Genomic DNA, 57,671 nt, shown 5'->3' on the forward strand with positions numbered 1-57,671 from the left:
CGTTCCACCAGTATTTCAATCTTGCCACCCGACGCTTTTCGACCATACACACGCGCAGGGATAACGCGGGTGTTGTTAAACACCATCAGGTCACCCGGCTCAACGAGGTCTAATACATCGGTGAATTGTTTGTGGCTCAACTCGCCCGTGTTGCCATTGAGTTGCAACAAACGGCTCGCCGTACGATCCGGTTGCGGATAACGTGCGATCAGCGAATCTGGTAAGTCAAAATGAAAATCGGATACTTGCATTGAAAAAGCCCCATTCTGCAGCAGCCCGCTAGTATAGGGACACACGCTGCAATATCAAGCAAGATGGGGCTCGCTCACCAAAATTATGTCGAGCAAATTTGTCAGAAATTATGAAAAAGAGAAACGTCGACGCGCAGCAATAGCACTCACGACAATGAGAGAAAACCACGCGATGCTTCCACCTCCGCTAGTCGAAGATATATTAGAAGAGGGAGGGACAATCGGTGCATCTGGGTTTGAGTCATTCGGCGGTGCAGGCGTGGTTCTGTTAGCACGGGAAAAAATATCGCTTTCAAAGGTTTCATGAGGGCGCTGATACCCCCCTTTTATTAATGCATTTATCCAACCAAAATAATGACTGACTTGCGTAAATCCATCTTCCGTATTTGGGTCGCCGCAGCCATTGTATTTATGTCGAAAACTCACAACGCCAAGAAGGCGATAGCCTCTGTCGCTATCTCCGGCGTAACTTTGATCTTGCCAAACGAGTGGCCCGCCTGAGTCTCCATTGCATATGCCCGCACCTTCACTCTGATTGGCACACACGTAGGCATGGGCCTTAGCGGAGTGATAAATCCCGCCAGTCATTACCCATCGACACTGCCTGTCTTCGACACCATCTAAATAGGTGAATTGCAAATATCGGCTTTGATAGCCATTGGTTGAAACTCGTCCCCAACCGGAAACCAATAAGTTATGTTGAACACCCGCAGAAAATTCAAGTTCAGCGCTCGCATTCATACCAGCATCCGCTAAGGCAATGGGTTTTGCATGCTCAGGCAATGTGTCATTGAGGCGCAGCAATGCAATATCCCCGGTGAAGTTTGATGCATTGTAGTCAGGATGGATCCATAAACCAGAGGCAACTATCGCTCCACTTCGGTTGACTGAATCGTCAACTCCCAATGTCACATAGACATCCGAAGCCTTTAAGCCATCCTCCACGCAATGCGCTGCAGTCAGAACATAGCTTGTCTCATCCTCTGACGAAACAGACACCAAGGTGCCTCCGCAAAGTGTCCCTTTACTCGTTGTAACAAGCACCTGCCAAGGCACATCTTCAATTGAAATCGTTGACCCTTTTACGATGGTTGGCATTTTGTCACTTGCAAAAGCTAATTGATTGCCCGTCACCATCCCAACTAGAGACATGAATACACTCAAAAATATTCGCTTCATCATTTTCACCCAATAAGTAGACAAGCAACTAACTATTGAGAAAACGTAACAATCAAGACAGCAGTGATCACTTACTAATTGGTCAAAAACCAACCAAGTGACTCCATATTGAGTCATGCGTGTTAATAATTAAGACAAAGAAGCGCAAAACGCACCAATATGGTGCAACAAATGAGTAGATAGGCAAAATGAAATGATGAGACGATGTGTTGAATGGTTTGTTGAGCGCAGGTCCGTTTACGAAGCAGGGTTGCTCGCCAACACGTTTGGCGAGCAAGTTTGTCAGGCGTTATGAATAGGAGACACGTCTACGCGCGGCAACCATGCCCACAAAGACGAATGATAACCAGCCAATAGAACCTCCACCGCCGCTACTCGGTGTTGGCAATATTGAATCAGCGTCAGAAGGATACACCGGCTTTATGGGGTTATCGGCATCAGGATTATAGTTGTATGCCGGATCAAAAATATCTACCGAAAACGTCGGCGATGGCTCGCTATATCCGCCGTCCATATTCAGATTAATCCAGTCATGGTAAGAGCTGATCTGCGTAAAAGCATCTTCAGAGTTGACACTTCCACAACCAAATTTGCTGCTTGAAAAGCTCACTATACCCACAGCGCGATAACCCAAATCTGCATCACCCGCATGGTTTTTATCTTGCCAAACTAAAGGTCCGCCTGAATCACCAGAGCATACCCCTGCGGTATAGGATTTATCTGCACAAATATAAGCATTAGAAAGTTCAGAATTGACCGGGCCAACCCCATTATTGTCATTCGTCCAATAGCATTGGTTATCGCTCACGCCATTCATTGTCGTTTTTAATAGCGCTGCGTTGATTTTGCCACCCGTAAATGTGGCTCCCCAGCCAGACACATATAAATTGTCTAAGGCCGCATTCTCAAACTCTTGATCCAGCTCAGATTGCCTTGCCGGTAACAGTAATTTTATAGGCTGAGTATTGGTAGGAAGCTTCCCGCTCAACTTCACCAGTGCAATATCTCCGGTAAATCGCTCGTTGTCGTAGTCGGGATAGGCAATAACTTTGGATACAGAAATGCCACTTCCTGCATAAGACAGCTGTTCAAAGCCCGCAAACACTCTCACATCGGCAGCGGAGAAACCTTCAATACAGTGCGCTGCCGTTAGCACATATTGATCAGAAATGATGATACCGCCACAAGCAAAATACCCCGTCTGGCTATTACCTATGTCGAGAAATACTTGCCATGGTGTCGATTCGATTGAAGCAAAACTACCCGAAACAATACGCGGTTCTTTAACGCCCTCTGCGGACACGGTACCAACCGATGCAAATATCGAAAGTGCCAGCGTTGCATTCCTTTGCCAACTTCTCATTCCTTGTCCCTCGCCAACTTATTTTTATAGTCAGCGGAGACCGTATCTCAACATTGTTTGAAGAAAAAGCGGGCAAACAAGAACATGCGGCATTTTCTCGACTTTACACAGATAAACCAGAAATGAGTCAACCTATACTTCGAGTCATTCGACGTATTGTTTCATTCGTAGCGTTCCGGGCACCTTGAAAATATTTCGGGCGAGAATGTGACGACTCGCAGCCATTATCGACAGCCATATCAGAATACCTAAACCCAGCGTACCGCCACCACCGCCACCCGATGACGAGGCGGTGACAACTTGAGAGCTATTACTCGCACAGCTACCCGCTTGGCAGCTGCTAATCCAACTACGGTAATTCGACACTTGTGTGTAAACATCAGGAAAGGAGGGAGACGCACATTGAAAATTAACGCCAAAACTGACTAAGCCCACCAGCGTAGCACCGGCATCTGAGTCTGCCGCGCGAGAAGGATCAAACCAAACCAACGGGCCACCTGAGTCGCCGTTACATGCACCTCGGCCTGATTCTTGGGCGCAAAAATACTTACTTTCATAACCGGCTACATCCGTTAATGTTGCCCCCCAACTAGACGCACAAGCGCTGTCAGAGACCGTAGAAAGCGTGGCTTTTTGTAGATCATTGGTCGACGTGTTGCGATTCACATCTATAAACCCCCACCCGGTCAACAGTAAGTCTTGCTGCGACAAATCGGCAGTGGCTTCCACCGCCGTTTGAACAGCGGTATCCGCCAACACAACACTTGATGCATTGCTATGAATAGACGAAGACAGTTTGATTAATGCGATGTCATTAGCCAACGTGGTTTTGTCGTAGCCGTTATGGGCGTGAATAGTATCAACGCTAGATTGGAAAGAGGCGAAACCCGCACCATTAATGGTTGCCGTACCCGTATAGACCGAGACCGAATTTGCTGACGCCAATGAAAAATCGTCGTCATCGCCTCCAGTGTCTAGGCAGTGGGCAGCAGTTAGCACCCACTCATTGGCGATCACGACGCCACCACACATGAAACTCCCGATCCGCACAAATGCCTGCCAAGGGGCGTCTGAAATCACCGCATCACTTCCCCCTACCACATGAGGCTCGCGCTCTGCTCCCTGAGCAAAACTCGACAACAGCGTGAGTAGCAATAACGCAACGTATTTTCGCATTCCAAAAGTCCTTATCAGTATTAAACGTTCATCACGCACAGACATCCGTGTTGCTGCTGTTGATAGTGAGACAGTGAGCCTCCAAAAACATGGTCACGCAAATCTTTGATTCCGGTCACCTTTCATGTGCCTCAATTTGGCTACATTCGACATATACCCTTTGTATTTGTAAGCCTTTAGGAGGTTATATGCTAACCGTCAAAGAAATGATGACCCCAGAACCCATTACCTTGTCTTCTAAGCATACGATATATGACGCGAAATGCCTGATGGATTCCAAACGAATTCGCCATATTCCTATTGTATCTTCAAGCTATGAATTAGAAGGCATAATCACTCAAAGAGACATTCTCGCAGCCCAAAGCTCTAGCCTTGAAAACCTCGTCGGTAGCGACGACCCAATGCTGGCGACGTTAGTCCGTTTTACAAAGCCATCCTTGTTTACTGTCTCTCCGTCAGCATCATTAAAATCAGCCGCATTGTTTATGCAGCAACATAAAATTGGTTGCTTACCTGTTATTCAACATGATCATTTGGTCGGTATTATCACCGACTCTGATTTTGTTGCTATTGCCATTAACCTGCTCGAAATACAAGAAGACGCTGAGCCCATGGAGATAGAGGAAGCCGAGGAAGAAATGGCCTAGCCGCACGATTGAGTCGCGACAATACGAGGATTCTTCGTCATACTCGTTCGCTGATGAATCACGGTGCCATATGGACGGGCACTGACCAAGCGAGGCCGATTGAATTATCTTGCACACCTTCATGTTGCATCGCGTTGCGACAGTCAGTTGATGGGAAATTTGCTGGCAGATTTTGTGAAAGGGAAGCCTGATGGCATTTATTTGCCTGACACCGTCGATGGAATTTATCTGCATCGATTCGTTGATGGTTACATTGATGCCTTGCCGCAAATTAAAACCTGTCGAGCGCTATTTCCAAAAGCGCTCTATCGTTATAGTGCCATCGCGCTTGATATCTTTTGGGATCACGCTCTGGTCAAACACTGGTCAGCCTTTCATGACGTTCCACTGCATCGCTTTGTACATGATGCCCAAGCCTCTTGTCAGTTATCCGCAAAGAAAGAACCCAACGCGCTGCCCGAACGCTTCCTATTCATGTCTGAGAAAATGTGGCGTGAGCAATGGATCCAATCCTATGCGGATATCAACACCCTGCCATTTGTTCTAGAGCGCATGTCGACACGTAGCCCTCGCATGGCACCACTTGCTGATACCGCCTCAGTGCTTATCGCACATCAAGACCAACTGCTCGACGCCTTTCCCACCATCTACCAACACGTTCTAAAAGCTGCTTCAACGTTTTCGCGCTCAACGCCTAGGCACATACCAAATTAAAAAGTGGCCGGGAAAAGCATAAAAAAAGCGACCCGAAGGTCGCTCAAAGCGTGGATTCTAGGGCTCGATTAATATGGCCCCTTTAGACTCGTTTTAGTCACGTGTATTGGCTGTCTACACGTCAATTAAAACTGATCTTCTTCAGTCGAACCTGTCAGTGCAGTCACTGACGAGTTACCACCTTGAATGGTGTTCGTCATGGTATCAAAGTAACCCGTGCCCACTTCTTGCTGGTGCGCAACGAAGGTGTAACCACGCTCAGCAGCAGCAAACTCAGGACGTTGTACTTTCTCAACATAGTGGCGCATGCCTTCACCCTGTGCGTAAGCGTGAGCCAATTCGAACATGTTGTACCACATGTTATGAATACCCGCGAGAGTGATGAACTGGTACTTGTAACCCATGTCTGACAGCTCTTGCTGGAAGCGCGCAATCGTCTCTGAATCTAGGTTTTTCTCCCAGTTGAACGAAGGCGAGCAGTTGTATGCCAGCAGTTGGTCAGGGTATTTAGCATGAATCGCTTCCGCGAATTGACGTGCTTCTTCCAAATCAGGTTTTGCTGTTTCACACCAAATCAGGTCAGCATACGGTGCATAGGCTAGGCCGCGAGAAATCGCTTGTTCAATACCTGCACGTACTTTGTAGAAACCTTCAGCTGTACGCTCACCCACGATGAAGTCTTTATCGTACTCATCGCAATCAGAGGTAAGCAGGTCAGCCGCATTCGCATCGGTACGAGCGATCACAAGGGTGGTAGTGCCTGCAACATCAGCAGCAAGACGCGCTGCTACCAGTTTTTGAACGGCTTCTTGGGTAGGAACCAGCACCTTACCACCCATGTGACCACATTTTTTCACTGATGCTAACTGGTCTTCAAAGTGAACACCTGCCGCACCCGCTTCAATCATCGAACGCATCAGCTCGTAGGCATTCAAAACGCCACCAAAGCCCGCTTCAGCATCCGCAACGATAGGTAGGAAGTAATCTGTCCCTTCTTCTGGCGTACCACCTTTCGACCATTGGATTTGGTCAGCACGACGGAAAGAGTTATTGATACGTTTAACCACAGCGGGAACCGAATCTACAGGGTAGAGAGATTGGTCAGGGTACATGCTTGATGCCGTGTTGTTATCTGCAGCCACCTGCCAACCTGACAGATAAATCGCTTCAATACCGGCTTTCGCTTGTTGTACCGCTTGACCGCCAGTCAGTGCGCCCAAACAGTTCACATACCCTTTTTTCGCAGAACCGTTTACCAGCTCCCACAACTTGTCCGCACCACGTTGAGCAATTGTCTGCTCAGGGACGAAGGAACCACGCAGCGCAACAACTTCCTCTGCTGTATACGTTCGTTTTACATTTTTCCAGCGTGGGTTTTCTGCCCAGTCTGCGTTCAGTGCGTCGATTTGCTGCTGTCTTGTCTTCGTCATTGTGATTCCCTCTCTCAATGTGTTCCTAAACTTGGGTTAACTCGTCTTGGGTTTAAACTAAATCTCGGTTAAAAGCCTACGGCTTCTTAGTCCAGTAATTCATATCCGGATAAGGTTAAGAAATCAGCCAAATCATCACTGGTGGTCAGTTGTTCCATCATGCTGGCCGCCTGTTGATATTTCCCTTGGTTGAATACCTCTTCACCTAACTCATTTCTAAGCACTGACATTTCTTCCGTCAGACAGTTTCTAAAGAAATCCGCTGTCACAATCTTGCCGTTACTCAGTGTCTTTTGATGCTTTATCCACTGCCAGATTGAGGCGCGTGAAATCTCCGCTGTTGCGGCATCTTCCATCAAGCCGTATATCGGCACACAGCCATTGCCTGAAATCCATGCCTCGATATATTGCACCGCCACACGAATGTTATGGCGCATACCGTCTTCAGTGCGCTCACCTTCACAAGGGGCAACCAGCTCTGCGGCTGTAATTAGCGCATCTTGCTCACGCGTCACATCCAGTTGGTTTTTGCGATCACCGAGCGCAGCATCAAACACGGCTTTTGCGGTGTCAGCCAACCCTGGATGTGCCACCCAGGTACCGTCATGACCATTGTTGGCTTCTAGTGACTTGTCGGTTTGAATTTTGTCTAGCACCCATGCATTTTTCTCAGGGTCTTTCGACGGAATAAATGCAGCCATTCCTCCCATCGCCATTGCACCGCGACGGTGACACGTTCTCACTAACAGTCGTGAATACGCGTTCAAGAACGGTTTTTCCATGGTCACTGCCTGACGATCAGGCAACACGCGGTCAGGGTGGTTTTTGAAGGTTTTGATATAACTAAAGATGTAATCCCAGCGCCCACAGTTCAACGCCACAATGTGGTCTTTTAAGTTGAACAAGATTTCATCCATCTCGAACACGGCAGGCAAGGTTTCTATCAGCACTGTCGCTTTAATGGTGCCTCGCGGCTGATTGAAATGATCTTCCGTGAAACAAAACACATCGTTCCACCACGCAGCTTCTTGGTGTGCTTGCAGCTTAGGCAGGTAGAAATAAGGGCCAGAACCGCTCTCGAGCAGGGCTTTATGATTTCGGTAGAAATACAAACCAAAGTCAAACAGCGCACCAGGGATGGGTTTTCCGTTCAGCAAAACGTGCTTTTCTTTCAGATGTAACCCACGAACGCGACAAATAAGCACCGCGGGATCGTCGTTTAGCGCATATTGCTTGCCGTTAGCGGGGTTTTTATAAGAGATAGTGCGATTAATGGCATCCGTTAAATTACGCTGTCCATCTAGCACAGGCCCCCAAGCCGGTGAAAATGAATCTTCAAAGTCTGCCATGAAGACTTTCACATTGGCGTTGAGTGCGTTAATCACCATTTTGCGTTCAGGTGGCCCTGTGATCTCTAAACGGCGATCTTGTAAATCACTTGGAATGCCGCGGATCTTCCATGAATCTTCACGGATATTGGCGGTATCACTCAGGAAGTCGGGTAACTCCCCTGCATCAAATTTTTCTTGGCGCGCCACTCGTGCTGACAGTAATGCAGGCACGCGGTCTGCAAAGCGTATGGCCAACATATGGATAAATGACAGCGCGTCATCTGTTAGGACATCTGATTCTTTGTCCGTGATCGGCGGAACGAATGAAAGTTCCTGAGAAGCCTGTTGTGCGTGTGAATCCATAAATCGCCCTCCAATTCCATTTGTAACTAAATCACAACAACGTCAATTAACGCCTTACTGCTTCAATTGCTGTCATGTCGCCGAAACACGTCTTTAAGCTGACGTATTTCACGCGACACGTCAACACCACCAGTTGCATTAGACTTAAGTATAAAATGATTTTAATTCATAAATAACAATGAGTTAATAACAATTAGAGTTTTAACTCAAAACACTGAATTAAAACAATTCTCAGATTCTTCTTCCGTTTGTGATCATTTCATCCTTTAGTGCCATTTTTGTAACCACTTACGAAATTAAATTACCAAATGGCAACTATAGCGACTCAACAAAAATCTCTGTTTTAAACGTAGCAGCAGATCTGAGACTTTGCATAAATTCTTTTTATAACAAAAAGTTAACAATACATTGCAAGGTTATACGCTAACAATGGTTGGCACTAACCGCTTAATAATCTTAAAAAAATATGTCTCGATATCGACAGAATTTAATTTCAGAAATGCCACGGACTTACCGCCCCTAAAACAGATTAATCATCCAATTAATGAAGGCAAAGCCGAGCAATCAACCAAAGTTGAGAAGAAAAGCAATGAGAGGTAAAGATTCTAGAAAAAGGAGAGGTAATTTTATCGTTTTAGGCCAGATAACGTATGGCTAACATAACGATGATCTTTGTAGCCAACCAACAAATCATCGTCAATTGGCAAACAAAGAAGGGGGGTATGACGCGTCAAAGTAAGGTTTTAACCAAATCAGCCAATGCTTCGAAGGTGGGTTTTCGGCTCGATGTAGGGCGCCAAACCAAACCAATGTCTCGATACGCTTTGCGACCAGGCGGTTCAACGACCACAAGACCAAGGTTATCTAACAAACCGTGTTTAATGGCCATTTGCGGAATAAATGTCGACCCCAAGCCATTGGCGACCATTTGTACCAGAGTATGCAAACTGGTTGCAGAGAAGGGGTTAATCTTGGCTGTCGATGTTAACTGACAGGCTGACACAGCGTGATCCGTCAAGCAGTGCTCGCGCTCAAGCAAGAAAACAGATTCATCGGGCAAATCAGCATAACGTATGGGAACATTCACCTTGTCTGCCTGCGATTTGCTTAAAACCATTTTGAATGCATCCGCCCCCACAACACGGCTTTCCATGCCGCCAATGTCTACGGGCAGTGCCAATATCAACACGTCCATTTCTCCGCTTTTCAGGGCAGCCATCAAGTTCACAGTGGTGTCTTCACGCAACAGCAAATCAAGCTCAGGAAAATGCTGGTTCACCGCGCACACCAAATCACACAATAAAAACGGTGCAATGGTAGGAATACATCCCACGCGAAGCTTCCCCTGCATAGGGCGTTCTTTGACTTGCGTGAGCTCCATCAGATCTTGGCTACGCGCCAAAATCTCTCGGCTTCGCACAACCACGTCTTCACCGATACTCGAAAAAACCAGCGTTTTGTTATCGCGCTCAATAAGCTGAGTACCAATCAGATCTTCTAAGTTCTGAATACCGGAACTTAGTGTAGACTGGCTAACGAAACATTGTTTGGCCGCCTCACCAAAGTGACGCGTCTCATGCAGTGTCACGAGATAATGGAGCTGTTTGAGAGAAGGGAATTTTGTCATCGATTTTTCCGATTGCAATAATCTATTAAATTCGCTTTTTCCAATCTAACAGTTCCACTATAGTTTGTCCCGTTCATAGATGAATTAAGGCGTTAACGCCTGACAACACACAATTTAGGAGCTGAGAAATGGTACTAGTTGGCCGTCAAGCCCCAGATTTTACTGCAGCAGCAGTACTGGGCAATGGTGAAATCGTAGATAACTTCAATCTGAAAGAGTTCACCAAAGGTAAGAAAACGGTTCTTTTCTTCTACCCATTGGATTTCACTTTCGTATGTCCTTCTGAGCTGATCGCTTTTGACAAGCGCCACGCTGATTTCCAAGCGAAAGGCGTTGAAGTTATCGGTGTTTCAATCGATTCTCAATTCTCTCACAACGCATGGCGTAACACTGCTGTTGAAGACGGCGGTATCGGTCAAGTTAAATACCCACTGGTTGCTGATGTTAAGCACGAAATCTGCAAAGCTTACGATGTTGAGCACCCAGAAGCTGGCGTTGCATTCCGTGGTTCATTCCTGATCGACGAAGACGGCCTAGTACGTCACCAAGTCGTTAACGACCTTCCACTAGGCCGTAACATCGACGAGATGCTACGCATGGTTGACGCATTGAACTTCCACCAGAAAAACGGTGAAGTTTGCCCAGCACAATGGGAAGAAGGCAAAGCAGGTATGGACGCATCACCTAAAGGTGTAGCAGCGTTCCTATCTGAGCACTCTGACGACCTGTAATATTTTTGGCTAACTGTTTCACGCAGTTTCCCCCTAACGCGTAAGCGTAAAGCCAAAGTCAGCATATAAAAACGAGGCCCGGACCACCGGGCCCTTTTTTTACCTAAATTTTACACCCTACCCGCTTCTCTTTTTTCGCTAACTCCCTGATGATGTTCGCAGTCTTTTATTGAGGAATGCGTAATGTCTGTATTGATCGAAGTCTGTATCGATAGCCTTGAATCTCTTCCTATTGCACAAACTGCTGGCGCAGGACGTATTGAGCTTTGCAGCTCATTAGCCACTGGTGGATTAACCGCCAGCGCTGGCTATATGAAGCAAGCGGCGCGTGTTGCCACCATTCCGGTTTATGCCATTATTCGTCCACGCGAAGGCGATTTTCTATATTCAAGCCATGATGTCGACATCATGCTCGAAGACATACACACCGCGAAGCGCGCCGGATTGAACGGTGTCGTTATTGGCGCACTGGCCGCTAACGGAAAAATCGATGAGGCGGCGGTAAAAGCGATGATCCATGCTGCTTCAGGTATGGGCATTACCTTCCATCGTGCCATCGACCATTGCGCAGCCCCTTTTGATGCGCTTGAGTTTCTCATGTCTCATGGCGTAGAGCGTGTGCTGACCTCAGGCCTAGCCAAACGCGCAGACGAAGGTATTTCAACATTGAAAGAGATGGTTCAACTGACCCAAGGCCGACTCAGCATCATGCCTGGTGCGGGGGTTTCTCCTGATAATGCAAAACGCATTATCACAGAAACGGGGGCAACTGAGATTCACCTTTCAGGCAAAACCACACGATCTTCATTCATGACTTACCGCAATGAGAAAGCTACCATGGGTAATGGTGAAAGCGACTTCGACATCACCGTGACTAACCCTGACATCATCCAACAAACGGTGTTAGCGCTGAAATAGCCCCACAATCTCGCTGAACACGATATTGACGTTGTTTGGTATATCGACGTAGCTGGGTATAAGACAAACTCGCACTTTTCCAGACGGGGGATTGCAATGATCCCCCATCCTTCTTAGGGTGAGAAACGCCTGTTCGTTGTGCACCTATTGCGAACAGGTATTCCCGACACAAGGAGCAGTGGCTAATGGCGAAAACACCCCCTCAAGAGCACCCTCAGAAAAAACGTAAACTCAGTAAAGACGCATACGAGCGAAAACTGGTGAACCTTCAAACTGAACTCGTAAAACTCCAAGAGTGGGTAAAGCATCAAGGGTTGAAAGTGGTGGTGGTGTTTGAAGGGCGCGATGCTGCAGGTAAAGGCGGCGTGATCAAGCGCATTACTGAAAAGCTGAACCCGCGTGTCTGCCGTATTGTCGCCTTGGATAAACCCAGTGAGCGAGAACGCAGCCAATGGTACTTCCAACGCTATATTTCCCACCTACCTGGTGCTGGCGAGATCGTGCTTTTCGACCGCAGCTGGTATAACCGCGCTGGCGTTGAAAAAGTGATGGGCTTTTGCAGTGATGATGAATATGAAGAATTCTTCCGCACCTGCCCTGAGTTTGAGCGCATGCTTCAACGCTCTGGCATCATTTTGCTGAAGTACTGGTTTTCGGTTTCTGATGAAGAGCAAGAAAAGCGCTTCCAAGAACGTATCGACACGCCTATCAAACGCTGGAAATTCAGCCCAATGGATTTAGAGTCTCGCAGCCGTTGGGTCGCCTACAGCGAAGCCAAAGATCGTATGTTTGCCCACACCGATACCAAAGAGTCGCCTTGGTGGGTAGTGAATGCGGACAACAAAAAGCGAGCCCGTCTCAACTGTATTTCTCACCTGCTCGCTAGCATTCCCTACGAGAGCATTCAGTATGATGACATTGAACTGCCGGAGATAAGCAAAGAAGGTTATGTACGCGTACCACTAGAGAGCCAAAGCTTCGTGCCCGACATCGCCAATGATATCGCTTCAAGCGACAAATAATTCGAACAGACAACCACTTGGGCTGCGCAAAGCCGCCCTTTTTCATGAAAGTCATTTTCTTGCACGCCCTTCCATCTTCGGTCAATTCTGTTCATTATTTTGTGCGCTTGCTTCAAACCCAAAAACGTGACGCACCTCTACTTATTGATTGCAATGTATATTCCGAAAAAATTTCAAATCAATAAGTAACATCATGAATAAAAAGCATATTGCTTGCCTGATCTCAGTCATTACTGCTGGGTTAAGCAGCCCTGTTGCGCTTGCCACTACGATGACACCCGCTACAGCCTCAGACACCGTCTATTTCAACCAAAAAACACTGCCTTCAGACACACAAGGAACGCTCGCGGGCAATGTTAGCCTAGCGCAAAGTGTCATCATGCCGACCGTCAATAAAATTGACGGTGATCGCCAGCCTCACTTGGTGTCATTACGCAAAGCACTGGTGATCTTTGAACCCAGCAGCACGAATGGCATCAGCGGCAATGATATTTCTGTTGTGGTTAAAGACAGCCAAGGTAACCGTGTTCATCATGCCATTTTACAAGCGCCTGCAGCGCAGCCAAAGCCAGCAGGGCAAATTGAAACTGACGTGACTATCGTCGTGCCTGACTCGTACGCGCACACATTGCGCTCCAACAACACCATCGGCAGTATCGCTGGCGAACAAGGACAAACCACCTTCAAATCTCTGCTCACCGAGCATGATACGATTCAAGTCGCCACCAGCGACGGTAACTTTGCTTACGAATTCATTCTGCCAGAAGTCCAAGAATTCACAGGTAAAATCGTCACCTTCTCCTCGCAGGCAGGCTACAACTCCACCATTCGATATACTCATGGCGCTGACACACTGAGCCATGGCAACAGCATCACTTATAACAATGTTGACGGGCTTTGGTACGCACAATCCGATGTGGATTATGGCAACCTCGCCTATAGCGACAAAGCCTATACAACGGTGCTGCCTGCCGAAGTGATTGAACCCGGTTTTAGCCTAACGTTTACCGCTGGTAGCAGCGAAGGCATCGTTGAAGGCATTCAAGTCGGGGCGAACACCACCCTGATTCTTAACACTGTCGACGTAGGCCTATTAACGCCACCTCGTGGTGAATTCCGATTCATGGAAGATAAGAAGCTTCACCGCGACTACTTCCAATCACTGCAAATCAGTAAGTTGATTGTTAACCCCTACGCACCGATCCACCTCGAAGAAATCATGTTGCCGGATGGTCGCTTGCTGATAGATGTCGACCCAAGTAAAGCCGATGCCTACGGCAGTGACTCTCACTACCGCATTGCGCGTGAACTGATTTCCGCAGGTATCAACAGCGCTAACTATGGGGTAAACAGTGCATACGTGCGCGACCACGCCGCATGGAACATCAGTGCGCCTTATCACGCCGCGCAAATCACAGTAAACAACTCCATCGGCAAATACAGCGATGGGCTGATTGCTCATGGCCTACTGGGATCGTACTCGGGCGTTGCGTCCGTTGTCAGCTCAACAGGTAATGAATTCAGCCACGAAGTCGGCCATGAATTGGGCGCAGGTATAGGCACTGTTCACCCTGAGGCGCACTACTTGGGCGGTTTTGCCGGCTCCGTACACAACAGCTCAACCAAGATCAACTCAACGTGGGGATGGGATCTGTTCGAAAACATTTTCCTACCAAACCTCAGTAAAGCACGCACCAACGGTGCAACCTGTTACGACGGCGAATGTGCACAACCGTTCGAAGGCCACAGCTTTGGCAAAGGCACCATGGCTGGCGGTTGGCCTCTGCACCCAGATGCCAACGCCTATACGCTGCACACACCGTATGAATTGAATGTGTTTCAGACCCTATTGGAAAGCAAAGCCAATTTCGACGCCGCGTCACCAACCGGTTTCAGCCAATGGGATAAACAAAGCCAAACCATGGTGCCGTGGGCAAATACCCTCATCGACGATTTGGCCTTTAACATCGTTGTCGTCAGCGGTAACAACGAACTCAATAACTTCGATGAAAACAGCCGTCAATTCCATGAACTGTTTGCCACCGCAGACGCCGTGCGACTCAATACTGGCAATGGTTATTGGGCGAGAGATTTCTACTTACCAGAAGATGTCAGCTTTGAAGGTAAAGTGGCTGTATTCCGCTCTAGCGCAGGCTACAACTCACACATCCACTTTGGTGGCAGCTCTGTGCTACTCATCAATGGTCAGCAACATGCATTCCGCTTTGAAGCAGGCCAGTGGAATCAAGTCGATAGCAACATCATTGACCGCACCGTTGATCGCGTTCCACACCAGCAAGGCGTTGCTGTGACCACCTTGGTTGGCTATTACGACCCACAGAACATCTTGCCAAGTTACTTCTACCCTGCACTTAACGGCGCATACGGCTCAGTGTATAAAGACAACTTCACGCCATCATCCTGCCAGATTGATGTGCTGACTCAACACGATGGCACACTCACCTTTAACTTGCACAACCGTCGCCTAAACGATGGCTTGATGAACCGATTCCACATTAACGTGGCAACCGACAGCCAGCCATATCGTGCCGAGCTTTACTGCAACAACAACTTGCTAGACAGCATGGACATTGTCGCGCCAACCGCAACGTTAAAAGCTGGTATTGTCACCACAGAGCTCGGTGAAGTACCCATGCTTTCAGGAACAGAACATCTTACTGTTCAGCAAGGTGATGCCTTTGACCCAATAGCGGGTGTTACCGCATTTGATGCAGAAGATGGCGACATAACTGCAAGCGTTAAGGTAACAGGCCATGTCGACACACTCACTCCAGGCAGCTATTCACTCATCTACTCAGTGACCGACAGCGAAGGCCAGACCGTGAGCGAAGAACGTACGATCACCGTAGAAGCGAGTGAAGTGTGCCTAAGCGCTTGGCAGCGCGGTGCCGTTTACATCGGTGACGACAAAGTCACGCACAACGGTCATGTTTGGAAAGCAGGTTGGTGGACACAAGGCGAAGAGCCGGGCACGACTGGAGAATGGGGCGTTTGGAAGCAAACCGACGACAATAGCTGCGGTTCGCCAGATCCCGACCCAGAAGTCACGCCACCAGAGCCAGGCGAATACCCAACCTATCAGGCTGGTTTCGCTTACCAAGCAGGTGACATTGTTACCGGCGCGGATAACACATTATACCAATGCAAACCGTGGCCAAACTCAGGTTGGTGCGCCAGCGCAAGTTACGCCCCTGCTACCTCAGCCTTCTGGCAAGACGCATGGACAAAACTATAAATAGTTAAAACGCACAGCAAATAAAACCAAAAAAGCGGTGAGTGATCACCGCTTTTTCATCTTTCACTGTCGCCCTATTTGCGGCGTTTATTAATCCGTTTTACGTTGCGGATTCACTTTACCACCCGTGACAGGGTCAGACTTTCCTTCCGCTTTCATGCGCTCTGCGCGGCGGCGGCGAATCTCTTTGGGATCAGCCACCAAAGGGCGATAAATCTCAATGCGATCGCCATCGTGTACTAACGCATCAAGCTTCACCAAGCGGCTAAACACGCCGACCTTGTTCTTCTTTAGGTCGATTTCAGGGTAAACATCTAATACCCCCGAATGACGGATAATGTCTTCCACATGCATATCAGGCGTTACGATGGCTTTAAACACACGCTGCTCATTGGGCAACGCATACATCACTTCAATATGAAGCAACTTATCACTCATAAACGACTCTCGCACGATCAGTAAACGCTTTCACCATGTTCAACGTTAACTCGTTAAACACCTTACCGAAGGCCATTTCCACCAAACCATTGGTGAACTCAAAATCCAGATTCAGCTCAATCTTGCAGGCATCAACATCTAGCGACGTAAAATGCCAACCGCCCACCAACTTACGGAACGGGCCGTCGACCAGCTCCATCTTAATGGCTTGCCCATTCACAAGCTCATTACGGGTAGTAAACGTTTTACGGATGCCCGCTTTCGCCACATCCACCGACGCTGTCATGGCAATGTCACTGGCTTCTAACACACGTGAACCGGAGCACCCAGGCAAAAACGCCGGGTAAGCTTCAACATCATTCACTAACTTAAACATCTGCTCTGCACTAAACGGCACGAGTGCTGAACGGGTAATACGCGGCATACCAACTCCTCTACGTCGATGCCAACATCATATCATTGGACCTTAATTTTACCCAAACGTCTTCAAAATGCAGGAGATAGCCCCTGAGAGACACCCAGAAACCGCTTAGAACGTGAGCACAACGGGCTTGATTCTAAAAATCCCATAAAAACTATATCGTCCTTCTCTACCACTACGTATAATGCGTCCATTATGGTAAAGAAAAATTCAAAGAATAAAGCGGGCAGCAATACAATTGCTCAGAACCGCCAAGCTCGCCACGAATACTTCATCGAAGACGATGTAGAAGTCGGGCTAGAGCTACAAGGATGGGAAGTGAAAGCCCTCCGTGCAGGCAAGGTCAATATCACTGAGAGCTACGTGTTTTTCCGCGATGGTGAAGCTTTCATGTCCGGTGCGACAATCACGCCACTTAACGTTGCTTCTACTCACGTAGTTGCCGACCCAACACGCGTGCGAAAACTGCTGCTTAAGCGTCGTGAACTCGACACATTAATTGGCAAAGTGAACCGAGAAGGTTACACGGTTATCGCGCTGTCTATGTACTGGAAACAGTCATGGGCTAAACTTAAGATTGGTCTGGCAAAAGGTAAAAAGCTTCATGACAAACGCGATGCATCGAAAGATCGCGATTGGCAGCGCGATAAAGCGCGAATCATGAAGGCTTCAGCCAGATAATCATTGACGCAGCAGAGCTTTATGCTAGTATCTGCGTCATAAAAATTCCGGGGCTGATTCAGGATTCGACAGGATCAAGAAGGCTCGTGGAGCATGCCGAGGGGCGGTTTGCCTCGTAAAAAGCCGCAAAAAAATAGTCGCAAACGACGAAAACTACGCACTAGCAGCTTAATAACCTGCTAGCGCACTTCTACCCTAGCTTCCGCTTGTAAGACGGGGAATCATAGAAGTTCAAACCCAAACGAGATAGCGAGGGATGCTTTGACTAGAGAGCTGAACCGCGAAATAGAATTCTGGTATGTCTTTTTGTAGCGTGTCTATTCGCAGCACACTGACGAGAACAAAGATAGACTAAGCATGTAGCGCCATTAGTTAGACTGATTTTGGACGCGGGTTCAACTCCCGCCAGCTCCACCAATCGATTGGTTCATGAATCTTCATGAAGCTTAAAAAGCCCGTAAGTTCTAGTAACTTACGGGCTTTTTTGTGCCTATACTTATCCATTAGCGTTCATAAAATAACACCTAACTTACACCAAAAATAACACCAAGATTTCTTGGTGCCATTTTCTTGGTGTTATTCCTAAAGTAGGTGTCATGATTTGAAAGGATACGTATGGCACGCATGGTAGTCCCGCTGACTGACACTGAGATCAGGCATGCCAAACCCAAAGATAAACCTTACATCCTCTATGATGGTGGGAATCTGGAGCTCTCGGTTCGCCCAAGCGGGAAAAAGGTATGGATATTCGTCTACAGCCGCCCATACACCAAAAAACGCACAAAACTCACTTTAGGGCCTTACCCAACACTTACCCTTTCCAACGCACGTAGAAAGCGCGAAGAATATACCACGCTGTTGCTCGATAATATCGACCCTCAAGAGTACCTCGATAGCGAGAAACGAAGAGTCTTAGAGAGCATAGAAAACACACTCAGCAAAGTGGCAGCGGCCTGGTTTCAAGTAAAGAAAAATGATATCAGCGAAGACTATGCTGAAGACGTTTGGCGATCACTCGAACGACACGTTTTCCCGAAGCTTGGGCACTGTCCGATAACCAAACTCTCAGCACAACAAACTATTGCTGTACTCAACCCCATAGCCAAGAAAGGTAATCTCGAAACCGTTCGTAGACTGTGCCAGCGGCTCAACGAAATTATGATATATGCCATTAACACAGGGATTCTTTTTGCGAATCCTCTTGGTGGGATCAAAGCGGCTTTTATCAAGCCACAAAAGCAAAACATGGCGACCATCAAGCCTGAAGAACTGCCCGCTTTTCTAAAGGCTCTTTCGAGAGCAAGCATTAACAACGTCACTCGATGTATGATTGAGTGGCAACTCCATACAATGACAAGGCCGAATGAAACTTCTGGCGCACAATGGGACGAAATCAACTTTGAAGAGAAAGTTTGGTCAATCCCTGCTTCCAGGATGAAAGCCAAAAGAGAGCATGTTGTGCCGCTGACGCCACAAACACTGGCGATACTGGAGGAGATGAAAGCAATTTCTGGCCACCGTGTTCACGTTTTCCCTGGAAACGGAAATCCTACAAAGCCAGCCAATTCCCAAACAGCAAACATGGCCATCAAACGCATGGGATACAAAGATTTACTTGTCGCTCACGGACTTCGCTCCATCGCAAGTACTGCGCTCAATGAGTCAAAAGCCTTCGATGCCGACCTTATTGAATCCGCTTTGGCACACAAAGACCACAATGAAGTACGCTCCGCATATAACAGAGCACACTATTTGGAACTTCGTAGAGAGCTTATGGCTTGGTGGAGTAACTACATCGATGATGCGTTCAGTAAGAGCTTGAGAAGACACTGAGTGATTTTGAGCGAACATGTGGAGGCACAATAAAGTTTGTACATAACTAGGACGGTAGATCAGCAAGTTAGGGCAATCGGTGCAATATAGTTTGTACACTAATGGGGCTTCTTCAGCTCCTGTGACATCCGATTGAGCTTCTACCTAATATCTTACCTGCTATCTATCATCCTGTTTTGGTAATGATTTGCGGTTAGTGTACAAACTCTATTGTTCCAAAACACTCGACCAGAAGGTATCACGCTTTTGCATGTAAAAAAGACGAATATTCCGAGGGAATATTTAGCATTTTCATCAGCGACGTAAGCTTCTGACACCAGCCCGGGACTGCCTATGCTACAAACCAAGCCAATTAAAAAGCCTACTCCAAGGTGATTGTTCCATCATTTCAGTAAGCCGTGAACTGGAACATCTGCATTTAACGAGGGACACTATTCTTGTTGATTAACAGGTTATAAAGTTCGAGGGAAGTTCTTAACCAACCAGTCAAATGAACAGGCAGCTGAGCACTTCTCGACAGGCTTATGACTCAGCTAAGTGTATAAAAAAGGCGAATATTCCGAGGGAATATTCAGGATTTTCATCAAGAGCGATTGATTATTTTCCAGATTTATTTACGTGTGTAAGATGCTTTTCCTACACTAACCCCTCATGGTAACAAACTTTATTGTTCCAAAATCGCCTTTATGTGCAAACTCTCTGGCTTGTGTACAAACTCTGTTCCAAAACAGAATTTTGGTTAGTGCGGATTGATAAGTGCTATGAACTGCATCGCTATTCCTGAGGAATAGGCAGCATACTTCCGCTCAGTACGCGCAATGCAATCAGTTAGTTTAGGTTTCACCCATTACAGACAGTATTGAAAAGACAGCCTATTCCTGAGGAATAGGCACCATTTTTTCGTTCATTGCGCGCAATGCAATCAGTTAGTTTGGGTTTCACCTATTACAGACAGTATTGAAAAGACAGCTTATTCCTGAGGAATAGGCAGCATATTTTCATTCCGAACGCGCTACGCAATCAGTTAGTTTGGGTTTCACCCATTACAGACAGTATTGAAAAGACAGCTTATTCCTGAGGAATAGGCAGCATATATTCGCTTGATGTGCCGGGGTACCAGATGAATTCTGTAAGTTTAGATTGATAAGTGCTATTAACTCCTTCGCCATTCCTTAGGAATCGAGGGCCTGTTTTGGTACATAACATAAAGAACTCTCTGAGATGAAGCATGTACATGACTTGCCACCTCCACTAAAACTGCTTATTCCTGAGGAATAGGCACCATTTTTTAGTTCAATACGCGCTAGGCAACCAGTTAGTTTGGTCGTCACTTATTACAGCCAGTGTAGAAAAGACAGCTTATTCCTGAGGAATAGGCAGCATGTTTCCGCTCAGTATGCGCAATGCAATCAGTTAATTTGGGCTACACGTATTACAGTTGGTATGGTAAAGACAGGCTATTACTGAGGAATAGAGTGCCTGTTTTAGTACATAACATAGAGATCTCTCGGTGATTAATGTGGCGGTGCAATATAGTTTGTACACTAATGGGGCTTCTTCTGCTCCTATGACATCCAATTGAGCTTCTACCTAATATCTTACCTGCTATCTATTCCTCCCTTTTTGCAAAGGGCGGGGCTTCTCGCTCATTTTGGTGAGCTAGGATGAAACTCAGTTGCCCCTAGGGGAAGAGAGCCAGCAGCGCCACCGCAAAAAAGTTATTTCCACTCATAAAAAGTTATATTTGATCACCAATGGTCATAAAAAGATAAATCACAACCATTAGATTTAATTTTTAGCACCAATATCGTGCTAAGATATAAGAAAATCCAAAGGAATATAAGATTTTTATGAAAGAGAACCCAGTTGGTTATGAGTGGCTCCGAGAACACTACGAGCTTAAAGTTGTAGAAAGAAGTGTCAAGTCATACACGGGCGGCTTGATCGGGGTGCAAGGTACGAATGTTCGCGTTACGCATGGCACTACGCTCCAGAACTTCGCCATAAATCTCCGCCCAGACAAGGACTGTCCAGTACAACACGCCGTGTTCGCAATAAAACGGGAAGGGGTCGAGATCTCTTATTTCCGTTGTTTGGCAGAAATTCCAGACTTCACCGACAGGCTGATAGCAGCTCTCAAGGAGAAGTCAACATCCAAGTTCCTTAGGATTATATGGTTTTTGTGTGAGTGGCTCTCAGGAAGGGTACTGCCTGTCGAAGATTGTATTCCGTCACCTTACATAACCATTCTGGATGAAGGAAAATACTACACATGTAAGCCAGTCAACAGCACTCGACACCGCCTAAAAAACAATATCATAGGCACACCTGCATACACAGCAATCGTCCGAAAGACTGGTGAGCTTGAAGCAACAAATATGAGCCACCTGAAAGAGCAAGCAAGCGCATTATTCAATACATGGAGTCCTAACTTAATTTCACGGGCATCTCGATTCTTAGTATCTAAAGAGACCCGTTCTTCTAGTGAGATTGAGCAGGAAAGGTTCTCTCAAGACAAAGCCATCCGGTTTAATGAAGCCCTGCTTCGCGCTGGCAAAACACCGTTATCTAAAGACCACTTCACCACTATTCACTCTATAATCAAAGGTAACCGTGCAGAGCTAGATTATCGAGCAGAGCAGAATTGGATTGGAGGAGCATCAGGCGTCGAACTACCAACAGCAAAACCAGAGTATGTTGAAGACCTAATGGATGGATGGTTTGAACTGTATGGCAAGCTATCGGAGTCTGATATCCCCAGCCCAGTTCAGGCTGGAATCCTCAGCTCAACATTCGTTTACATCCACCCGTACATGGATGGAAACGGAAGGATCTCCCGATACATCATACAAGAGTGCTTATGCCGCAGTAAAACCTTGCCGGAAGGACTAATACTGCCTGTATCAAATGGAATCTTAACCAACATACATAGCTACTATGACACCCTAAACGAGATTTCTTCGAAAATCGAAGCCATCACTGATTACGTAGAGGAAAATCATCAGCTATACATCGAAACCGATAACAAGAACTTTTTCAGAGATCTCGATATTACAAATTACACAATTTACCTATCGGGTGTCATGGTTGATGTAGCAACCAATATTCTCCCGAAAGAAATCGATACAATGATATTTGCCGACAAGCTCTATGAAGCTCTAGCATCCGAGGGTAGGCTTGACTTGAGTGCAAAGCAACTTCGCACGCTAGTAATGACCATCATCCAAAACGACAACACCCTAAGTAAACGTAAAGCTGCAAAGCTTGATCTGTCTATTGAGGAAAGAGACTTTATCAACGAAGTTGTTACAGATTTCTTAGCGGAATGACTACTTACACGCGAAACAACAGCTAGTGGGTGTGTTGGTTGTAGTGGTCAACTCATTCCGGACAGTAAATTAGGCCGACTTTCGTTGAATGTGTAACGTGCGCTGAGCGAAAATAAACTGCCTGCTCTCAACGCCAGCAGACTAACTTTCTTACTTGGCGATTTCAGTGCGAAATCGTGCAAGATTATTGTCGGCTTAACGTTCGGCAATTAAGCCATATCAATGGCTAGTAATCACCGTTGACCATCATTGACCATACGTGGTCAACGGTGGTCAATAGTACGTCATCTAGTTAATTTTATTGTTTTTCTGATTTCAGTTGTTTTGAATGTTTAATGACCGATTTTTGTTTTTAGCCGAACAGACATTCTCACTAAAAGGTCTAAATTATCAACTTCATCTCTTCGTGTCCCTGTTGTATCTGTCTAACACCAAGCTTCACAAGCATCTGTTTTATGCCCCTCAAAACAACAAACAAGAAAATACGACAAAATGGGTTTCTACACGCCTCCAGTTTTGCATTAGATAATCTATCGGAAACTATTGAAGTGAGGCTGGTGCAGTTTGCTTTCGCTAGCACGAAATAGGGCAGAAACAGCTTAGAGCGTGCGCACTAAACCGATAATTTAGGATAAGCTGCGCCTGTAAAGGGAAGGGCTCAAATGTGTCTACTGAGTCGATGGCTATTCAGACTATGTATTTTCAGTATATTAGCAAAATCAAGTACACGATTCATGTATCGAATTAAAATAAATCAAAAACAACAACTTAAGCAATATACATGTTTTATGTATCACGATTCATGTATCTTATTTTACTAAAGTAGGAAAATCAAATACAGCCCTCCATACATTCACTTAATTATCTAATAAAAACAGAACCTTAAATAAAAACAGCGCTCAACAATGCGATAGACATCGAAAGCACTCAACAATTGCGATGAAATGGAAGGTCTGACTGTCTACTACACCGGGGGCTAGCGAAGCCTCCAACATCAAAGTTCGCATCATGTTTAATAACACGCCTAAAGACCAGTCCTAACCCCACAGCTCTTAAACACTGCTCAGTAAAATGCTCCAAACTGTCATCTATGTTGATGATTTTAATGTTTTGTATTTATTGGAGTAATTCTGACGGTACCACATATTGTCAACGCCAGTTTAAATTTGACCCACTTTTCGAAGTTATCGCCGAAGTAAAACTGACCCCCATGTAGCCGACTGCAATATCAAAGATGCACGACATTGCTATCGGTATGATGCACAGGCTCAATCCCCGACGCTTTTTTCAATTTGCTCAAACAACCAAACAACGCATATTGCCTAGACTCGGACAGACCAAGATCAACCAGCTGGCTTACCGTCGCTTGAGGATGCAATTGAACATAGCAGCTCACCATATACAGCTGAAATATGTCTTTCATACTGAATCCAGCCGAAATCCATCGTGACATATCAAAATCATCACGCTCTTGCATCTCCAGCATCGACTTGACCAACTCTTCCAACATTAGCTTGGTTGAAACTCCCATGTCACTGTCTCCCATTTAGTGGCTTTGCACAGCATTCGTATCTACATAAGATACACAATAAACCCTAGACTCCAATGTGAATCCTGTAAAGATACGAATTGGATCCTTTAAAGATACCTCTCGTATCTTTCAGGGATACCAAATTGCCCACAATGTATCTTTATAAGATCCTTTATGTGATCGTCACGCGATTAAACGAGAGATAACCGAAGAGTTACGCTCTTTTCCAAGATGTTTTCTTAGTTACTTGATAGGATTGAAAAATCCATTCGATGAGATTCTGTCTGTATATGATTCAACCGATGTTCATATACATCCAAAAATAAAAATGATTAGATTCAAAGTCCAAGAACAAATTGAACGTAAGTCCCTAAAAGAGGGAAGGAAAATCACTGCCGCAGAGGTAGCGAGGGCTATTGGCGTGCAACGAGCTGCCATCAGTAAGATGGTCCGAAATGACGACTACTCAACGACAACGAAAACGCTTAACGCATTGTGTGAGTACTTTGAGTGTGAGTTGCATGATTTAGTGGCTTACGAAAAAGCCTAGATAATATCTGCCACAAATATCAGCCAGCGATGGCTGGGTAGCTGGCTGGTATTCACTTATCTTTGCCAGCCAGCGCGAGAACATACAAACCAACAAAAATACCAACCACCATACTCGCTACCGCAGCAAAACCATTCAAAGACAATGAAGGCATCGCTACCAATAGTTGAGAATCATTCCCGCCTTTCGCCATCACTGCGCCAACCCCCATCAAACATCCTGCAGCAAAATGCTTAGCTGCGCTTTGAAATGCCATGCCGCGCAAAAGAAACGACCCCGTTAGCTTTGCGGCAACAAACATACCCAAAATTAAAATAGCCACCAGCATAAATCTTGTAGATTCAGGCCATTTTTCAGTATCGCCATGCCAGATCGAAAGACTCATCGAGCGCAACAATCCACTTGGTGTCCAATGAGGTTCATACAGAAAAACCAAACCACCCAATAGCCCGATTCCAAGAATAGAAAGCCACAACTTCCGACGCTCTGGCCTAACAAAGAAAAGACAACACAGAACAACCAAAGATAATGCCATCAAAGTACCATAGCGTATCGGCCCACTTAGGTGGATTGACTCAGGAGCCGTCGCTTGAGGAATTAAAGGTTCAAGAGCTAACCAAGCAACTATCCATCCCAAAATAGTCATAAACATGGGTAATTCGCCACGCGCAAAACGGCTTACTGTCGACACACCGCATCCCCCGTTTGCCGAAGCCCCAAGACCAAACAACAATCCACCTGCGAATGAATAAATCGTAGCGTAGAAACCACTCCTTGGTGCCATATCGGCGAAGTAGTGGCCACTCGCGATGAGAATCCATGCGAAAGTGCCACTTGTCATAATAGCCAGTAAGAAAAAGGGATTACCCAATTTCGCTTGCTTAACCCCTCTCACCATGCAAAGCCCAGTGGTTTGGGATAAGTAACCTATAAAAAAAATGCATACTATCGCCAAAGCTAACAACATCTTCGCAAATACTCCCTGTAAATAAGCGACTGTCCCGATTACTATAGACAAACACATCCAAATCGGACCTTGGCATGCGGCGGCAACTTATCGATTGGTATCGGGTTAGACACCCAGAAATCCCAGCGACTTTAAGTAACACCCCGTTACGAGAAGAAAGCACTCAAGCACTTGCCGCACTCAACAGCGATATTCTAACCCCTATCGAAAATCAGTTTGGCTCAATAACGATTACTTTCGGCTTTACCTCTAACACACTCAAAAACTACCTTTTAAAGCATCATCCAGGCCAAATGGCTCCATCGCTTGATCAGCACGCAGCATCTGAGCGCAATGTAAAAGGAAACGTAATCTGCAAACGCCAGGGTGCCGCTTGTGATTTTCGGGTAGAGGGTTATGAAGATAAGATGGATGAAGTTGCCAAGCTCATCATTACTCAGCTCCCTTTTGACAGGCTCTATTTCTACGGCAAAGACAGGCCAATGCACGTAAGCATTGGCCCTGAAAATAGTCGATTTGTGCAAATCATGAAGCCAAGCGACTCAGGGCACGCAGTCCCAACAAAACGAGCGATAGGAACTGATAGCCTTAAACTTTTTGAATAACGAGGACGCAATATGGATAGTGCGCAGTTTCAAAAGCTGGTGGCAGAAGCGACAGCAGGCAAACATCTTCCTGATGCCCTTTACCTGCATAAAGACGCCTTCGATGCCCTTCCCTCCTCACTCTCCTCATTTGTTCATAACGTAGCAAAAGCATTAAAAATAAACGAAGACGACTGGCATATCGTCAAACTGGGTAAACACGATTTCCGTCTTTCGCTACTGAGCTACCCTACGTTTTATACCGATGCATATCCAAGCCTGAAGCAAAGCGTGACAGTGGATTTATCCAAATTAATGCATCGGGTAACCGACTACGACACGACCGAGAACCCGCCCATTCTCCATCGCAAAGAGTTGATGATTCTGCCAACGAATCCCGCCTACGCTGACTTCGAACAAATCACCCAAGAAGGTGAAAACGCAGGCTTGTATGAACACTCCAGGCTGATTGGTTTCAAGCAATCTTGGCTCAACCTGATTGCACAACATGGTTACACCTTGGTAGACGGCCGTTTGTTTCGAACGGCCATGGTGGAAGACGCAGATAAACACACCATTGATAGGCACAAAACCGCGATTGTCCGGCATGCACTTTCTTCCCCCATGAAAGCTCTCGCCAAAAGCGGCTACCTCAATGGTGACTATTCCGTTTTTGATTTCGGATGCGGCCGAGGTGACGACATGCGAGAGCTGCTTGCCCATGGCATTGATGTGCTCGGATGGGATCCAAACCACTACCCAGACGGAGAAAAAAGCCATTCAGACATCGTCAATCTTGGCTTCGTGCTTAATGTGATTGAAGACAGGGACGAAAGGCTCGATGCCCTCCTAAACGCTTGGGAGCTCACAGACAAACTACTAGTTATCAGCGTCATGTTAGGGACAGAGCAATTCATCGCCCAATTTACGCCCTACAAAGATGGCGTGATCACCTCACGCAACACCTTCCAAAAGTACTACCAGCAAAGCGAGATAAAAGCCCACATCGAACGAAGTCTGGATGAACAAGCCATTACTGTCGCGCCTGGCATCTTTTACGTGTTTAAAGACAAGCTAGAAGAGCAAGCATACCTGCAAAACCGCTATCGCCGACATCATGGCTGGAAGCAAATCACCGTCCCAAAAACACCCACACAAAAAGAAAAAGCCACTCTCGTTATCACTCAAAATGCCATGCTTTTTGATGCCTTTTGGGACACAAGCTTAGCGCTCGGACGCGTACCCGCAATTGATGAGTTCGAACACTCAGACGCCATTAGGGAGCTTCTCGGATCTCATAAGAAAATCCATAGGCTGCTATGTGAATACCATGGTGTAGAGGCGTTCGAGCTAGCGGAAGTGCAAAGAAAAGAAGACCTATTGCTTTACTTTGCAATGGGACTGTTCGAAAAGCGGCGTCCTTACACACAACAACCAGAGCGGTTGAAGCGAGATATCAAAGCCTTCTTTGGTGACTACAATACAGCCTTAACACTCGCGCAGGACTTACTGTATTCCATAGCAGATACCACAGCCATAGAACAAGCGTGTATTGACGCACACCGAACTCTTCCAGCGAGCATACTGAACGACGGCCATTCACTGCTGTTTCACCAACGTTATTTAGGCCAGTTACCGCAAATACTCCGCGTGTACGTGGACGCAGGCCTCCAAATGTATGGTGATATCGACAATGTCGATGTGATTAAAGTGCACATTCAATCTGGAAAACTCACCTTGGCTACCTATGACGACTTTGACAACAGCGCCGTTCCATTTCTCGTCGAGCGAGTAAAGATCAAGATGGCCGAGCAAGACATCGACTTTTTCGACTACGTGGTCGAAAGAAAACGCCCGCCTCTTCTCAACAAAGGGCTACTACTAGGCAAAGACGTTGAACAACAAAGCAAGCAACGCGCTTTTGATAAACGCTTGGCGACACTATTGGGGGTTTCTCATCAAAGTGAGGCATTGATGGGGCGGGTCACATTTGAGCGTGGGCTGTTTGAAGAAGGGAAAATGATAGCAGGGTATCGATTAACAAACACCAAAATGCCCAACTAAAGTCTTTCTATTGGCCTCTTGCTTTCAGGTTCAAGAAGTTAAGTAACAAGCCTCTGTGGCTGCTTGCTCTTTGTCATCATTTAACAAACCAACCATGGTTTTTTGCTTCCCCTCCCTGTAAAATCATCCATCCTGTTGAGGAATGACATTCTCACCAGCGTGGTATGTTAAAAAAATGACATACCAGTTTGCGTTTTTTGACATACCGGCTAATTATTTATGTCATGGCTTAACTGAATTCATTTGGTTCTTATGCAAGTTCAAGATTCTGGCTATTGCTACTCATTCCCTGCTGTAAGAGGCATACAGGCCGGTCGCCCGTTTTATATTGCGACATGCCCTCTAAGAATTATTCCAAAAATTTTCAGCTATAACGAAGATGACGTGCCGCCAGAGCTGAGAGCTCAACGCACACTCAATAAAACACGCATACCAGAGATGGTAAAGTATCTGTTAGACAACCCCAAAGACTATGTTTTTTCAGCACTTACAGTCTCTGTCGGTGTTGATATATCATTTGAAGATCACGAAGCTGCGCCAAATCTTGGAATATTAAAAGTCCCGATGGATGCTCAAATTCTGATCAATGATGGGCAACATCGTCGCAAGGCCATTGAAGAAGCGCTGAGAGAAAATCCAGATCTAGGGCAAGACAATATCCCTGTTTTGTTCTTTATTGATGAAGGTCTTGGAAGAAGCCAACAGATGTTTGCCGATCTCAACAAGTATGCTGTGAAGCCAAGCCCTTCTCTTGGCACCTTATATGACCACCGTGATGAAAGCTCTGAACTTGCGAGGATTTTAGCTTCAAACATCGTTCCATTCTCTGGTCTTACTGAGATGGAAAAATCGAACATCAGCCCAAAATCCAACAAGCTATTTACGCTAAGTAGCATCAAGCAATCAACACGAGCGCTTCTTAGCAAAGGTCCAAAGGATGGCTATAGCGAAGAAGATACAGCACTCGCGATTGAGTTTTGGCAAGAAGTCACCAAACACATCCGCGATTGGCAGATGGTAATAAATAAAGAAGTATCGCCTGCACAACTAAGGCAGGAATACATTCATAGTCATGGCGTTGGCCTTCATGCAATTGGCATACTAGGTAAACACCTACTTTGCCAAGAGCCAAACAATTGGAAACAGAAACTCACTCTGCTTTCTAACGTTAATTGGCTGAAAACAAATCCAGAGTGGATAAAGCGAAGCATGAACCACGGTAAGTTGAGTAAATCGACGACCAATATCCAGCTAACCGCCAACGCATTAAAAATTGAGTTAGGTCTCCCCCTGACTCCTGAAGAAAAAGCACTAGAGAAACAATTCTCATGATTGAAGACTTAACTCTGGCTGACGACTTAGCCGAATACGAAGATTTTATAAACAATGAAAGCTTCGCGAGCAATAAACTAAGCCACTATATCGCTGATGTACAAAGAGTATATTGTGCAGATAAGCGTCCGTGGGTTATCGGCTACAGCGGCGGCAAAGACTCGTCAGCAATAATGTCTCTAATTTACATGGCATTGCTTGGTTTGCCGGTAAAGGATCGCAACAAACCTATTTTTGTTGTGTCTTCTGACACCTTGGTTGAAACACCTGTAGTGGTTAACCACATCAAGGATTCACTGGCTGCGATCGAACGCGGCGCAAAGCGAGACAAATTACCGATCACTTGCCACAAAGTCATTCCAGAGAGCGATCAAACGTTCTGGTCCAGCCTTCTCGGTAAAGGTTATCCGGCACCTACGCGCTCATTCCGCTGGTGTACCGAGCGCATGAAAATTGACCCAGTGAGCGATTTCATCAAATCAAAAGTATCTCAGTTTGATGAAGTGATTGTGGTTTTAGGCTCACGCAGTCAAGAGAGTGCATCACGTGCACAAGTTATTGCCAAACATAAAATTGATGGCTCGCGTTTAGCAAGGCACACCACACTGTCTAATGCATTCATCTATACCCCTATCGACACTTGGGGCGTTGATGATGTGTGGAAAATTTTGCGACTTTGCCACCTAGAAACCAAAGAAACGCCATACGGCATCAAAAACGTATGGAGCAACGAGTATGATCTTGAATGGGAAAACCCTTGGGGTGGGAAGAACTTAGTCCTTTGGAATCTATATAAAGATTCTTCAGGCCAAGGCGAATGCCCTATGGTGATTGATGAAACCACCCCATCTTGTGGCAACTCTCGTTTTGGCTGCTGGACATGTACCGTTGTCACCAAAGACCGTGCCATGGAAAGCCTGATTCAAAATGGTGAAGAGTGGATGGCGCCATTGCTGACATTCAGAAACAAGCTGGCGATGACGACAGATCCTGCAAACAAAGATGAATACCGCAACTTCAAACGTCGTACGGGTCGAGTCAGCTACCAGTATGCCAAAGAGGGCGAAGACGTTGCCGCAGAGCGCCGTCATGTCCCTGGGCCATACTGGTTGAAATACCGAAAGCAGTGGATTCGTGAACTATTTGAACTAGATAAACAGTTCAAGGCTGAAGGCAGAGAAATTGAACTCATTACTACGCCAGAACTCCATGCCATTCGACAAGAATGGATTCACGATCCAAACGAGCCAGATTGGGATGACTCACTTCCACAGATATTCAGAGAAGTTTACGGTTATGACCTTGATTGGGTATATGACGATAATGCAAGCTTTGGAAAAGATGATGCACAACTCATCCAAGAACTTTGCGAAGACTTCGATGTAGAGCCAGAAATGATCATGAAACTGATCGAGCTCGAGATGTCGATGGAAGGATTGGGTCGAAGAAATGGTATCTCCAATAAAATTGCGTCACTGCTAAAGCGTGACTGGGGAAGCTTGGAAGAGATCAAACAGAAACATGCTTCACTGCAAAGCAAAGCGGCATACGACGTCCACCAACTGGAAATCGATCGCTATAACCAGCAATTGGTAGAGCTCGAAAAGCTGCTACAAAAAGAATTTTAAGTAGAACCATGCTAATTACCAAACTAACACTCAACAACTTTCGTGTATTCCGAGGCGTACACGAAATAGACCTGCGCCCAGCACCAGCAGTAGAAACTGCGAGTGGTCCAGTTGCAGGTACAGAGCGTCCGATTATCTTATTCGGAGGCTTAAACGGTGCTGGAAAAACATCAATTTTAACCGCAGTGCGTCTCGCGCTTTATGGCAGACAATCTTTCGGTACATTGCTTAACAATGGCCAATATGTTGAAGCGCTTTCTGAGCTAATTCATAAGGGTGTAGGCCATGGTGGCCTTCAAGATCACGCATCGATAGAGCTTGAATTTCTTTACAGCCAAAACGGCGAAGAAAGCACATATAAAGTTATTCGTGGCTGGAAGCGTGACAAAAAAGACCAGCTCAGTTTGGAGAAAGATGGCGTTCAAATCCCAGAGCTTGACTACGACCAATGCCAAGGGTTTCTCAATGAGTTAATTCCAAACGGCATTGCCGATCTCTTCTTCTTTGATGGAGAGAAGATCGCAGAGCTTGCTGAAGATGAATCTGGCACCGTTTTAAAAACAGCGGTTAGACGCCTGCTTGGTATTGATGTTATTGCGAAGTTGAAATCTGACCTGAACATCTTCCTCAAAAAGCATGGCTCAGGTGCCCTAACGCAATCTCTTCGTGAAGAAATGGAAGCGCTAGATGCTCTTCGCATGGATCATGAGTCGAAAGCAGAGCGATTGCGTGGCGATGCGGACATCGTTGATGCGTCAATCAGCCTTGTCGCAAAAGAAATTCAGAACTTAGAAAACAAGCTTTCCCAAAGTGGCGGGGCTTGGGCAAAAACACGTACGGATGAACAAAGCCGTATCGATGATCTGCTTAAAGAAAAAATCGAACTGGAAAAACTAATCCGTGTTGAGATGGAAGGCAGCCTTCCATTTGCATTCGCCCCAAATGCAATGAAAGCCCTGCTCTCAACGATTGAGAGCGAACAGCAGACAAAACAAAAGATTAACTTCGGCCATGAGCTAGATAGCTTCTTAGACACGCTACGCGCAAAGCTTTCATTCAATTTGAGTTCATCAGCACCTGCTGCAATGGATGCAATCAAAGACAGCCTTGAAGAGCATCTGGGTGATACTTCTAGCGCGAATCTACTGTTAGATATCTCCGATCGCCAAGCTAGCACCATTGAATATAAAGTCAGCAAGCTGGCGAAATCGTCTTTCAAACAATTTGATAAGGCAAGAAAGCGTCTGAAAGTTGTCGAGGAAGAAATCGACAACGCTTCAAACAATATTGCTAGAGCACCAGAACAAGAACAAGTACAAAACTTATTTTCAGATGTTCGAGATCTAGATAAGAAAAAAGAAAAGCTGATTGTTGAATATCATGATTTGCTAGAAGCAGCAAAAAGGGAAACACGCTCCGCGCTTGACGCTGCAAGACAAATTCAACGTCTACATGATAAGCATCGCGATCAGTCAAGCAAAGACCAAAGTGTCAGCAATGCCCAAAACGGCATTTTGTTACTGGATAAATTTGCAGAACAATTGACTAAAGCTCGCGTTAAGCAGCTAGAAAATGAGTTTGTTCAATCTTATAAGAAGCTCGCGCGTAAAGAAGACCTTCAGCTCACAGCAGCCATCAACCCGGCAACGTTTGACGTTGAATTGATGGATGAGCACGGAATTAAGATCAACCGTAAAGCGATGTCTGCGGGTGAAAAGCAAATCTACGCAATATCAATTCTTGAAGCACTTGGCCGTACTTCAGGCCGTAAGTTACCAATTATTATTGATACGCCATTGGGCCGTTTGGATTCACACCACAGAGACAAGCTGGTGGAAAATTACTTCCCAACCGCGAGTCACCAAGTTGTTATTCTGTCTACCGATACAGAGATCGATAAAAACTATATCAACTTGATTCAAGATGATATCGCTCGTACCTATGAGATCCGTTTTGATGGTCTGACTAAATCATCGAAAGTTGCCGAAGGCTATTTTTGGAAGCAAGCAGAAGAGGTACACGCGTAATGTTGCCTAATCGCATGAATTTGTCTCGCTCTACCGAAGAGCAACTGAAGAAACTTAAGGGCTACACAGGCATAACACCGAATGTCTCTGCACGTATCGCTTTTTTTCGTTCTATTGAAAGTGACTTTAGGTACCAAGGTCAGCCAGCAAAATTAGATGGGCCTCTGATACTTGATAAATATACCTGGCTTGGTGAGACGAGCGACATTACAGAGTTGATGTTAAAGATGTACTACCCTGAGCTTGATAACAAAGAGTACCAACAAGCTTGGGCTGCACATGTTGAGGATGGGATTGCATCAATAAGGAATCACAAAAATATCAGCGATTTTTCTATGAAAATCTGAGAAGAAATAAACCGTTTTTGAGAAAGTTATTCACACTCATTGTTGGTGCACATAATCATGCACCAACAACTCCCTACCTACATTATTTTTTAAGTTTAGTAAAATTCTTCTTCATTAATTGGATGCTTTTCCTTTGGATATAGCTCAACTCCATCAACAATATCTACCTGAGCATAATTGGATACATTAGGAATGATACTAAACTCCGCTGGAAAGTTAACATTCCCTGAGTCTTCGATGCAAGGAAGTGCCCAGCGCTTAACAATGAAGCCTATATAGTCCAACTCTCTTAATAGTATTTGCTGCTCTTTCCACACAGAGCCATCAGTATACTTATTAATGATTTTTTCACTATTAGTGGCAGAGTTCGAATTATAAGAATAATCCGATGTAGGGTCATCTAACTTTAGTCCAATTGATTTTCTTCCAAGATAACTGTTGCCATTAGTAATAACTAGATTACCCAATCTATGGCACCACTTGTCAGCCACTAGATTATCTGGCCAATGCATTTTCCACCAATCAGATGTCGAAATACACTGAGGAAGCACATGCTCTATACTTGACGACTTCTCATCATCTGAATCTTTCCACTCAACAACTGAGACAGAAGAATTGAACAGTTCATATTCGTAAAGAAAATAGTAAGTTTGAGACCAGTTGCGATAATTTAGCTCACCGGATAAAACCTTTTCGATCCCACTAACTAATGGTGAGCCATCAAAAAGCATCCTCCCTAAATCTTGCAACACTTCTTCTTTTGAAATGTTTGTTTTTAGGATTCGATGAGAAAGCTTTAATAGCTCTCTTGAGTTTTTGTCAGTACGATACCTTGAAATAGCATGCATCCTAAATGTATATATTTCACATGCCCTTGCAATTTCAGCGAAATCATCCCAATTACTTAGGGAGTAATGAGATGCTGCCAAAAGGCTACGAGTTATGCCAACCAGACCTAGTCGTTCTACTTTTACCAACCAATCCAAAGCCCTTTTATTACATAAATTATCATAGAATTTATCTTTTCTTCTGCAATTGATAAAACCGTAAGACTTAGAGTATGAATCCCATAATTCTATAAAGGCTTTTAAGTTATTTGTCTTACTGTCATTACTCCCTTCTAATAACACTCGGTATTCACCAACAAACTTCTCATGAACATCTGAATTTGAAGAAGTATATCCATGAAATGATGAAAACAATTCAGATATGAACGCATTTTCATTATTCCTACTGCCAACTCCAAAGCTTTCCAAATTAGAAATAGCCTTATACCATACGTCATCGACCTTGACATCAATTCCGCGTCTCTCACAAACCAAAATGCAGAAGTTTTTTATCTTATCAAACTCTGTCAATGGTAAGCCTCGAGAGTTGATTGCATCGAAAGTTAAATACCTATCAATCATATGGTCAGACAAGTCAACATCGATAAGCTGAACTTGATTGCAGATTTTATTTCTAAACCTCTTCAAGCTTTCACTTGTAGTTAATTCACAATCAATTCTACTTTTTATGTAACCATAGGCCTTTTCTAAACAACGAAGTGGTGGTGTTTTATTTGCTGGCGGTTCAGATGGACTATTAAGCAATAGATATGAAAGGTATTCATTTATCTTTACATTTTCGTTGGAAAGTCTTAATTTAACACCGTCAAATTTATAAGTATAAAGCCTCTCGAGCTGCTTCGAGTCAATAGTCTCCATGCCATCTATTTCAAGAAACTTATCTCTTAGTAACTTCAGAGTAATAATAAATGTAGTGAGACGCTGCTGTCCATCCTCCAAAAAATAGCTATAATTTGGACTTTGAGTTTCTTGCTCCATAAAGTGATCAATCTTAGAACATATTATAGTACCTAAATAGTGGCAGCGCTCACCCATCAATTCCATATCACTGAACAAATCATCAATCTCTTTATTTGTCCAGCTATATCCCCTCTGGTTTTTTGGAATAACAAATGCACGAGCGCTCAGTATTTTTTCGATTGATATCATAATTAAATAACCTGATTTTTATTTACACAAGTAAAGGCGCAGAGTGGTGCAGAAAAACCCAAAGTCCCTCTAGTATAGGTAGCCTCAACTAAAGTACGAATGCCATCACCAAATCTTTCGGTAACTCTAGGAACATTACGATTATGCAGCTCCTTACCTAATCTACCTAGTTGCTTATATTTTTCCATATACTCGATAACTTCTGGAGTGTGTAATGGTGTAGTGTCATACCACTCTCTCAAAGTAACAACCTCTGCATTCCGCTTTGCAGTGGCCACTTCTGCAAGCTTTTCTAAAACTTCAGGTGACTTTCTACTCAATTTTATCTTTTCCATTTGACCCCCATTAAATTAAACAAGCTAATGAACAGATAAACTAACACCCATTTTTATTACTTATCTGACCTAACACTACTTTCAACCTGGCATCATCAATCAAACACACTTGCGCGATATTTTGCGAGAGTTCATCAAAAGCTCCGCCATAGGCAAGCGCATTTCGACAAATATCACTCAGACTATCAAACGGAATATCACGCTTGCACACTAAGTTATGAGCGAAGTGCCATTGATAACCAAACTCTACGTGGAAGGTTTTCAGCAGCGACAAGTAGAAATACTTGTTGAGATCCAAGTCCAAAAGTTTATTGAACTTGCGTTGAATAACACCCACCTCAATGATTCGCTCTTCACCTTCGATGATCTTGGCTGCCTGCTCCATGATGGAAGGTACATCTACACTCGAAAACGCTTTTTCTGTCGACTGGTAAGCAGCTTCATCCACACGCACTATTGCGCCTTTCGTCAACAATTTGTCTAAATAGAAGCTGGCGTGACCGACAGACTGACTTCGAATCTTGCTTGCAATAAAGGCTTTATCTAATGGTTTATCGCTTGTCGCAAACAGCGCCTCAAGTACGCTCTCCTGCCCGGCAAGACTAAACTCTTGCTCCAAGCTAATGGTGTCTGCACCAGATTTCCCGTTGAAAAAGATACCCTCACGCTCACCGTGAGTGCGAACAATGTGCCTTACAGTGAAGTAGTCCAGTGCTTGTTCATTCAATGACTGGTAGTAGTCAACGGAAAGGTTAAGAGAGTTTCTTCCGTTTTCAGAAGCTTGCTGTAAAACACATTTCACTCTTTGGAGTGTGTTGGTGATGTCATTCTCTGTGATACTTAGGAAGCTAATGTGTCGATAAGAGCCACGGTCAATTTGATACACCCATCCACTGTCTACGGCGTGGCCAATAGCACCATCTATGCGCTCTTCCGGCAACTTTACGCGGGAAATGGCTTTTTCATTGGCCTTTTTATGCAATAACTTCCAAGTTAGCCCTTCTGGATGGTCCAGTAAGGTATTTGCAATCGCAAGCGGTTTGGAAAGGTTCATCGGCAAAACCAGCTCTCCAAGTAGCTCAACTTTGTTGCCACTCAAATGAGAAACCGCATTTTCAGCAACCGCTTTTTCAAGCCCCAATCGGTCTTGCAAGTAGGAGGTGACTGTATCCAAGTCCGTCGGCGAGGCGTATTCAGCCCAATAATCATCTAACACTGTTGTCGAAATATCTGGGTAAACAATTTTTGTTAACCCTCCAGACTCCAAGCCACAGCTCATCTCCAGAAATTCATAGAGCCCTTTCTTGCTGCTGAAATTCCTCTGAAGCAGGGGGAATATTTCTGCTCTCAACACGCTCAGGTTGGACTTCACGTTGACCCATAGCGTTGCAGGTGCAACACGCATGTGCGCATGCCAATTTTTCTCAAGGCGAACTTGAAGTTGTCGGACACGCTCTCTAGTAACTTTCCCGGTTGGTAAGCTGTCACCTACTTCCTGAAGGGTCATTGGCTCAGTTTGGTAGCCTAAACGTGCCACCATGATGAATTTGTCGCGCTCATCGAGCATCTCCAAAAATGACTCAAGGTCGCTGGTAAGTAGCTCTTCGAGAGTAGACAGATCGACATCTTCACGTTGGTTATAAAGCTGTCTTGAAGCATTTTGGTCTGATGTGCCGTCGTCACCAATATCAACAAAGTCCTTGCTCTCGATAAATATCAGCATTTCTTTTATTAGGACGACTTTCTTTCTGCCAAGGCTAGGGATTGCCCTTAGAGCGCTTTCATCAAGTCTACGCAACTCTCCAACGGTAAGCGATTCGCCGAGGTGTTGGCACAATAGGTTACAAGTAGCTTTGTAAACGTGTGGCAATGCTAGTTTCGAAAGAGTCAGACTATCTGAAGCCTTTTCTTCAATTGCTTCAGGACCTTCTGCCTCGGAAGGTTTCAGTTGCCCAGCACTCAATATTTCACGAAGAACTGCGATATGCGCAAGCTTGGTCCTACCTAAGCCTCTGACCTCGAGAAAGTCATCGTCCGTCATCGACAGAAACTCACGAGCGGTGAGCTCTCGCTCAAAATGCGCTTGAATAAGCCTTGCCGTAATCATCTCTTTTTCTGGTATTGCAAACTGACTAAGCATGATCTCAGCTTCGGCTTCGGCTTCGGCTTCGGCTTCGGCTTCGGCTTCGGCTTCGGCTTCGGCTTCGGCTTCGGCTTCGGCTTGAACATCAGATAACAGAGCAGCATTCACTGACTGATCGTCTTGCGCCTGCTTTTCATCAATATGACGTCGCTTTACATAAACAAAGTAAGCAATTGGCAATATCGCCAGTAAAAGAAGGTAGTAGTTATCCATTCGCTATTAACCAGAATGAAAAGATGGAAGAAAAAGGCAATTTTCACTGCCTTTCAATGTGTTATGCCAACAATTCCCAGAACGCTTTATCCCGCATTTTCTGAATTTGCTTCGCGCCATCGATATACAAGCTGTAGTGCTTATCGAGCTTGTTGATAGTTTCCATCAACCTCTCCTGCTCGTTCTTATCATTGACGCCAAACATAGCTTTTAGCTCTTGTGGGCGGATCTTCGCAACACGGTGAATCACCCAAGTCAGCACATAGCTGGAATAGTCGTTATCCCCAGTTTGGAAGTGCGTGATATCCTGTGTAGAAAGGATCATTCCCACACCATATTCACGGCCCTCTTTGAGGATTTTGCGCAGGCTCGGGAAGTTTTGAGACATAAAGTTATCGGCCTCATCCACCAGAATAATCTTGGTAATTTGACGGAAATCTCCGTTAACTTCTGGCTTTCCTCTTCTCTGCATTTGTGAATAGAAAAGGTCTAGAGTCAAAGCCACCACAAGGTTCTGGATCTGCGGCGGATAACCAGCCAACTCTATAACAGTAATGCCATCCACCAGCTCATAGAGACTGGTCATTTTCTCTGGCTCAGATTCGAAAATCTTGAAGCGAGCAAGCTTCGAAAGTGCTGCGTAGAGCAAATCCTCTTCAACCTTTTCTTGATCAAGGAATCGCGCCCACACATCGTCAATGGTAGGAGCTGGTCTGCTCCACGTTGAAGGGTCTTCCGGATGAATACCTGATGCGGCATAAGACTCCAGAATCAAGTTTTCCAATTGAAGCTGCTGCTTTTTTCCCAGTCCGTAAGCCTTTGTCATGGTTTCTGAAAACCCTGCCGCGGTATGAATTGGCAGCATTGGCGTGTCGCCATACAAGCTCAGAGGGTTGTAGGGCAGCTTAAACAGTTTGTACTTTTTGGCGTCTGTCGCTTCTAAAAACTTGTCATCCACGTAGTCTGACTTGTAATCGAAGATCAACATACCAATCGGTGCACCATTCACATTATCCGCTTGGTTACGGTGAAGCTGCGTGATCACCGATTTGGTGAACTGAGTTTTACCGGTACCCATAGTGCCTATGATACCGGTGTTGGTGTTCATAAACTTGGCGGTGTTAGTTGGCTCCCAATTTATCGGGGCATTTGTCGTCGCATTCTGTCCAAACAGCACATGAAGGTTATTGGTGCTGATTGGCGGCTGAGGTGCTGGTTCAGACTCAACCTCAGGTTCAATGGAAGGCACATCTCGGTCTTCGTCTTGATTCTCTGAACTATCATCTGCCTGTTGTACTGGCGCAGTTAGTGATATTTCAGGGTCAGATGCTTGAGTTTCACCCACCAACATATACTCCGCTGGCACGTGGCAGATTTGCGCGATGTCCTTCTCATTCATCAGCACTTGAAGTGGGTTCTGCACTAATGAAGGTAGCAAAGACATGGGAAGGTCAACCTTCAGCACGCCATCTTGCATGTTGTAGTCAGGCTCGAAGCAGGTTCCACTGTCTAGGTGACTAACCACTAAGCCTGATGGGTAGTTTTCAAGTTCCGCGATGGAGTAATTGCCACGCAGCCATTCTTCTTTCTCTGACAACAGCGCTTCAAAGTAGTCATTGCTGAATACGTTATAGAGACGATATTTGTCGATTTGCATCAACACCTGCCGAATAAACAAGCCTCGGTAAAGCTTCGATGCCAGTGTCTCGTCGCTCAACAGCTCGGTGAGGTATCGGCGCAGTTCATTGGCTTGCTGTACCGCTTTTTTGTAATCTGGTGTGGAGCCTGCTTTCACCTCGACAGGCAGCAGGTATAGATTGCCTTCTTTAAAGCCCACCAGCAGTACATCATCTGAAATCGCGCCTTTCTTATAGCCTTGTACGTTGCGTGAGAAATCGCTGTCCGTCATTTTCAGGCCAATGTTCCCTGATACACGGATCATCTCGCCCACAGAAAGTGGCACCCAGGTAATATCTGACTTGTGCACCAGGCAGGTCGCGAACTTGTAAGCACCAATAATGCCAGTGCGCTCTTTGCGGATGGTGTCATTGCAGGTCATCATCTTCAGCAGCCAATCACCGTTAAAGGCGTTGAACTCATTGATTTGCCCACCACCACTTTGCGCCACCACTCTTTCGAACAATCCGCGCTGTGCCGTTACCGTAATGGCATCGTAGCTCGCTGAACTGGTGTACTGATCGGAGTAATGTATAAGTACAACATCTTGATTGGTGTGGAAGAAATCCAGCGTCACTTTAGGGTCGATGATGGTGGTCCAAATCGAGCTGTCGTAAGAACGCTCTAGCAATGATTTGAAATCTTCACTCACTGCAAGTGCTGGAGCATTGGCACCAGTATATTGCGTACTTGGCTTCAGTGCGGGCTCCATCAGCGAGCCTACATATTTCGCCATCGCCAAGTGCGGCAAGTTATCGTATGGAACATTTTGCAAACCAAATGCAGTGAAGTATGAGCCTTCGTCACTCTTGGATGCATCACCCGTTAACAGGCCATCACACGCGATGCCGCTTGGCATGTCATCAACACTCAAGGACGTCAGCTTCACGTTGTCGTTGTTTCTGAAGAATGACAGGTGCGAGTAAGCTTGCCCTTCGCGTTCACTCTGGGCATTGGTGAATTTGCTGTAGGTCAGTCGAGTACGCAGAATATCGATGATGGTATCTGCATTTTCACGTACTTTTCCGCGGTCTAACTCCAGCCAAGACTTTAGCTCTTCGTAGTTAGACGTCTCTGCAAACTGATCAAATGCGTTGAAGACAAGCGCATCATCGTACAGGTTGACATGAATCGACGCGGCTTTGTCCAGGTTGTCTTTTACATAGTCAACCAAACCAAGGAACAACTCCTCTGCACGGTCCTGATTGACAGCATTCACCAGCACACTTTTTTCAGATCCCGTGAACAAATGGCTGAACGCTTTTTGGAATTCGTTGATCTTCTCTTTAACCAGCTTGCGAACAAACTTTAGGCAGCTTTTCTGATGGGGAACGCTTCTAACCCAAAATCCGTTTTCAGTCACTTGCTGGTTATAGGAAAACTCATGCTTTGGATGATAAGCGTAAGGAAGCAAACCGCTCGGCCCTATGCGGTTGAATGTAACAGCAGGCAGATCCGCAAAGCTGTCATCTTTTTGCATCTCATTGCACAAATTCAGGTAGTAGGCCATGACCAGCGGATGGAATGGCGAGTAATACTCTTCTCCATTTTCACGAACCAGACCAATCTGCATCACCAGTTTTTGCTCTTTGGTGAGCATGCCGCCGGTTTGAATCGCTTTGAAATAGTCAAGGAAGGCATCTACGGTAGCCTTAACCAGTACTGTAAATTTCTCGCCCCAAGACACCAACGACATTGTGGTTCTGCGCGAAGCAAGGTAATCAAACAGAGCCTGATAGGCAGTATGAAGGCCATCATCAATAGCCCTTAACTGCTCCAGCTGCATGCTGTTGGATTCAGCCAGGTAGACCAGCTTATCCTGAACGAAACGCTCTTCCCAACGAAGCAAATTGATTCGCGGCTCCATAACACGGAACTCACTATTATCGATAGCAACAACATCTTTACTTGGGTAAAGCTCGCCATAGACCTCATCATCAAATAGCTTGTGGAAGCGTGATTGGTTGAGCAGCAATGGAAAAGACATGCTACTTTCTACTTGCTCACCTTCAATGCGAAATACTAGTGAGTTCTCGCCAGACTTCACCACAAAGCCAATATCTTCTGATTCGTTTGCCAATGATTCAAAATCGACAACACCAAATTCAGCGCGATCGACCACTTCGCTGACATCATCTAAGCATCGAGTTGCCGTCAACGCAGCGTTGATAACCAAACGGTTGTCTTCGGTCTTCAAGGTGAGGCGCTTTTTCGCAGGCTCAACAACGAAGATGTTTTTGAATTCGTCGAGATCAAACTCGCCTTTCCTAACTACCAAGCAACGGAAGTTATGGTTTTCCGATGTGTTGTCGCGCTTCAATACGAGGTTAAAAAACAAAGGCTCATTGGCATAGCTAGCTGACAGTTTCGCTGTCGCACCTTTGACTGAGTTATACGCACTAATCACTTCCTGCTTATTCAGTGCGTTAGCTGGTGAGATTTTGAACTGTTCTTTGTTCAAATCACTGGTGCCAGAAAAACTCAGTTTGAGCTCAAATTCAGTTTGATCTTCATCCAGAGCGATGATCAGATGACGGTCACGCAATCCTGCTTTGGTTTCTTTCGGGTAGCGCCCGATCACTTGTGCATAATTCAGCGCTTCTTCACCTTCATGTTTAAGATGCTGAATTTTGTTCTTTTTGATTTCTTCTCTGTAAGTTTCAAATTCCACATCTTTCCAGCTTTCATCAGAAAAGTGTTCTTTGACAAACTTGCTACTAAAGCCTTTCAGTCTTTCTTCCAATTGCTGACCAAAATGATCGACTTCAAACGTCAACTCTTGGAAAAGCGCACGGTTTTCTTCCAACCGCTGCTTGATCTGTTTTCTGTTGCCAGATAGCTCTGCGACGAAAGGATCCTCGAACATACCCAGCTCGCTAAAACAAAGCTCACCATCTTCAACCGCTTTGTATAGAGATTCAAAGCCAAACATGGTCGCACCGTCTTCCAGAATCGCATCAAATTGATCATCTAAAAGGCAAAGGGAGACATCGCGAGATTTGTCGCTTTGTTCGATAAAACCGCTAAGTGCGACTTTAATTTGCTCTGGGCTCCATACCTGCCCTGGCTGTCCTAGATCTTCCGCGGAATTAATTAGAGTATCTAGACGGCTGTTATGAATGACCACCAACGCACAGCCCTTCAACTCTCCTTCCTGGCTTGCGATTTCATCACGCAGGTGGGAGATGTAGTTTTCGGTGAAACCCGTTTCCCCTTGTTCTTCGCAATGGAGAACGGGAACAACTTTGCAGTTTTTTACGCTCAAATAACTTAGCGCAACATTATTGTGAACGACTATCTCGCCTTCTTTACGGGCAAGCAGCGCATCAAACAAACGTTGGCTATTACCATGATCAGGAGAGTTGAACTGGTAGCGGTAGCCTGCGCGTATGTTTCCTTCTGCGTGCAGTAAGAACTGCTCAGCCAGAAACGATTCAAATTGTTTTGCGCACATACACTGCATCTCCACTATCACTCATGCGTTCAACGTTACCAATTCGCTCATAAAACTTTATAAGCTCTTGTTCTGTTTGTTTATCAACAAAAATTCCCCTCGCCTGAAAACCAAGTATCAGCTCATGGAAGCGAAGTTTTTCTTCTTTACCTACGACAAGGTTGGTAAGGAGAATGATGTGGTCCTGAGTCAGAACCAGTACTCGACCTGAACGACCGCGGACTTGCACAAAGTCAGCGGCCATATTCTTCTCAACCTCAGTCATGTACTTTTTGATAATGGCTGGTCGGTCTGTCTTCGGGTCACGGAACTGCTCTTCTGCTAGCTTTAACGCGTATTCCAGCCAATCAATCGCCGTTACTGCGTCGCCAGGAATCTCGGTGTCCAGTTTGCGGTTGGCTCGGAACATCAGCGCGTAGTTTTTAATGCGCTCAGCCAGATCACTCACTTGTGAATTTTCAATGTCCTTCGCCAGTTGCCACAACGGCTTTTTCGTTTCGTCTGGGTTTGGCTGCAGATTTTCCAGCATCGAGAGAACAGGAAACAGTTTGAAGGAAGATTCACTCAAGAGTTTGTGGCCATGCTTTTTCACGTGAATGCGCTCATTACTGGCGCGCTCATGATCCATGATGAAATACAGCGGTTTTGCGACAGGCGCTTCCCCTGTTTTCCAATCTGATAGTGAAAGGCTTAACTGAGCGGTGTAGGCAAACCCATAAAATGCCAAAAACTGCTCAAATTCATCTAGCAGGTATTTCGGATAGGAAGTAAGAAATTCGAGGTCACGCTTAAACGCCTCTGCCATGTACGGCAAGTATGGTGCTTCCGTAGCACGCAGTGACTTGTCCTTGTCTGGCTTGGTTTTTGACCGCAATGTTTCTAAGAATTCTTGTTCGATGAAGTTCAGGTTGGCATCAAATTGCTCAATCTGACGCCCATTTAACAAGTTGATGAACAACGATGCGACACGCAAATCGCCTGCTTTACACTCGCTTTTCTGACTCTTAAACAATAAGAATTCTGGACTTACAGAGAAAATATCTCCTGAGGTGAAGTACATATCTTCCAGTACATCCCAAAAGTCTTCTTCGCCGAGTTTATTTTGTAGGTTGGCTTTACAATCCGCGGTGAAAGCTTGGTAGTCATATTTTTCAATTTTTTTACGAAGCAAGCCACGTAGCACCAAGCCAACGACTGATGACCAATCAAAATCATTGCCTTTGGTACGTATTGGAATGTAGCTACTTAGGGAATTCTTATTCTGGAATTTATCCGCCGCAGTTTGTGGCAAATCGGCCTTTATCGGTAATGTATAATTATCGGTCGTCATCAGTGCATACCACTCACTTCAAAATAGTCACTTTCTTCTCTCACGACTTTGTAACGATTGTCCCCGTTGAGAATAAACAAGGTGTCTTTACGATTCGCGACGGTCAGCATCTGCTCCAACGCTTCATCAAGTAAGAGGACCGCATTTTTGTCATGCTTATTAGGGCGATACCCCTGGCCAATTTTGACTAATAGTTCAAGTAACTTGACGCTAATTGGCATTGGTTTGAGCGATTGCTCATCAACTTTCAAATACGCATTGAACGCACCTATATTTCCTAGAGCGCTATTTTGTATCGCCGAAAAATCAGGTTTGACCTCAAGTGATACCGCCGTTTTGTAACCATTAAGCTCAGACACCAAATACTCGTCTTTATCAAGTGTTGGAGCGTGACGATTGCAGTAACGATGGAGCGCTGCGATCAGGGTTTCTTTGTAAAAACTACTGAGATCCTTACGCATCCTCCCTGAACCATCAAAATTTCGGTGTAACAACCAAGACGATGCATACGACTCAACAAGATTGTTTGTAAACTCGCTTTGGATCAGTGCAACAAACTCATTGCTGAGCTCATCATCGCCATTTAGCACATAGAAAAGACGAAGGAAGGATGTTGCTTCTGATACTTCAAAAAGCCCCAATGAATTGATTTTGGCTTTGAACGCAGCAAACTGCTCGTCTTCGATACCGAGCCCGTGCTGAAGTACAAACTCATCAACAGTGCGAGTATGCAAATTGCTAGGATCAAAGCTCTGGATACGGGATAAAAGCTCGTTATCGCTACCCGCAAACAAGTTATCAAACAAGTAACCATCGGCTGCTAACAGTTGGAAGATGAAGTCCAACAAGGCTCGAGCTGTCAAAAACTGATCTTTTATCAGGCGAGCCTTGAGTAACAACCCAATGAGGGATTCTTGAACCGCAGGGCGACTCAACAGAGCAAAGTTAGCCGTGAGTCGACTAGGACCGCGTGACTTGAGTTCGTTGTCGTAAAGCACATAAAAGGGGTTATCCAATGTCTGCGCAGTCAGCCTTTTCAAAAACTGCTCAGCAAAGTCAGATGCACTCCCCTCAGCATCAAAGGTAAATTTCGGGTACTCTTCAAAATCCAAGAATACAAACTGCTCAGGGATCGCCGTACGGTTTCGGGAAAGGAAATTCCTAACGACTTTTTTGATGTCGTCATGTGATTCAGATGCCTCTTCCGCGTAGTTACCCAGCATGCCGACGTTAATACCAACAACAAGTGGCTTTTGACTTTGTTTGAAGTCGCTAAAGCGCTGATCAAGTGCTTGAATGGCTGTCTGGCTGGGGTTAAAGCTGTGCGTCGCATCAAGATGGAAATCATGCGTCGCTTTATGCTTTTTGCTGTACTGCGTCAAGATCTCAGATTTACCATCGCCACTACTTCCGCATAGGAAGATAATTTGATTGGGCTTGGCAGATAGAAGCGCTTTTTTAAAGTCGGTTTCTATATCTGTATTGATGTAGATGTAACGCTTGTATTCAGCGAGATGATCTTGATTCTGCTCTCTCTCTGTACTGACCGCGTACGGTGAAGACTTAGAGAGAATGCTGAGGGCCTGTTTGAAGTCCAAAATTCCATACCCGAGATTTATATGTATTCTCGCAAGAGTACCGTAATTCCCTTGATGAAATCAGTGATATTGGCCTTAGCAATAAGCAATTGGTGATATAACGCTCAAAAACAATGTCCAATTTCACAAGCTTCCGTATTAATTAACAAACACACTAAATGCAGCAAAACATTGAAAAGCTAAAAACGCTTTATCTTTCTGTGTGAGTTCACTGATCGGCAAAGCTTGCAAGGAAAACACGCTTAGATGGTTTGTGCACACCGTAAGCAGTATCCGTGGATTTTCGAAGATGAATGCTCTTGCTATTGTCGCGGGTATGGAGAGAAGAATGCAAGGTTGAAATCTCGAACAGCCAAACGGCTCAGTACCATTATTTGAAGTTTGTCACATTTTGTGTTATAAACATTATAATTCGTTATGAGCATTATAATCATTATATGTTGGATATAAGGCCTCACTCGTAAAGCCCCTCTTTGCGCCGCCCACAGACCTTTTGAATTACCTTTGCCTTTATTGTTGTAAATTCGATTTAACCACGATTAAAGAATGACACTATGTCGTTCGGTATTAACCGTTTGGGTCAAACCAATGTCATAGATAAATAACGTTAAGTTTCGCGATCTGGAAATTTCAGGAAAGGATCTGTACTACTACTGGGGATACTGAAAAATACAAACACAGATAACGGCTTCCATGCCGCAATTCTTAATCAACCTGTGTTCTTTTTTGATTGGTGTTGGTTCTGTTACTGCAATCTATCTCGCGACTTAATCCAATCAGTCACATCTGATTCACGCCAACCCACCGCACGAGGGCCGAGCCTCAAAGGTGCAGGAAACAAACCTTCACGCCGCATACGCCAAATCGTCGATTTGCTTAGACCTAAGAGTTCTGAGATTTCTTTTACTCTGAGGATTCTGTTCATTTCTTGTGTCCTCTCTATATAAGTGAAATTTCTCGGACTTCCCCCAACATCCAAGCAGTAATGCTCATTCTCAAAAGCCCCCACTTCAAAGTGAACAAAAAACATACTACGAGACTAAAAAAACAACATCAAGCATTTTTTGATTATTTTTTAACGGTAAGTCTATGATATGTATACTTTTAGTATACACTGCGACCTCATTTTTCTTGCGTGAGATGAAGTGAATATCATTGAAATCAAAAAGTTAAAGTTATCTGATTAATTCGGAGAATTTTGACTCGATAAGGACGCGGGTATGAACCAAGCAAAAGCGCTCCCACGAGCAAAACTAAAGAGGTGTCCATCTCAAACTCGACTGCGGTATGTCCAATTCCTAGTCGAAGAAAAGATGATAGAGCTATTGGGTAACAGCGGTTTATTTACATTTCAAAAGGTAATTAAATCAACGCCAACGAGGATTCGCTATGGCAAAGCAGGTTTATTAGATACCGAGGGAAAAGTGCTGCTAGAAAACGACTTTGACCACTTTGGGTTCAATTCGGAATTGAATATCATCGTCGCTCAGCAACAGACTGTATCAGACTCTCGCTCAACTTATCTCTACGGTATTTTCGATATGAAAGGTGAGCAACTAGTGCCTCTCGACTATGATCATGTCCTCAACGAACAGGGTGCCATTATCAACTTGCGTAAAGATGGACTTTGGTATGAGTACCCAGCGAAGTAGATCAGCGTAGCTAGGTCTTCCCCTCGATACTATCTGCTAGAAATCTTACCTATATTAGTGTTCATTCTAAATTTGCGCGCACAAACTTGAGTTAGATACTTGACTGATGATACCAACTGAGTATCTGAAGAAAAGAAAAATAGAGGTAGTGAATGGATTCATTCTCCAAACAAGCTGAAGAAGCAATTAAATACAGTGCCATTCAAGATCTGTATCTTCGCGCACGCCTGAAAAAACGCTGGTTTGAACTCACCGAATCAGCCAAAGAGTTGATTAAGAACCAAGATGCGAGTTCTCTTGCTAAAGCAGAACAGTTACTGTCAAAAGCATTGAAGTTAGGCTCAAAAGAACCGTTAGCGAAAGCGTCAGCTTGCCACGACTTAGGCGTTTTACACTTTTCATATCATTCAAAGCTAACAGGAGGCACATACCAAAACCTCAACAAAGCGGTTCAGTACCTTAGTCGCGCAATCAACACCCCACAAAGGCAACACTATCCTGACAAATATACATCAAGTCTTTCTCAGTTAGCGGCAACTTATCGAAGAGCAGCCCACGAAGACCTTTGGCCCGACGAATGTGTCAAATGTCTAGAGAAGGCAAAGTCCCTACACGAACAAGCCATTGAGCTAATTAATAAAAGCTCAATACCTCAAGCAATTAAAGACGGGCAACTTTCCGTTGTATATTTCAATCTGGCGAGTGTGCTTTTTGACCAAGGAATGAATCGTGAAGCTTGTGAATCACAAACAAAGTCTGTGGAACGTTACTTAGCTTTTCAAAATTACAATCTTCCACAATTTATGAACGTCATGCGACCAGATCAAGCTCTTGGATTAAGCTTTGCCAGATTAAATCACTTCTCAGATTCACAGAAAGAACAAGATATATGCAACCATATTCTTCAGGTAGCGCCGAGTTATGAACTTGACCCCATAACATTGTTTACCATCAATCCTTTGGTAGACATAACAAGGCCTGAAGAAGAAATATCGTATCTGGTCAGATCGGTAGAAAGTGAGCCTTCAGAGAAAAACATTAAGAAACTACTAAAAAAGCAGTTTGAACTCATGAAGGTTCGGCAGACTTGCGATACGGATGCAGAAGCAGACCAGATAGCTCACCGAGTACAAATTTTATGCTCAGGGCTCGCTCGAATCTTAGTTTCAAAAAATGACTCAATAAAGGCATTGCAGTTACTTGAAAACTGCAGTGCCCTTCGGTTTTGTGAAAGTGCTAACAAACACTGGCTAGTTCCATCAGATAAATACAGTCAATTATTAAGGGATGACTTACTTCAATTAGGAGCCACTTACTTTAACCTAAATGAATTGGCGTTGATGTTGGAGAACGTGGATAAGGCGAATATTAAGCCCGTACTACAAAGCGTCTACGAAACCTCTATAGAAAGGTCAGCATTAGATAAAGTGAGAGAGTCAACACTATATTACAACGCTGAGAGATACCCTGAAGTCATTAATGATGCGTTGAAATCCAACGATCCCATTAATTATTTTCGCCAACTATCTATCAAATGTTTAAATGACTTTCAAAAAATAGAATCCTTAATTGACCATTTGGACCCTGATTTTGCTCAACGGAGAATTAATGATAACTCAATTGATTCTCACGATTTTGAAAGAGCATTACGTGAGACGCCTGGACTGACCCTTATAAGAGTTGATATCGAATCAAATTATAATGACGCTCTGATTCTGGTTGCTGAACTAGTGAATGAACAGGTTGTTGTTACTGCTCATAGTGTTAATCTTCCTCAAGAGTTAGTAAACCATACTGGTGAGTTCACCAAAGGTGAAACCGACTACATTTCCACATGGTCTTTAGATTTTATTAACTGGAAAGACATCCTACCAATTGGTTGTAAGCGAATAGGTTTACTTACTTCCTTTTTTGCGTCTCAAATACCTTGGATCGCTACCGGGCTAAAAGGTAAAGAGCTATTTACATTTGTCGATGAGGTAAATTGGCTCCCGACAGTGCTATACCTTTGCAATCATGTCACATATTTTAATGAACGACGTGGTGCTAGCTGTATCAATGGTGGTGATACTCACTTCCATGATTTAGCTAACCGGCACATTTCAAATCAGTTGAGTAATGTATCAAAAATTGACTTTATTGATTCAGTGAGAAACAACGAGGCGGTAGCTTATTATGGGCACTGTGCTCATACTCCCCCTTGCAGACCAACTCTTAAAACGAAGCATTTCGACTTGAATGATTTAGAGTTAGTAAATTACATAAGTGGAATGAATCGGTTTGAATTTTGGGCTTGCCAGAGTGGTAGTAATATCCCTTTAAGTGTCTTCTCTATCCCCGTAAATGAAGCATTCGGTTTTGACATGCGGATGATAGAGTGGGGCGCAGTGACTTCAATCGGTTCTTTGTGGGCACTGCCTGATATTGTTACAGCACATATCAAATCTCACTATGATCAACTTGTTAAAAGTGGTACCTCGCCATCAAAAGCTCTACTTGCAGCTCAACGCTGGTGGGTTTCACAAGGAGCAAAGGCCGAACTTAACAAAATGAGAGAGATAGGGCTGACACCATATCTAAATACTCTAAGTTGTAATGAAACTGTGGATGGGCTTTTGGGGCCAATGAAGACAAAAGACTCACGGCATGAAGATGAGCTAAAACATGCCGAAAAACTATTCCTACATCCTTCCTCTTGGGCTGGTTTGAGGTTTTGTGGGGTTTCAGAAAAAATCAAAGAAGCAGTTTGCAAAGAGAAAATAGACCTTACGGCAGATGAAACCAGTCAACTAAAGAGTCTATTAGCCAAAAAACATTTGAAATCTGGGTTTATAAATTATGCATGATGGCCTTGAAGGATCATTGCCGATAACTGATTGGAGTGTAGAAGGCCGCAGAAAGTATCTCGAACAGAACAGAATTGTTGTTGAGTTGATACTGTATGAGAGTCTTGAGGTTTTCGATGAGCGAAGAGTATCTCTTGCCTTTAAAAGTCAGGATAACGCTAAAGATCAAATAATTAGTTTGTTTTCATCCGATAGATTTAAACTCGGGGAGTTACCAATAGGTATCCCCCATGATATCAATTTATTCAGCCAAATTAACTTCTGGTGCAAGCTTAAAACAGGAAAGCCATTTTCTGGGGTACAGCGACTCGTAGATGAAGAGATCGAACTAATTGATGCTCAGTCAGAGGTAGGCACTTTTGAAGCCGATCTGAATAAACTGTCACATTGCCTAGCTATTTATAGTGATTTGGTAGCCGCAAACATGATTTATTTTTGGCTACAGGCTAACAAGAAGCTATTGGACGAATTAGGCAATGTAGTTCATCCACTTAAGCACGACAAGTCAGTATGCGTTGCAAAGAGCCCTACTAGATATAAAGTTGACTCATCATTTAGGTATCTTTGCGTTTTTCTAAATATCGAGTCGCACATCCCTGATTTTCACTTGTATAAGAGTAAATACTTAACAAAAGGAGAAAACAAGCCGCAGTATACTGCGAAGAAAAACGAAAGGGAGTCTCACCATACAACCAGTGAAATTAGATCTGTTGTGACAAAGATTATTGATTACTTTTATAGAATTCATGGTGATGAACCAAGCCTTCTATGTATGGCACTATTTAAATCCATAGGAAGTAAGACTCTATTAGATCAATATAAAATCAAGAGTAACGATTGTACAGACATTGATGAACTAAGAGATAGGCTTACTGCATTAAAGTTCCCCTTCAGGGAGAAAATTTAATATGACTTTAGATAAACTTTCATTGGACGAGATGGTTCAAGGCCGAAACACTGATACAGAGGACTGGAAAGAGCTGATTAAAGATCCAGAGCGTGAGCGAGTTTGGCACGAGGCTGTTAAGCGTAGAGAGAGCCTTGATCGGTTTTGCTATTTTGCCGCCAAATGGCCGCAGTTTGTTAGTCATTACCAGCAAGCAAAGGGCTTTGTGAAACAGTCTATCAACTCTCCAAAAGTCTCTCTAATGAGTGAAAAGGAGCTACTAGGTGACTTAGCTTTGACACTAAATGAAAAAGATGGGGTAAAGGATCCGCTTCTTGTTACTGTCGAATGGGGAAGCCAACAGATAATTGAGGTTCATGGTGAGCAAGCCGTTCTCTTCAACAGTGAGTCGCGGGTTCAAATACACTATAGATACGAGGACTTAGAAGGCTGGATAACTTCTGAGGATAAATGGAAGTTCTCTCCTGATGAAGGAGCCGTAATGCTCACATTCATAGATGGAGATGTGATAGAGGGCGATCTGGCTGAAAAAATAAACCATTCAAAATCAGTAAGTTATATTGTTTTAGTACCTTCGGTGAAATAAAAAGCGAAAAAAAACGATTTTCTATGCGTATGGGAGTACCACACAAAATAGGTACTCCTAAATGCAAAATATTGTCTTCGAATTCAAACCACAGAACTCTGATCTCATCACTTCTAGATCTCGTGACTGCATCTTTTTCGTTCATAAAAAAATCTGGCAACAGTTGTCGAATTCCACTCAGAAAAAAACACTCCGTTTAGTAAGAGACATTACAAATGGCATTTCATTAACTTCGCTCGGCGGTCAAGTAGTCAAATCTAACCCATCACTGATTCGATTCAGAATCGGACGTAGTTTTCGTTTGGTCTTATCAAGAGGAAAAGGCCGCCTTACCTTTCGACTCTGTCGCAGGCAAGGTTATGAAGCGCAATTCAAACGTTTTTGATTTGGTCACTAAGCAAAACCATGAAGTGTGCAACAACGAACTTCACAGCGCTTTACAAACACTTTAAAGATCTAAAACTATGAGCCTTGTCATGAAAAAAATTAAGAAATGTCTATTGGTTACTTTTGACTTTACCCAAAGAGGAAGAAGCGCAACAAGTTTTGCCGCTGGGGTTCTTTTGTCTGCGTGTAAACAACATGATCTTTATGGTTTGCGATTTACTGTTGGTCATTTTCCTATACAAATGATTAAGAGTAATGAACGCAACTTTACACCAGCCGATCTAGCTAAAAATATTAACGACCACTACAAGTTGGAAGATCTGCACGGACTAGCAATCTCTTGCTATGTGTGGAACACCGATCTGATAGAACCATTGATTCAAAAATGTAGAGACATGGGATTTAGGGGCAATATCATTCTCGGGGGATACCAAATAAATGAAAAAACTTGCCAGTCACTTTATCCTAGCGGCGATGTATACCTTCCAAGCTATGCAGAGGTGTCGCTACCTGAAGCTTTTATACATGACAGGGTGCTTCACAAATTAGTTGTATCCAAGCCAGTTGTTTTTGGTGCATTCGGCTCCCCCTATCTAAATGGTTCAATAAATCTGGAAGATAACCAAGCGATGATACATTGGGAAACCCAACGCGGTTGTTTCTATGCTTGTTCGTTTTGCGCTCACCGTGATGTCGCTAATAATAGGGTTCATGAGTTTCAACTGGAAACCATCAAAAAGGAACTGTTACTTTTTAAGAAAAAAAGAGTTAAGCGAGTCAACATCCTGGACCCCATATTTCGTAAAGGGCGCCGGTCCTACGAAATTCTGGAGTACGCCATTGAGATCGGACTAGAAGCAGAACTTGTGTTTCAAGTGCGCTTTGAAGACATTAATGAGCGTTTGTTAGGCCTATTTTCTAAACTCAATACTTACCTTGAGTTCGGTTTACAAACAGCAAATCAGGCCGAATCTGTTGTAATTAACCGCCGTAACAACATTAAAAAAATCTCTTCTGCTATTTCAATGCTTCAGGAGAAAGATGTGTCATTTGAAGTCAGCCTAATCTATGGGTTACCAACACAAACCCTGAGTAGTTTTGAACAGAGCATCCAATTTCTTCTAGAAAGAGGAGTAACATGCATTAAGGCGTTTCCCCTGATGCTATTGGAGGGAACACAACTTTCATTTGATAAAAACTTGTATGGGATCAAAGAAGGTCACATTGATCAATCAGGTATCCCACATGTTATTGAGAGTGACAGCTTTACTCACGAGGAATGGATTTCGATGAGAGAGTTAGCAGAACGGTTAACATACAAGAAATCGTAGTATCGTCATCGTCAGTGCGTCAACGCCGACTTAAGACTGATCCACTTAGCGGCGTTGCCAAGCGTCCAGTTAGGTGAATCACATCAAAAATATGCTAATGATTTCATATTTTCAGCACGAAAAATCGCACTTTCTCAGCAATGCTACTCAACATGGTTGGCATCTCTACAAATATCGCGCTAAGCTTATGTATATAAAGAAGTTATGATGATGGGTGAAAATTAGCCACTAATTTTAGCACCAAGAATAACACCAAAGCCCTCTCACCCCATTAACTTTATCTATATGAATCATAATACTATTTTCTCGGTTCAACTCCCGCCAGCCCCCCACATCCAACACTTTGCAGGTGCGATCGTTGCCTTCAGGCCAATACGCGCGCCAACTGTCATGAACCTGTTCAAAGGTCACTTGTTGATATTGGGCATCAAGTGTTTGTGCATGGGTATGGTAGTGCTGAATCGTCCGGTTCATGGCTTGGGATAATATGAGTGGTGTATCAATTGTACTGTGTACGGACTTTTATGCACGGCGAATTGAATGAAAACGCGATGATGGTTAGACACGCCCATCACTCAGTGAACGAGTGCACAAATAAGACAGTTCAACGGCTTATAATATTGATAGGCTAAAACACCCAAAGCCCAAGATTAATGGATTATGACTATCAGGTTTTCTCTTAAACAAACACCTTACATAAGCGCTTGTTTCTTTTCGTTACTGCTGACAAATGGCACTTCAGCCGCAGATAACGTCACTCGCTATAACGCAGTGTTCAAATCCACAAGTGCCTACTGCTTTTCCTATGTCAACGGCTTGAGTGTGTTGGACAATCTAATGACATCTTCAGGTACTGCTTCTGCGGGTTACGATATAACTGCAATTCTCGAAAATGGGCTCAACACGCTTTCAATTAAAGTTGCCTCTGTTACCGCACCGCAGAACCTCGATTTTGTTAGTGATGCGAAGTGCGAGTTTTCTGTTGTCCCATATGGCACCAAAGATGAGCAGGATAGTATCCCCGTTTTAGCGACAGTGAATGACAACAATCGTGCGACTGGCTTGAATACACCACACTACAGCGGGACAAAATTACTGGGAACCGTAGAAGAAGGCACTGTCGAAGGCTCGGTGCTCTACGAGGTGAAACGTACGTTTGTCGCTGCTGGCCTACCCAACTGGTCATGGACAACCTCAGAGCCATACACACTCAGCCAGAACAATCTCCAGAAACTGAGAGATCGCTATCTGGCACTTTGGGCACTGTTATCCCAAAAAGACGCTGATGCTTTGGGTGCTGAAAGCGAAATTGCGATGCGTGAACATGGCTTATCGATAGGTTATTCTGCTGATGAGTACTGGCAGTCTTTCGGCTTCAAGCAAGACTTTGCAGACGGTTACGAAGCCTTACCCATTGATTGGAGCTTGTATGACTTTGTCAGCTACAAGAATGGACGCTTGTTTCGGCTGGAAGATCCCGACGGTCAGTCTCCACTTCGGATCGGTAAAAAAGAGGAAGAGAGCTACATCACCTATAACCCACTGTTTTCTTATATCGACGGCAAGCTTGTCATCACGAGATAACCCAAACCCAAAGCTTTCTTTATTACTCATCCCATATTTTTTGAGCAATTTTTCGCTCACTGGGCCATTTCTCGCCTAAAAAGCGGGTAACTTTTCGCCCCGTCGATAAATCAATCAACATAAGCCCCTGTATTTATTGAACAATGATAATGGCACGAATTGTGATTAGTTGTGTGTTCTTCTTATCGCAATCTAAAAGGACATTACGATGCCAACTCCTTGTTATATCGCCATCGAAGGCAAAACTCAGGGCAACATCACTGCTGGTGCATTTACTGCTGATTCTGTGGGTAACATTTATGTTGAAGGCCACGAAGACCAAATGCTGGTTCAAGCGTTTGACCACATTGTCACTGTACCCACTGATCCACAAAGCGGTCAGCCTTCAGGCCAACGTGTACATAAGCCGTTCAAGTTCACTGTAGCGCTGAACAAAGCCGTGCCGCTGATGTACAACTCACTGGCGTCAGGCGAAATGCTGCCGAAAATTGAACTGAAATGGTACCGCACCTCAGTAGAAGGTAAGCAAGAGCACTTCTTCTCGACCATTTTGACTGACGGCACCATCATCGATATCGATTGCCAAATGCCGCATTGTCAGGACGCGGGTAAGAAAGAGTTCACCCAACTGGTGACGGTGTCTGTGGCATACCGCAAGATTGATTGGGAACACACAGTCGCAGGTACTTCTGGTGCGGATGACTGGCGTGCGCCAATTGAAGCGTAAGGCTTTTTGGCAAAAGGTAGAGCGCGTTAACACACGTTTTTTGTCAACCGCTCACTGACACCTTTTGCAACCAACCCGCCCTCGGGCGGGTTTTGTCGTCAAGCAATGACGCCTGACGATACTTCGTTTTAAGCAGGGATGATTTAATGGCTACGGAAAGCGGTCTCCAATTCACTCTTACCGTCGAAGGCTTGCCTGACGACACCTTTGCTGTGCTTGAATTCTCGGGGGAGTCAGCACTCTCAGCCCCCTACTTGTATCAAGTCAAACTTGCTAGCCGGCAGGATACGGTGTCCAGAGACGCGGTCGTTGACTGCAATGTGACCCTCAAGCTGTGGCGTGATGGCGAGCTTGCGCAGCGCATTCATGGCATTGTCCGTCGCTTCACCCGTGGTGATACTGGTGCTAGCCATACGTTTTACACGTTAGAGATAGTGCCCGCTTTGTCTCGGCTTTCACTGCGCCAAAATAGCCGTATTTTTCAGCAGCAATCCACGCCTGAAATCATCAGTATTCTGCTTCAGGAAATGGGCATTGATGACTATGCCTTTTCGCTTTCAGCAACACCTCAAATACGAGAATACTGTGTTCAGTACCGGGAGACAGATTTAGCTTTTCTCCAACGTCTCGCCGCCGAAGAAGGCATTTTCTATTGTTTTTTGTCCGCCAAAGACAAGCACACGGTGTTGTTTTCCGATGACACCCAGACCTTGCCCTCGTCTGGGCAGGCTTTCCTCTACACCACCAACGTCGGGGGCATCAGTGACCAACCGTTCGTAAAAGGCTGGCAATTTACGGCGCAAACCCGACCGTCTTCCGTCACGCTCAAGGATTACAGTTTCAAAAAGCCCGCGTACAGCTTTCTGCAAAACAAGGCAGGGACCGAGATGGCCTTCCAGCGCGGCACGTATGAACATTATGACTACCCTGGCCGCTTCAAAAGCGATACCTCAGGAAAGCCGTTTACCCAATATCGTCTCGAGCATTTGCGCAGTAATGCGCTGACTGCCACGGCATCGAGTAACATCATGCAGGTGGATGCGGGTCAGGTCTTTGATCTGATTGAGCACCCTGATGATGCCAACAACCGTGACTGGGTGGTGGTGAGCATGAATTGCCAAGGCACCCAACCACAGGCACTCGAAGAACGTGGCAGCGAAGGCA

General features: G+C 44.8%; 43 protein-coding genes and 1 other RNA gene (2 of these 44 cut by a window edge). 26 read left to right on the forward strand and 18 right to left on the reverse strand.

From position 1 onward, the window contains the following. From queA to L4D06_RS14555, 4 genes are all read right to left on the reverse strand, one after another. A protein-coding gene (queA, locus tag L4D06_RS14540) for a tRNA preQ1(34) S-adenosylmethionine ribosyltransferase-isomerase QueA (RefSeq protein WP_274163621.1) crosses the window boundary here: on the reverse strand, positions 1-251 show its beginning. It extends 805 nt beyond the left edge of the window; only the first 251 of its 1,056 coding nucleotides appear in the window; it begins with the start codon at positions 249-251; its stop codon lies off the left edge, out of view. Between the two features lie 108 nt (positions 252-359). Further along, positions 360-1,403: a serine protease gene (locus L4D06_RS14545; protein ID WP_429740144.1), complete on the reverse strand. Its 1,044-nt coding sequence runs from the start codon at positions 1,401-1,403 to the stop codon at positions 360-362. A 316-nt stretch (positions 1,404-1,719) separates the two neighbouring features. Further along, positions 1,720-2,793: a serine protease gene (locus tag L4D06_RS14550; protein ID WP_429740146.1), complete on the reverse strand. Its 1,074-nt coding sequence runs from the start codon at positions 2,791-2,793 to the stop codon at positions 1,720-1,722. A gap of 144 nt (positions 2,794-2,937) precedes the next feature. After that, positions 2,938-3,969, reverse strand: a complete 1,032-nt coding sequence (locus L4D06_RS14555; protein ID WP_429740148.1) for a S1 family serine peptidase — start codon at positions 3,967-3,969, stop codon at positions 2,938-2,940. 188 nt (positions 3,970-4,157) lie between these two features. On the opposite strand from L4D06_RS14555, the gene L4D06_RS14560 reads away from it, so the two are divergent. Beyond that, positions 4,158-4,616: a CBS domain-containing protein gene (locus L4D06_RS14560; RefSeq protein ID WP_274163625.1), complete on the forward strand. Its 459-nt coding sequence runs from the start codon at positions 4,158-4,160 to the stop codon at positions 4,614-4,616. 99 nt (positions 4,617-4,715) lie between these two features. Beyond that, entirely contained in the window at positions 4,716-5,330 is a 615-nt protein-coding gene (locus tag L4D06_RS14565; RefSeq protein ID WP_429740150.1) for an acyl carrier protein phosphodiesterase, read from the forward strand. A gap of 125 nt (positions 5,331-5,455) precedes the next feature. On the opposite strand, the gene aceA is transcribed toward L4D06_RS14565, so the two are convergent. From aceA to L4D06_RS14580, 3 genes are all read right to left on the reverse strand, one after another. Further along, positions 5,456-6,760 (reverse strand): isocitrate lyase, encoded by a 1,305-nt coding sequence (aceA, locus tag L4D06_RS14570; RefSeq protein ID WP_274163627.1) that lies wholly within the window; start codon positions 6,758-6,760, stop codon positions 5,456-5,458. An 86-nt stretch (positions 6,761-6,846) separates the two neighbouring features. Next, positions 6,847-8,454 carry a malate synthase A gene (gene aceB / locus L4D06_RS14575; RefSeq protein WP_429740152.1) on the reverse strand — a complete coding sequence of 536 codons (1,608 nt, stop codon included), beginning with the start codon at positions 8,452-8,454 and terminating at the stop codon, positions 6,847-6,849. A gap of 730 nt (positions 8,455-9,184) precedes the next feature. Continuing rightward, positions 9,185-10,081, reverse strand: coding sequence for a hydrogen peroxide-inducible genes activator (locus L4D06_RS14580; protein WP_274163629.1), 897 nt, complete (start codon positions 10,079-10,081; stop codon positions 9,185-9,187). Positions 10,082-10,209: 128 nt separating this feature from the next. Between L4D06_RS14580 and L4D06_RS14585 the strand changes: the two genes are divergently transcribed. From L4D06_RS14585 to L4D06_RS14600, 4 genes are all read left to right on the forward strand, one after another. After that, positions 10,210-10,812, forward strand: a complete 603-nt coding sequence (locus L4D06_RS14585; RefSeq protein WP_274163630.1) for a peroxiredoxin C — start codon at positions 10,210-10,212, stop codon at positions 10,810-10,812. A gap of 183 nt (positions 10,813-10,995) precedes the next feature. After that, positions 10,996-11,730 carry a copper homeostasis protein CutC gene (locus tag L4D06_RS14590; RefSeq protein WP_429740155.1) on the forward strand — a complete coding sequence of 245 codons (735 nt, stop codon included), beginning with the start codon at positions 10,996-10,998 and terminating at the stop codon, positions 11,728-11,730. A 185-nt stretch (positions 11,731-11,915) separates the two neighbouring features. Further along, the gene (ppk2, locus tag L4D06_RS14595; protein WP_429740157.1) at positions 11,916-12,752 is read left to right on the forward strand and encodes a polyphosphate kinase 2; all 837 of its coding nucleotides are present in this window, start codon (positions 11,916-11,918) and stop codon (positions 12,750-12,752) included. A 193-nt stretch (positions 12,753-12,945) separates the two neighbouring features. Beyond that, positions 12,946-16,008, forward strand: a complete 3,063-nt coding sequence (locus L4D06_RS14600) for a M66 family metalloprotease (protein ID WP_429740159.1) — start codon at positions 12,946-12,948, stop codon at positions 16,006-16,008. A gap of 90 nt (positions 16,009-16,098) precedes the next feature. On the opposite strand, the gene L4D06_RS14605 is transcribed toward L4D06_RS14600, so the two are convergent. Both L4D06_RS14605 and L4D06_RS14610 read right to left on the reverse strand, forming a co-directional pair. Next, positions 16,099-16,446: an RnfH family protein gene (locus L4D06_RS14605; protein ID WP_274163634.1), complete on the reverse strand. Its 348-nt coding sequence runs from the start codon at positions 16,444-16,446 to the stop codon at positions 16,099-16,101. Then, on the reverse strand, positions 16,439-16,870 hold the full coding sequence (locus tag L4D06_RS14610; protein WP_274163635.1) for an SRPBCC family protein: 432 nt from the start codon (positions 16,868-16,870) through the stop codon (positions 16,439-16,441). Before L4D06_RS14610 ends, L4D06_RS14605 begins: the two co-directional genes overlap by 8 nt. A 192-nt stretch (positions 16,871-17,062) precedes the next feature. On the opposite strand from L4D06_RS14610, the gene smpB reads away from it, so the two are divergent. The 4 genes from smpB (at position 17,063) to L4D06_RS14630 (ending at position 22,710) form a co-directional block, all read left to right on the forward strand. Continuing rightward, positions 17,063-17,548 carry an SsrA-binding protein SmpB gene (gene smpB, locus L4D06_RS14615; RefSeq protein ID WP_017007693.1) on the forward strand — a complete coding sequence of 162 codons (486 nt, stop codon included), beginning with the start codon at positions 17,063-17,065 and terminating at the stop codon, positions 17,546-17,548. Positions 17,549-17,597: 49 nt separating this feature from the next. Continuing rightward, positions 17,598-17,965: a transfer-messenger RNA gene (ssrA, locus tag L4D06_RS14620) on the forward strand. Between the two features lie 198 nt (positions 17,966-18,163). Continuing rightward, positions 18,164-19,381 carry an integrase domain-containing protein gene (locus L4D06_RS14625; RefSeq protein WP_429740162.1) on the forward strand — a complete coding sequence of 406 codons (1,218 nt, stop codon included), beginning with the start codon at positions 18,164-18,166 and terminating at the stop codon, positions 19,379-19,381. A 1,850-nt stretch (positions 19,382-21,231) separates the two neighbouring features. Next, positions 21,232-22,710 (forward strand): Fic family protein, encoded by a 1,479-nt coding sequence (locus L4D06_RS14630; protein WP_429740164.1) that lies wholly within the window; start codon positions 21,232-21,234, stop codon positions 22,708-22,710. Positions 22,711-23,938: 1,228 nt separating this feature from the next. Here the strand turns inward: L4D06_RS14630 and L4D06_RS14635 are convergent. After that, entirely contained in the window at positions 23,939-24,241 is a 303-nt protein-coding gene (locus L4D06_RS14635; protein ID WP_429740166.1) for a hypothetical protein, read from the reverse strand. Positions 24,242-24,569: 328 nt separating this feature from the next. Here L4D06_RS14635 and L4D06_RS14640 point away from each other — a divergent pair, with 328 nt between their 5' ends. After that, the gene (locus L4D06_RS14640; protein ID WP_429740168.1) at positions 24,570-24,791 is read left to right on the forward strand and encodes a helix-turn-helix domain-containing protein; all 222 of its coding nucleotides are present in this window, start codon (positions 24,570-24,572) and stop codon (positions 24,789-24,791) included. A gap of 52 nt (positions 24,792-24,843) precedes the next feature. On the opposite strand, the gene L4D06_RS14645 is transcribed toward L4D06_RS14640, so the two are convergent. Continuing rightward, positions 24,844-25,662, reverse strand: coding sequence for a YeeE/YedE thiosulfate transporter family protein (locus L4D06_RS14645; RefSeq protein WP_429740169.1), 819 nt, complete (start codon positions 25,660-25,662; stop codon positions 24,844-24,846). Positions 25,663-25,832: 170 nt separating this feature from the next. On the opposite strand from L4D06_RS14645, the gene L4D06_RS14650 reads away from it, so the two are divergent. From L4D06_RS14650 to dndE, 6 genes are all read left to right on the forward strand, one after another. Further along, positions 25,833-26,363 (forward strand): hypothetical protein, encoded by a 531-nt coding sequence (locus L4D06_RS14650; RefSeq protein ID WP_429740171.1) that lies wholly within the window; start codon positions 25,833-25,835, stop codon positions 26,361-26,363. Positions 26,364-26,375: 12 nt separating this feature from the next. Further along, a complete protein-coding gene (locus tag L4D06_RS14655) occupies positions 26,376-28,406 on the forward strand; it encodes a DNA phosphorothioation-associated putative methyltransferase (RefSeq protein WP_429740173.1) in 2,031 nt (676 codons plus the stop codon). A 252-nt stretch (positions 28,407-28,658) separates the two neighbouring features. Continuing rightward, on the forward strand, positions 28,659-29,738 hold the full coding sequence (gene dndB, locus L4D06_RS14660; protein WP_429740175.1) for a DNA sulfur modification protein DndB: 1,080 nt from the start codon (positions 28,659-28,661) through the stop codon (positions 29,736-29,738). Continuing rightward, positions 29,735-31,366, forward strand: a complete 1,632-nt coding sequence (locus tag L4D06_RS14665; RefSeq protein WP_429740177.1) for a DNA phosphorothioation system sulfurtransferase DndC — start codon at positions 29,735-29,737, stop codon at positions 31,364-31,366. The genes dndB and L4D06_RS14665 overlap by 4 nt, the downstream gene beginning before the upstream one ends. A gap of 8 nt (positions 31,367-31,374) precedes the next feature. After that, positions 31,375-33,393, forward strand: a complete 2,019-nt coding sequence (gene dndD, locus L4D06_RS14670; RefSeq protein WP_429740179.1) for a DNA sulfur modification protein DndD — start codon at positions 31,375-31,377, stop codon at positions 33,391-33,393. Then, entirely contained in the window at positions 33,393-33,740 is a 348-nt protein-coding gene (gene dndE, locus L4D06_RS14675; RefSeq protein ID WP_429740181.1) for a DNA sulfur modification protein DndE, read from the forward strand. The genes dndD and dndE overlap by 1 nt, the downstream gene beginning before the upstream one ends. Before the next feature lie 95 nt (positions 33,741-33,835). Here dndE and L4D06_RS14680 read toward each other — a convergent pair whose 3' ends face one another. From L4D06_RS14680 to L4D06_RS14710, 7 genes are all read right to left on the reverse strand, one after another. After that, a complete protein-coding gene (locus L4D06_RS14680) occupies positions 33,836-35,737 on the reverse strand; it encodes a GmrSD restriction endonuclease domain-containing protein (protein ID WP_429740183.1) in 1,902 nt (633 codons plus the stop codon). A 2-nt stretch (positions 35,738-35,739) separates the two neighbouring features. Continuing rightward, positions 35,740-36,072: a hypothetical protein gene (locus L4D06_RS14685; RefSeq protein ID WP_429740185.1), complete on the reverse strand. Its 333-nt coding sequence runs from the start codon at positions 36,070-36,072 to the stop codon at positions 35,740-35,742. Between the two features lie 40 nt (positions 36,073-36,112). Beyond that, the gene (locus L4D06_RS14690; protein WP_429740187.1) at positions 36,113-38,428 is read right to left on the reverse strand and encodes a sigma-70 family RNA polymerase sigma factor; all 2,316 of its coding nucleotides are present in this window, start codon (positions 38,426-38,428) and stop codon (positions 36,113-36,115) included. 61 nt (positions 38,429-38,489) lie between these two features. Further along, a complete protein-coding gene (dptH, locus tag L4D06_RS14695; RefSeq protein WP_429740188.1) occupies positions 38,490-43,559 on the reverse strand; it encodes a DNA phosphorothioation-dependent restriction protein DptH in 5,070 nt (1,689 codons plus the stop codon). After that, positions 43,540-44,889, reverse strand: coding sequence for a DNA phosphorothioation-dependent restriction protein DptG (dptG, locus tag L4D06_RS14700; RefSeq protein WP_429740190.1), 1,350 nt, complete (start codon positions 44,887-44,889; stop codon positions 43,540-43,542). Before dptG ends, dptH begins: the two co-directional genes overlap by 20 nt. Beyond that, positions 44,889-46,487: a DNA phosphorothioation-dependent restriction protein DptF gene (gene dptF, locus L4D06_RS14705; protein ID WP_429740192.1), complete on the reverse strand. Its 1,599-nt coding sequence runs from the start codon at positions 46,485-46,487 to the stop codon at positions 44,889-44,891. The genes dptG and dptF overlap by 1 nt, the downstream gene beginning before the upstream one ends. A gap of 745 nt (positions 46,488-47,232) precedes the next feature. Then, positions 47,233-47,412, reverse strand: a complete 180-nt coding sequence (locus L4D06_RS14710) for a helix-turn-helix transcriptional regulator (protein WP_429740194.1) — start codon at positions 47,410-47,412, stop codon at positions 47,233-47,235. Positions 47,413-47,707: 295 nt separating this feature from the next. On the opposite strand from L4D06_RS14710, the gene L4D06_RS14715 reads away from it, so the two are divergent. The 9 genes from L4D06_RS14715 to L4D06_RS14755 all read left to right on the forward strand — a co-directional run. Beyond that, complete coding sequence (locus tag L4D06_RS14715; protein ID WP_429740196.1) at positions 47,708-48,139, forward strand: hypothetical protein; 432 nt, start codon at positions 47,708-47,710, stop codon at positions 48,137-48,139. A 152-nt stretch (positions 48,140-48,291) separates the two neighbouring features. After that, positions 48,292-50,985: a tetratricopeptide repeat protein gene (locus L4D06_RS14720; protein WP_429740198.1), complete on the forward strand. Its 2,694-nt coding sequence runs from the start codon at positions 48,292-48,294 to the stop codon at positions 50,983-50,985. Continuing rightward, a complete protein-coding gene (locus L4D06_RS14725; protein WP_429740200.1) occupies positions 50,978-51,892 on the forward strand; it encodes a hypothetical protein in 915 nt (304 codons plus the stop codon). Before L4D06_RS14720 ends, L4D06_RS14725 begins: the two co-directional genes overlap by 8 nt. A gap of 1 nt (position 51,893) precedes the next feature. Continuing rightward, a complete protein-coding gene (locus tag L4D06_RS14730; protein ID WP_429740202.1) occupies positions 51,894-52,478 on the forward strand; it encodes a hypothetical protein in 585 nt (194 codons plus the stop codon). Between the two features lie 61 nt (positions 52,479-52,539). After that, positions 52,540-52,863, forward strand: coding sequence for a ParE family toxin-like protein (locus L4D06_RS14735; RefSeq protein WP_429740204.1), 324 nt, complete (start codon positions 52,540-52,542; stop codon positions 52,861-52,863). A gap of 91 nt (positions 52,864-52,954) precedes the next feature. Beyond that, positions 52,955-54,196: a B12-binding domain-containing radical SAM protein gene (locus L4D06_RS14740; RefSeq protein ID WP_429740205.1), complete on the forward strand. Its 1,242-nt coding sequence runs from the start codon at positions 52,955-52,957 to the stop codon at positions 54,194-54,196. 660 nt (positions 54,197-54,856) lie between these two features. After that, complete coding sequence (locus L4D06_RS14745; protein WP_429740207.1) at positions 54,857-55,780, forward strand: hypothetical protein; 924 nt, start codon at positions 54,857-54,859, stop codon at positions 55,778-55,780. Between the two features lie 208 nt (positions 55,781-55,988). Beyond that, positions 55,989-56,507 (forward strand): Hcp family type VI secretion system effector, encoded by a 519-nt coding sequence (locus L4D06_RS14750; RefSeq protein ID WP_274163645.1) that lies wholly within the window; start codon positions 55,989-55,991, stop codon positions 56,505-56,507. Between the two features lie 146 nt (positions 56,508-56,653). After that, on the forward strand, positions 56,654-57,671 hold the 5' portion of the coding sequence (locus L4D06_RS14755; protein ID WP_429740209.1) for a type VI secretion system Vgr family protein. 1,055 nt of this gene lie beyond the right edge of the window; the window shows 1,018 of its 2,073 coding nt (coding positions 1-1,018); its start codon is at positions 56,654-56,656; its stop codon lies off the right edge, out of view.

The sequence above is a fragment of the Enterovibrio makurazakiensis genome (assembly GCF_050336585.1).
In the GTDB taxonomy this organism is placed as follows: domain Bacteria; phylum Pseudomonadota; class Gammaproteobacteria; order Enterobacterales; family Vibrionaceae; genus Enterovibrio; species Enterovibrio gelatinilyticus.

Bases quoted from the DNA above. Each gene is read 5' to 3' on its own strand.
- L4D06_RS14625 (WP_429740162.1), top strand. From the start codon at position 18,164: ATGGCACGCATGGTAGTCCCGCTGACTGACACTGAGATCAGGCATGCC.
- smpB (WP_017007693.1), top strand. From the start codon at position 17,063: ATGGTAAAGAAAAATTCAAAGAATAAAGCGGGCAGCAATACAATTGCT.
- L4D06_RS14590 (WP_429740155.1), top strand. From the start codon at position 10,996: ATGTCTGTATTGATCGAAGTCTGTATCGATAGCCTTGAATCTCTTCCT.
- L4D06_RS14690 (WP_429740187.1), bottom strand. From the start codon at position 38,428: ATGGATAACTACTACCTTCTTTTACTGGCGATATTGCCAATTGCTTAC.
- L4D06_RS14720 (WP_429740198.1), top strand. From the start codon at position 48,292: ATGGATTCATTCTCCAAACAAGCTGAAGAAGCAATTAAATACAGTGCC.
- L4D06_RS14640 (WP_429740168.1), top strand. From the start codon at position 24,570: ATGATTAGATTCAAAGTCCAAGAACAAATTGAACGTAAGTCCCTAAAA.
- dndD (WP_429740179.1), top strand. From the start codon at position 31,375: ATGCTAATTACCAAACTAACACTCAACAACTTTCGTGTATTCCGAGGC.
- L4D06_RS14740 (WP_429740205.1), top strand. From the start codon at position 52,955: ATGAAAAAAATTAAGAAATGTCTATTGGTTACTTTTGACTTTACCCAA.
- L4D06_RS14735 (WP_429740204.1), top strand. From the start codon at position 52,540: ATGCAAAATATTGTCTTCGAATTCAAACCACAGAACTCTGATCTCATC.
- L4D06_RS14550 (WP_429740146.1), bottom strand. From the start codon at position 2,793: ATGAGAAGTTGGCAAAGGAATGCAACGCTGGCACTTTCGATATTTGCA.
- L4D06_RS14545 (WP_429740144.1), bottom strand. From the start codon at position 1,403: ATGTCTCTAGTTGGGATGGTGACGGGCAATCAATTAGCTTTTGCAAGT.
- L4D06_RS14650 (WP_429740171.1), top strand. From the start codon at position 25,833: ATGCGGCGGCAACTTATCGATTGGTATCGGGTTAGACACCCAGAAATC.
- L4D06_RS14555 (WP_429740148.1), bottom strand. From the start codon at position 3,969: ATGCGAAAATACGTTGCGTTATTGCTACTCACGCTGTTGTCGAGTTTT.
- L4D06_RS14665 (WP_429740177.1), top strand. From the start codon at position 29,735: ATGATTGAAGACTTAACTCTGGCTGACGACTTAGCCGAATACGAAGAT.
- dptH (WP_429740188.1), bottom strand. From the start codon at position 43,559: ATGTGCGCAAAACAATTTGAATCGTTTCTGGCTGAGCAGTTCTTACTG.
- L4D06_RS14630 (WP_429740164.1), top strand. From the start codon at position 21,232: ATGAAAGAGAACCCAGTTGGTTATGAGTGGCTCCGAGAACACTACGAG.
- aceB (WP_429740152.1), bottom strand. From the start codon at position 8,454: ATGGATTCACACGCACAACAGGCTTCTCAGGAACTTTCATTCGTTCCG.
- L4D06_RS14745 (WP_429740207.1), top strand. From the start codon at position 54,857: ATGACTATCAGGTTTTCTCTTAAACAAACACCTTACATAAGCGCTTGT.
- L4D06_RS14605 (WP_274163634.1), bottom strand. From the start codon at position 16,446: ATGAGTGATAAGTTGCTTCATATTGAAGTGATGTATGCGTTGCCCAAT.
- L4D06_RS14680 (WP_429740183.1), bottom strand. From the start codon at position 35,737: ATGATATCAATCGAAAAAATACTGAGCGCTCGTGCATTTGTTATTCCA.
- L4D06_RS14585 (WP_274163630.1), top strand. From the start codon at position 10,210: ATGGTACTAGTTGGCCGTCAAGCCCCAGATTTTACTGCAGCAGCAGTA.
- dndB (WP_429740175.1), top strand. From the start codon at position 28,659: ATGCAAGTTCAAGATTCTGGCTATTGCTACTCATTCCCTGCTGTAAGA.
- L4D06_RS14560 (WP_274163625.1), top strand. From the start codon at position 4,158: ATGCTAACCGTCAAAGAAATGATGACCCCAGAACCCATTACCTTGTCT.
- L4D06_RS14730 (WP_429740202.1), top strand. From the start codon at position 51,894: ATGACTTTAGATAAACTTTCATTGGACGAGATGGTTCAAGGCCGAAAC.
- L4D06_RS14750 (WP_274163645.1), top strand. From the start codon at position 55,989: ATGCCAACTCCTTGTTATATCGCCATCGAAGGCAAAACTCAGGGCAAC.
- ppk2 (WP_429740157.1), top strand. From the start codon at position 11,916: ATGGCGAAAACACCCCCTCAAGAGCACCCTCAGAAAAAACGTAAACTC.
- L4D06_RS14710 (WP_429740194.1), bottom strand. From the start codon at position 47,412: ATGAACAGAATCCTCAGAGTAAAAGAAATCTCAGAACTCTTAGGTCTA.
- L4D06_RS14635 (WP_429740166.1), bottom strand. From the start codon at position 24,241: ATGGGAGTTTCAACCAAGCTAATGTTGGAAGAGTTGGTCAAGTCGATG.
- L4D06_RS14580 (WP_274163629.1), bottom strand. From the start codon at position 10,081: ATGACAAAATTCCCTTCTCTCAAACAGCTCCATTATCTCGTGACACTG.
- L4D06_RS14685 (WP_429740185.1), bottom strand. From the start codon at position 36,072: ATGGAAAAGATAAAATTGAGTAGAAAGTCACCTGAAGTTTTAGAAAAG.
- L4D06_RS14610 (WP_274163635.1), bottom strand. From the start codon at position 16,870: ATGCCGCGTATTACCCGTTCAGCACTCGTGCCGTTTAGTGCAGAGCAG.
- dndE (WP_429740181.1), top strand. From the start codon at position 33,393: ATGTTGCCTAATCGCATGAATTTGTCTCGCTCTACCGAAGAGCAACTG.
- dptG (WP_429740190.1), bottom strand. From the start codon at position 44,889: ATGACGACCGATAATTATACATTACCGATAAAGGCCGATTTGCCACAA.
- L4D06_RS14655 (WP_429740173.1), top strand. From the start codon at position 26,376: ATGGATAGTGCGCAGTTTCAAAAGCTGGTGGCAGAAGCGACAGCAGGC.
- L4D06_RS14715 (WP_429740196.1), top strand. From the start codon at position 47,708: ATGAACCAAGCAAAAGCGCTCCCACGAGCAAAACTAAAGAGGTGTCCA.
- L4D06_RS14600 (WP_429740159.1), top strand. From the start codon at position 12,946: ATGAATAAAAAGCATATTGCTTGCCTGATCTCAGTCATTACTGCTGGG.
- aceA (WP_274163627.1), bottom strand. From the start codon at position 6,760: ATGACGAAGACAAGACAGCAGCAAATCGACGCACTGAACGCAGACTGG.
- L4D06_RS14725 (WP_429740200.1), top strand. From the start codon at position 50,978: ATGCATGATGGCCTTGAAGGATCATTGCCGATAACTGATTGGAGTGTA.